51 protein-coding genes and 2 pseudogenes (2 of these 53 only partly in view) are annotated in these 57671 nt (G+C 45.9%); 18 read left to right on the forward strand and 35 right to left on the reverse strand.

The annotated features are described in order from the left end of the window. Nucleotides 1-180 carry the 5' end (the start) of a site-specific integrase gene (locus DWX62_RS10165; RefSeq protein WP_070750369.1) on the reverse strand. It extends 954 nt beyond the left edge of the window, so only the first 180 of its 1134 coding nucleotides appear in the window; the start codon lies at nt 178-180; the stop codon falls past the left edge of the window. A gap of 398 nt (nt 181-578) precedes the next feature. Between DWX62_RS10165 and DWX62_RS10170 the strand changes: the two genes are divergently transcribed. Then, nucleotides 579-986, forward strand: a complete 408-nt coding sequence (locus tag DWX62_RS10170) for a deaminase (protein ID WP_182423308.1) — start codon at nt 579-581, stop codon at nt 984-986. 34 nt (nt 987-1020) lie between these two features. On the opposite strand, the gene DWX62_RS10175 is transcribed toward DWX62_RS10170, so the two are convergent. The 11 genes from DWX62_RS10175 to DWX62_RS10225 form a co-directional block, all read right to left on the reverse strand. Then, entirely contained in the window at nt 1021-1239 is a 219-nt protein-coding gene (locus DWX62_RS10175; protein ID WP_004318621.1) for a hypothetical protein, read from the reverse strand. A gap of 11 nt (nt 1240-1250) precedes the next feature. Then, nucleotides 1251-3143, reverse strand: coding sequence for a type IA DNA topoisomerase (locus DWX62_RS10180; protein WP_005680137.1), 1893 nt, complete (start codon nt 3141-3143; stop codon nt 1251-1253). 209 nt (nt 3144-3352) lie between these two features. Further along, on the reverse strand, nt 3353-4225 hold the full coding sequence (locus DWX62_RS10185; RefSeq protein ID WP_004318625.1) for a hypothetical protein: 873 nt from the start codon (nt 4223-4225) through the stop codon (nt 3353-3355). Then, on the reverse strand, nt 4225-5427 hold the full coding sequence (locus tag DWX62_RS10190) for a DUF6047 family protein (protein WP_004315703.1): 1203 nt from the start codon (nt 5425-5427) through the stop codon (nt 4225-4227). The genes DWX62_RS10185 and DWX62_RS10190 overlap by 1 nt, the downstream gene beginning before the upstream one ends. 11 nt (nt 5428-5438) lie before the next feature. Next, nucleotides 5439-7205, reverse strand: coding sequence for a DUF6047 family protein (locus DWX62_RS10195; protein ID WP_004311887.1), 1767 nt, complete (start codon nt 7203-7205; stop codon nt 5439-5441). Nucleotides 7206-7225: 20 nt separating this feature from the next. After that, nucleotides 7226-8296: a DUF6047 family protein gene (locus tag DWX62_RS10200; protein ID WP_004311888.1), complete on the reverse strand. Its 1071-nt coding sequence runs from the start codon at nt 8294-8296 to the stop codon at nt 7226-7228. Between the two features lie 29 nt (nt 8297-8325). Next, complete coding sequence (locus DWX62_RS10205) at nt 8326-8637, reverse strand: hypothetical protein (protein WP_004311889.1); 312 nt, start codon at nt 8635-8637, stop codon at nt 8326-8328. A 6-nt stretch (nt 8638-8643) separates the two neighbouring features. Beyond that, nucleotides 8644-10092, reverse strand: a complete 1449-nt coding sequence (locus DWX62_RS10210) for a DUF6047 family protein (protein WP_004318628.1) — start codon at nt 10090-10092, stop codon at nt 8644-8646. A gap of 4 nt (nt 10093-10096) precedes the next feature. Continuing rightward, nucleotides 10097-10912: a DUF6047 family protein gene (locus DWX62_RS10215; RefSeq protein WP_004311891.1), complete on the reverse strand. Its 816-nt coding sequence runs from the start codon at nt 10910-10912 to the stop codon at nt 10097-10099. 4 nt (nt 10913-10916) lie between these two features. Next, on the reverse strand, nt 10917-12341 hold the full coding sequence (locus DWX62_RS10220) for a DUF6047 family protein (RefSeq protein WP_004311892.1): 1425 nt from the start codon (nt 12339-12341) through the stop codon (nt 10917-10919). Between the two features lie 5 nt (nt 12342-12346). Beyond that, nucleotides 12347-13486: a DUF4099 domain-containing protein gene (locus DWX62_RS10225; protein WP_004318630.1), complete on the reverse strand. Its 1140-nt coding sequence runs from the start codon at nt 13484-13486 to the stop codon at nt 12347-12349. A 74-nt stretch (nt 13487-13560) separates the two neighbouring features. On the opposite strand from DWX62_RS10225, the gene DWX62_RS22475 reads away from it, so the two are divergent. The 4 genes from DWX62_RS22475 (at nt 13561) to DWX62_RS10240 (ending at nt 15136) form a co-directional block, all read left to right on the forward strand. Beyond that, the gene (locus DWX62_RS22475; RefSeq protein WP_004311894.1) at nt 13561-13692 is read left to right on the forward strand and encodes a hypothetical protein; all 132 of its coding nucleotides are present in this window, start codon (nt 13561-13563) and stop codon (nt 13690-13692) included. Between the two features lie 117 nt (nt 13693-13809). Further along, nucleotides 13810-14169, forward strand: a complete 360-nt coding sequence (locus tag DWX62_RS10235; protein ID WP_007750791.1) for a M23 family metallopeptidase — start codon at nt 13810-13812, stop codon at nt 14167-14169. A 16-nt stretch (nt 14170-14185) separates the two neighbouring features. Continuing rightward, nucleotides 14186-14344, forward strand: a complete 159-nt coding sequence (locus DWX62_RS21930; protein WP_004311895.1) for a hypothetical protein — start codon at nt 14186-14188, stop codon at nt 14342-14344. 45 nt (nt 14345-14389) lie between these two features. Then, nucleotides 14390-15136 (forward strand): toprim domain-containing protein, encoded by a 747-nt coding sequence (locus tag DWX62_RS10240; RefSeq protein WP_004318633.1) that lies wholly within the window; start codon nt 14390-14392, stop codon nt 15134-15136. Between the two features lie 126 nt (nt 15137-15262). Here the strand turns inward: DWX62_RS10240 and DWX62_RS21935 are convergent, their stop codons facing one another. The 23 genes and pseudogenes from DWX62_RS21935 to DWX62_RS10360 form a co-directional block, all read right to left on the reverse strand. Next, on the reverse strand, nt 15263-15424 hold the full coding sequence (locus tag DWX62_RS21935) for a hypothetical protein (protein ID WP_004308096.1): 162 nt from the start codon (nt 15422-15424) through the stop codon (nt 15263-15265). After that, nucleotides 15425-16168: pseudogene (locus tag DWX62_RS10245) on the reverse strand (Dam family site-specific DNA-(adenine-N6)-methyltransferase). Nucleotides 16169-16206: 38 nt separating this feature from the next. Then, nucleotides 16207-18219: pseudogene (mobC, locus tag DWX62_RS10255) on the reverse strand (conjugal transfer protein MobC). Between the two features lie 33 nt (nt 18220-18252). Next, on the reverse strand, nt 18253-18552 hold the full coding sequence (locus DWX62_RS21940) for a hypothetical protein (protein ID WP_004308101.1): 300 nt from the start codon (nt 18550-18552) through the stop codon (nt 18253-18255). Nucleotides 18553-18690: 138 nt separating this feature from the next. Continuing rightward, the gene (locus DWX62_RS21945; RefSeq protein ID WP_004308102.1) at nt 18691-19377 is read right to left on the reverse strand and encodes a relaxase/mobilization nuclease domain-containing protein; all 687 of its coding nucleotides are present in this window, start codon (nt 19375-19377) and stop codon (nt 18691-18693) included. 89 nt (nt 19378-19466) lie between these two features. Then, complete coding sequence (mobA, locus tag DWX62_RS10270; RefSeq protein ID WP_224202605.1) at nt 19467-19811, reverse strand: conjugal transfer protein MobA; 345 nt, start codon at nt 19809-19811, stop codon at nt 19467-19469. Nucleotides 19812-20053: 242 nt separating this feature from the next. Continuing rightward, the gene (locus DWX62_RS10275) at nt 20054-20671 is read right to left on the reverse strand and encodes an RteC domain-containing protein (protein WP_004308105.1); all 618 of its coding nucleotides are present in this window, start codon (nt 20669-20671) and stop codon (nt 20054-20056) included. Between the two features lie 214 nt (nt 20672-20885). After that, nucleotides 20886-22172 carry a sigma-54 dependent transcriptional regulator gene (locus DWX62_RS10280; RefSeq protein ID WP_004308106.1) on the reverse strand — a complete coding sequence of 429 codons (1287 nt, stop codon included), beginning with the start codon at nt 22170-22172 and terminating at the stop codon, nt 20886-20888. Beyond that, nucleotides 22150-24555 carry an ATP-binding protein gene (locus DWX62_RS10285; RefSeq protein WP_120172811.1) on the reverse strand — a complete coding sequence of 802 codons (2406 nt, stop codon included), beginning with the start codon at nt 24553-24555 and terminating at the stop codon, nt 22150-22152. Before DWX62_RS10285 ends, DWX62_RS10280 begins: the two co-directional genes overlap by 23 nt. 234 nt (nt 24556-24789) lie before the next feature. Further along, a complete protein-coding gene (locus tag DWX62_RS10290; protein ID WP_008775197.1) occupies nt 24790-25326 on the reverse strand; it encodes a methylglyoxal synthase in 537 nt (178 codons plus the stop codon). A 54-nt stretch (nt 25327-25380) separates the two neighbouring features. After that, nucleotides 25381-26199: an arginase family protein gene (locus DWX62_RS10295; RefSeq protein ID WP_004308109.1), complete on the reverse strand. Its 819-nt coding sequence runs from the start codon at nt 26197-26199 to the stop codon at nt 25381-25383. Nucleotides 26200-26205: 6 nt separating this feature from the next. Continuing rightward, on the reverse strand, nt 26206-28764 hold the full coding sequence (glgP, locus tag DWX62_RS10300) for an alpha-glucan family phosphorylase (protein ID WP_004313433.1): 2559 nt from the start codon (nt 28762-28764) through the stop codon (nt 26206-26208). Nucleotides 28765-28770: 6 nt separating this feature from the next. Continuing rightward, nucleotides 28771-30546, reverse strand: a complete 1776-nt coding sequence (locus DWX62_RS10305) for a cation:proton antiporter (protein WP_004308112.1) — start codon at nt 30544-30546, stop codon at nt 28771-28773. 12 nt (nt 30547-30558) lie between these two features. Next, nucleotides 30559-31545, reverse strand: coding sequence for a 6-phosphofructokinase (pfkA, locus tag DWX62_RS10310; RefSeq protein WP_004308113.1), 987 nt, complete (start codon nt 31543-31545; stop codon nt 30559-30561). A 22-nt stretch (nt 31546-31567) separates the two neighbouring features. Then, nucleotides 31568-32065, reverse strand: a complete 498-nt coding sequence (locus tag DWX62_RS10315) for an RNA polymerase sigma factor (protein ID WP_004308114.1) — start codon at nt 32063-32065, stop codon at nt 31568-31570. Nucleotides 32066-32165: 100 nt separating this feature from the next. Continuing rightward, nucleotides 32166-32594: an Hsp20/alpha crystallin family protein gene (locus DWX62_RS10320; RefSeq protein ID WP_004308115.1), complete on the reverse strand. Its 429-nt coding sequence runs from the start codon at nt 32592-32594 to the stop codon at nt 32166-32168. A gap of 76 nt (nt 32595-32670) precedes the next feature. Continuing rightward, entirely contained in the window at nt 32671-33420 is a 750-nt protein-coding gene (gene gpmA, locus DWX62_RS10325; RefSeq protein WP_004308116.1) for a 2,3-diphosphoglycerate-dependent phosphoglycerate mutase, read from the reverse strand. A gap of 12 nt (nt 33421-33432) precedes the next feature. Further along, on the reverse strand, nt 33433-34485 hold the full coding sequence (locus DWX62_RS10330) for a class I fructose-bisphosphate aldolase (protein WP_004308117.1): 1053 nt from the start codon (nt 34483-34485) through the stop codon (nt 33433-33435). A gap of 23 nt (nt 34486-34508) precedes the next feature. Then, entirely contained in the window at nt 34509-34991 is a 483-nt protein-coding gene (locus DWX62_RS10335; protein WP_004308118.1) for a ferritin, read from the reverse strand. A 46-nt stretch (nt 34992-35037) separates the two neighbouring features. After that, nucleotides 35038-35685, reverse strand: a complete 648-nt coding sequence (locus DWX62_RS10340) for a MarC family protein (RefSeq protein WP_004308119.1) — start codon at nt 35683-35685, stop codon at nt 35038-35040. A gap of 80 nt (nt 35686-35765) precedes the next feature. Further along, nucleotides 35766-36221, reverse strand: a complete 456-nt coding sequence (locus DWX62_RS10345) for a ferritin-like domain-containing protein (protein ID WP_005680129.1) — start codon at nt 36219-36221, stop codon at nt 35766-35768. A gap of 181 nt (nt 36222-36402) precedes the next feature. Then, nucleotides 36403-36582 (reverse strand): hypothetical protein, encoded by a 180-nt coding sequence (locus tag DWX62_RS22535; protein ID WP_008771119.1) that lies wholly within the window; start codon nt 36580-36582, stop codon nt 36403-36405. 770 nt (nt 36583-37352) lie between these two features. Next, on the reverse strand, nt 37353-38639 hold the full coding sequence (locus tag DWX62_RS10360; RefSeq protein ID WP_120172812.1) for an IS1380-like element ISBfi1 family transposase: 1287 nt from the start codon (nt 38637-38639) through the stop codon (nt 37353-37355). A gap of 177 nt (nt 38640-38816) precedes the next feature. On the opposite strand from DWX62_RS10360, the gene DWX62_RS10365 reads away from it, so the two are divergent. From DWX62_RS10365 to DWX62_RS10435, 13 genes are all read left to right on the forward strand, one after another. After that, nucleotides 38817-39944 carry an AraC family transcriptional regulator gene (locus DWX62_RS10365; RefSeq protein WP_005680128.1) on the forward strand — a complete coding sequence of 376 codons (1128 nt, stop codon included), beginning with the start codon at nt 38817-38819 and terminating at the stop codon, nt 39942-39944. A gap of 629 nt (nt 39945-40573) precedes the next feature. Further along, a complete protein-coding gene (locus tag DWX62_RS10375; RefSeq protein WP_004318649.1) occupies nt 40574-42622 on the forward strand; it encodes a hypothetical protein in 2049 nt (682 codons plus the stop codon). Between the two features lie 72 nt (nt 42623-42694). After that, on the forward strand, nt 42695-46663 hold the full coding sequence (locus DWX62_RS10380) for a two-component regulator propeller domain-containing protein (RefSeq protein WP_004318650.1): 3969 nt from the start codon (nt 42695-42697) through the stop codon (nt 46661-46663). 391 nt (nt 46664-47054) lie between these two features. Further along, entirely contained in the window at nt 47055-50213 is a 3159-nt protein-coding gene (locus tag DWX62_RS10385) for a TonB-dependent receptor (RefSeq protein ID WP_004318652.1), read from the forward strand. An 18-nt stretch (nt 50214-50231) separates the two neighbouring features. Beyond that, a complete protein-coding gene (locus DWX62_RS10390; protein ID WP_004318653.1) occupies nt 50232-52124 on the forward strand; it encodes a RagB/SusD family nutrient uptake outer membrane protein in 1893 nt (630 codons plus the stop codon). A 43-nt stretch (nt 52125-52167) separates the two neighbouring features. Further along, nucleotides 52168-52929, forward strand: a complete 762-nt coding sequence (locus DWX62_RS10395) for a glycerophosphodiester phosphodiesterase family protein (RefSeq protein ID WP_004308129.1) — start codon at nt 52168-52170, stop codon at nt 52927-52929. Nucleotides 52930-53901: 972 nt separating this feature from the next. Continuing rightward, complete coding sequence (locus DWX62_RS10405) at nt 53902-54252, forward strand: reverse transcriptase N-terminal domain-containing protein (protein ID WP_004308130.1); 351 nt, start codon at nt 53902-53904, stop codon at nt 54250-54252. Beyond that, nucleotides 54230-54427, forward strand: coding sequence for a reverse transcriptase domain-containing protein (locus tag DWX62_RS10410; RefSeq protein ID WP_008775183.1), 198 nt, complete (start codon nt 54230-54232; stop codon nt 54425-54427). Before DWX62_RS10405 ends, DWX62_RS10410 begins: the two co-directional genes overlap by 23 nt. A 120-nt stretch (nt 54428-54547) precedes the next feature. Then, the gene (locus DWX62_RS10415) at nt 54548-54838 is read left to right on the forward strand and encodes a helix-turn-helix domain-containing protein (RefSeq protein WP_008771115.1); all 291 of its coding nucleotides are present in this window, start codon (nt 54548-54550) and stop codon (nt 54836-54838) included. 336 nt (nt 54839-55174) lie between these two features. Next, complete coding sequence (locus DWX62_RS10420; protein ID WP_120172813.1) at nt 55175-56455, forward strand: fimbrillin family protein; 1281 nt, start codon at nt 55175-55177, stop codon at nt 56453-56455. Between the two features lie 81 nt (nt 56456-56536). Beyond that, nucleotides 56537-56989, forward strand: a complete 453-nt coding sequence (locus DWX62_RS10425) for a hypothetical protein (RefSeq protein WP_004312652.1) — start codon at nt 56537-56539, stop codon at nt 56987-56989. A gap of 2 nt (nt 56990-56991) precedes the next feature. Continuing rightward, entirely contained in the window at nt 56992-57483 is a 492-nt protein-coding gene (locus DWX62_RS10430) for a hypothetical protein (protein ID WP_004318655.1), read from the forward strand. A gap of 85 nt (nt 57484-57568) precedes the next feature. Continuing rightward, on the forward strand, nt 57569-57671 hold the start of the coding sequence (locus DWX62_RS10435) for a fimbrillin family protein (protein WP_004312651.1). The gene runs 284 nt beyond the window's last position; 103 of the gene's 387 nt are visible here — the first part of the coding sequence; it begins with the start codon at nt 57569-57571; its stop codon lies beyond the right edge, outside the window.

Here is a 57671-nt window from a genome sequence, read left to right on the forward strand (position 1 = left end):
TTGATTCCGCACACGGGCATTGTTATCCGTTTCGGGGATAAGATACATCTTCAGATACTCATACGTCCGTTTGCCGTCCCGATAGATATCCAAATACAGACTTTTGTTTCCATTGGCCAACTCTTTCATCCGAAGACGGATAGGTTCTTTGACTTTTGCGGGCTTCTTTACTCGTGGCATAGTTCCTCCTTGCTTTACTCGTTATTCCTGCCACAAAGGTAGAAAGAATAATCCGAATTAAGGAACAAATAAGAAACAAAAATGTACCGAAAAAGAACCAAACAACAATAATCAAGTAAAACAAGAGAAGATGTAGATACAGCGTAATTACTTATTATACAGATTGTTTATTTTCACTTGATTAGTTTTTGTTTTCTCCTTCAATCTATACTATATAAATCTGGTAAATTTCAATGAATAGAGGCTTTTTGTGTATTGCTTATGCTATGCTTTGTCATAGCGTGGCTTACACAGCTACTATTCATAGGTTTACCAGAACCTCCGTCTTGGAGTTGGGTAAGGCCACGCTTTCTCAAATACTTCTGCCGAATAATATTTATAGGTTAAATATTATACTTATGGCAAAACTCCAATTACTTGCAATCACTACTCTTGACGGATACCTCTTCGACAGGACTGTTTCTTCCCCTTTGTGGGATAATCCGAACAAATATGGCCTCACCAAAATACGGGAACGTGCTACACAGACTCTCGGGCCGGATGTATCTTTCATCTCATTGACACAATGGAAAAAGAAAAATGAAGATATTTATTTCATAGAAGCGGCTCCGGATACAATTTCCGTTATAAGCAGCATGTTCAGATACTGGTTGGTGGATGAAATCATCCTTTTTGTCGCACCGTATATCCAAGGGGACGGCATACGTCTGTTTACAGAAATTCCCGGTCCTTCCTCATGGGAAATGACCGGGAACAAATGTTTCAGATCCGGTATTTGCAGGCTGGCCTACAAACGGATTGAATAACCTGCAATTATCTTCTTATCCTGACTGACTTGGTTTAGACAGGCATCTTATATTTCTCCCAATATTTTCTTGCCTTGTCCGGTCCTATCCAGTTCCGTTGGTCATCGATTCCCCTGTCCGAGAGTTGTTTCCTGACCAGCTTCTGGATATCAATCTCCCCTTTGGCTATCTTGATCAGCAGTTCGGAAGCAATCGTATTCAGCATTAAGTCCGGATTCAGTTCATCCGGTATCTCTTCCATTTCTTTTTTCATAAGTCGCTTCTTTATTTTTTAGGTTTATTATCCTTGAAAGTCATCTCAATCCTGTAATTGTCATCCAGCTCGAGTGATGCCTCATACTTCTTTCCTTTCTTGCTGGTAAACTTCAGATATCCGGTACGTTTCCCCGATAGCAGCAGGAGCATCTGATTATCCGTCAGTTCCCTGCCGTTGAACGTTCTAAATAACAGGAACCCACAATTGGGATCGCTGCATTTGGCGACCTTGTTAAAGACGATAATCGTTTCTGCTCCGCATTTGGGGCAGTTACAATGTGGCAAGTCCGGATGGTTAAGTTTCAGGGCAAGCAGTTCCGAGGTGATTTGTTGGGTATAGGAATTGATGCTCTGAGTAAATGTTTCCGTGGAAACTTTGCCGGTTTCGATTTCATGCAAGGCGCATTCCCACCCTCCGGTCATGCTCACGTTGGCGATCATCTTCTCTTTTACAATATCATATACTTCCAGTCCTTTGGGAGTGGGAATCAGTGACCGTCCGTTTCTTTCCACGTAGTGTCTGGCAATGAGCAGTTCGATGATTCCGGCACGTGTAGCCGGTGTACCCAAGCCGGAATCCTCCATTGCCTCTTTTTCCTTTTCATCGTCCAATGTTCTGCCACAACCTTCCATCGCAGCAAGCAGGCTTGCCTCAGTGAATATGGGCTGCGGTTTGGTTTTCTTGACCAATGTATCAATACCGAGCACGGGCAATATTTCGTCTTCCTGAAATTCGGGCAGAAGACTTCCTTCTTCTTTCTCACTGGGTTCGTTATAGATGCCTCTCCACCCCGGAACTTTGATTTGGCTTCCTTTTATCCCGAAAAGAACGCCGTTACAGTCCGCTTGTACGGATACCGTTTCTTTCAGGCATTTGCCGGAGAAAGCCTCCAACATGCGTCCCGCGATCATGGAATAGATATTCTGCTCGTCAAGGGAAAGCCTCTGGGGATAGTTCTCCGTAATGATTAACGCATGATGGTCCGTCATCTTGCTATCGTCCACACAGTGCCGGTTTAAAGGCTGGTTACAGAGGTTTTCCGCATGCCATGTGAAACGGGGATGTTGCTTAAGCAGGCCGATGAGGGAAGGGACTTGTTCGAAGATGTCTTCTGTGATATAGCTACATCCGGTACGGGGATACGAAATGTAGCCTCCTTCATATAATTTTTGAGCAATGTTCAGCGTCTGTTCTGCGGTCAGTCCGAGTTTGGTATTGGCACTTCGTTGCAGGGCGGTCAGGTCATAAAGTAGCGGAGCTTCTTCTGGAACCTCTTTCTTCTCCACTTGCACCACTTTGGCTGTCGTCTCTTCATACACTTTTTTACGGTCCACATCGAGTTTTTCCGGTGTATCATATTTCCCGGTACAGGTTAAGACGAGTTCTTTCCCTGCTTTCGTTGTCCGTAGCTGTAGCAGATAATAGGGTTTGGCTATAAAATCCCTGTTGTCCAGATATCGACGGCAAATCATGCCAAGTGCCGGTGTCTGTACTCTTCCCAGAGAATAGTTACTCTTGCCTGCAGCCATGCTCAAAGACAGGCTGGCATTCATACCGACGACCCAATCTGATTCTCTCCTGGCTTTAGCGGCACGGTACAGGTTGTCAAACTCCTTACTTGATTTGAGGCTATCAAATCCTTCCCGTATCGATTTTTCTGTCATGGAAGATATCCACAAGCGTTTGGTTTCCTTATGATATCCCAGATATTCAAGCACATATCTCATAATTAACTCTCCTTCCCGCCCTGCATCAGTACAGGATATCACTTGATCAGCCTGACCCAACAGTTTACGGATTACTTCCAATTGTTTCAGAGCCGTCGGATCAGCCTTGTATCCATCTTCGGTTTTAATCTGACGGACAACCAGTTTGAACGGGTCGGGAATAATAGGCAGCATCTCCTTTTCCACATGGACAATGCCGTAGTCTTGAGGCAGGGCCAATGCCAACAGATGGCCGTAAGTTCATGTGACGGCATATCCGTTCCCACTCAAGTATCCTTCCTGTTTCTCCGTTACGCCCAGGACCCGGGCAATGCTGCGTGCCACCGAGGGCTTCTCACAAATACAAATTGTTTTCATGTTACTTTCTTTTTTAATATGAATGACTATTTAATTTTTACACTCTTGACCTTTGATTTTTCTTTCCGTACCCTTTTCTTCGGTTCTTTGGGAATGGAGAGCTTCTCTTTCTTTTCCGATACTTGTATGCTTTCCGTCAGATTCGGCAGGGGTATTTCCTTTGCCGGAAAACGGCTGATTAAATCCATTGAGATTCCTGACATTCCCGCATTCAGTTTCACCTGATCTGCCGGTTGGAGGTATTTCTCCCCGTTCTTTCCGGTTGCCAGTTCGTACATGACTGTTTCACGGCCCTGGAGGATTCCTTCGTAATTTTGGTAAGGAAGGTTTGATTCAGACAGTCCGTTCTGCTGAAGCATCCCACAAATCTCATCGGGTGGCAATCCTCCGAACTTCCGGTCAAAAGGAGAAGAAAGAATGTACTTGTATGTTGCCAGAAGCTGCTTTTCATGGCTCATATCGGGACATCCTTCATATTCCTGCAGTTGTTTGATTTTCTTTTCAATGCTGTTCAGAGCTTTGAAAGTATGTCTGTCCTTATTCTGAATAGGCATACTACCCATTCGGACCAGTTCCATCTGGATACGGTTCAGGCTGGACGTTTCCCATTTATTCAACAGATTACTGCGATTGCTCCGGTAATCATCCCGGAGGATAGCGATTGGATTTTTGGTACGAAAGAATAATCCGATCCGTTTTCCCCATGAGGGTTCGTGGAGGTTGGACGCGCTCCAGCGGATCGTGTTGAAACGGTAAGTATCCATGAATCTCCTGAAATGATTCCGGCTGGTAAACAGGTTTCTGAAAGTTTGCAGGAATGCTTTCCTTCCGGCAGCCCTGCGGCTACGTGGTATCTCTTTTTCGGGAATGAATGTATTATTTATCAGTTCCATATGCATTATAATTTGGGCTTCGCCTGCTTTTTAACGGAAGCGGTTTTTGTCTTGACCTTTTTCTTTTCATTGCCACAGGACAGTCCGGGCTTGTCTTGCGGTTTTTCGGCTGTTTGAGCTTCTCCTTTCTTAGAAACAACAACAGGCGGGCTTACCCGATGATAGTTCTTCCGGACTCCATCCCTGTTTAACAGTGTTTGCGCCAATGACCTGGCAGCATTTTGTAATTCATCCATCTTCTGCCGGAAAGGATAATCCCGGTACAATTCCTTTTGCCGGGTAATCTCACGGATACCTTTCTCCACAAACAAGAAATCCTTTTTATAGGCAAACGATTCGTCTGCCGGTAAATGGGCGTATCCTCTGGCTGCTATGTCCTGAAGTGTCATAATGTTCCGGTTACGGATAGAGAGTTCCAATGCGCCGGCTGTGACAAACCGGTTGAGATTTTCTCCCGTAGGATGCATGTCGAAAGTGACGGACGGCTTGTAATTCGCCAGAATTTCCATCCCGGCCTGCGGCATGGTGGTCTGATTCCCGTTGGAGAGTTCCAGCATCCGGCGGGAGACGGTTTCTATCCGGTAAATATTCAATGACTCCACATCCTGCAAAGAGCTTGAGTAGAAATTGTCCGCTGTCGATTGCAGGTAATCCCGAAACTTTATAGTCCCGGAAAGTCCGTCATTGAATACGCGGACACCTTGTTCCGTTTCAGCTATGGTGTAGAACTGTTTGGCTTGCTTTCCTGCCGCAATCTTCTCCATCGCATCTTCGTGTGCAATAAAGCACTTATAAGCTGGTGAGTAGTCCAGATCCCGGATATTCTCTGCCGTCAGTTCCCTTTGGCATGCTCTCAAATAAGCCGCTTTCCGTAAAGGTACGGAGTTGTTTTCAGTGATGCCTCCGTAAGAGGCGATGAAACTGAGGGCTTTCTCACTGTCTTTCGCCGGTAGTTCGCTGGTGAAAGGAATATCTTTAGCAGGTATTCCCTCAAAATGCAGCAATAAGTTATCCGGTATGGTTTTCTGATCCATAGCAATCCGGGCGGTCAGATCCATAAATACCTGAAAAGAGTCCTTATCCGTCGGAACATACGACACGACCATGACAGTCGAGACTTGATTATCCGGCTGTAACACAATAAACAGGCTCTTTAAATCCGCTTTAGCGGTGAATGTATCTTTTATTTTTTCCATCCATGCAGGCATGATAATCAGTTTTAGATGCGGGGATTATGTGACTTGTTCTGACGGGAAGCCGTCTTTCTCTTTTCCGAAGCCGCCGGTCCGGTCAGTTGCAACGGAGGACAGGTCAGTCTGTATCTCAGGCCAAGTATCTTGTCCGCGAGTTGCTGCTGCCTGTTTTGAATATTGTAGAATGCCTTTTCACTATATCCCTTTTTGGATTGCAGTTCGGACATTTCTTGATCCAGCGGTTTAAAATTTCCTTTGTGGGTGAACTCCTTATAGCTTTCATTAGTATTGAAATCAGCCGGTAATCCGTATTCCCGTATAAAGAGCAGGGTGAATATCTCGGCATTCTCCGGCGTTACCGAAAGCCGGTAATCTTCCGTAAACTGTTTGAATGCATGGTATGTCGGCTCTATGGGATAGCCGCCTTTCTTCAACAGCTCGGATTGCTCTATCGGATACAATGGCATTTTCGCCAGCTGCCCGTAGAAAGGATTGGACCGGAAAAGGTCCAGATGCTTCTGCATGTAATGCTCCGTGCTATGGTTCGGGCAGGAAATATAGAATTCTCTGATTCGTCCCAGAGCCTGTACTTCCGGAGTGAAGAAACGGTCAGCCAGATATTGCAGGTAACACTGTTTATAGATGGCTCCTTCATCCGTGGCGGGCAGGTAGACGGCTCCTTTGGGAGTCTGGAGGGAAATGATGGGGTCTATCTCTTTGTTTTGCAGGCTGTCCGGGATAAGCCCGTAATCACGTTTCAGGATATAGGCCGCCTGATCCCGGATCTGTGATTTGACCTTCTCCTGTCCGCCTTTATTTTCAGCCGGAATATTCTGCAGCGCATTGAACTGGGAGTTGAAAGAATTCTTGTGTATGAACGGAATCCTTCTGGTTGTATAGTCTATCCCATAGATTCCTGCGGTTTCCTGTAAGGATAGTAACCGGAGTATCTGGGCATTGGCAATACTGGGGAGCACGTTATAGGAGGAAGCAAACTTGTCATAGGCATCGAATGTCGGTTCTATGCGGTGGCTCCTGTCCAGCCGGGCATTCCGCAGGATAGTCGCATCCAGATATTGTGCTTTCTCCGGCAGAAAAGAGTTTGTATATAAGGAGAAGGCATTGGGAGATGCTTGGAATGCCTTTACCACTTCTGCGTCCGGACGGGTCAGCTTGTACAGGTTGACAAACTCCGGTTTCTCTTCGTCCGTAATGAAGAAACGGTCGGCCAGATGTTGCATATAGGCATGGCAGCATGTCTTTCCAAAGCCGGAATATTCGAACAGAAGCACTCCTTTGGCGGTTTCCACGGCGGTCAGGGTTTCCGACGGATCGTCGTGGAGAGTATCCTGTGCCAGCGCGAACCGTTTGGCTTCCGGCTGTACAAGCAGGTGGTCGGCAAGTCCGCTGGCTACCAGCATGGGCAGGCTTTTTTCTTCATCGTGAGAATGCAGGTATTCCAGTCCGCGCAATGAGACATTGCCCTGCATGCTTCCTCCGTTCCGGGTGATGAATTTTTGTACCAAGCTGTTATCCTTGTCAAAGAGCCGGATATCCGGGTAGCTTACTCCTGCCGGAAACTGGTAGCGGCACAGATAAAGATCCGGCAAGTGGCTTTGGACAAGGGACGGCTTGTACATTTCCCTTTGCCGCTGGAGGTATTCGGTGAATCGTTGATTCATCATCGATACTTCTTTCTCCGGCATCAGGTGCATCTCCAGTTGTCGGGGTTGCCCTTCCAAGTCCTGGGTAACAAAGAAAATCATAATGTTTGAAATCTCTTGCTTTTGCATACGATTGAAATTTAAAATAGTTACATGGTGATACTTCTACTCTTTTTCTTTTCCTGTTTGGGCGGTTCATAGCCCCGTACCGCATAGTCCGTCTGTAGGATTCTCTTTGCCGTATCCTTGATGGTCCGTTCAAGTGCATTTTTCAGCAGTGTGCCATCCTGCTTCCCCACATAAGACAGCCTGATCCGTTCATCCAGGGAGACAAAGCTGTTTTGATGGTTGAACCGGCTGTCTTTTTCCAAATTCCCGATTTGCCCGGTCTTGCAGATCCGGTCGAGTACGCCTATGTTATAATTCTTCTGGCTCTTGCCCAGATTCAACTTTTCGGCCAGTTGGTTATAACATTCCAAAGAGGGAGCCATGCTGCATTCTACCGCCGGGGTATAGTTGGCTATCATATTTGAATCCAGGAAATGAGCCTTTTGGGGAAGGTATATCTTTTTTAAGCCATGTTCAAACATGTTCGAACACTTTGACGCCTCTTTGATCAGATTGATATTGGAAGTGCTGAAATAATATATTTGCAGTTTATCCGCATCCCTGTAAACCGGCGAGAAGAAATTATCGCCAATATGCTGCAGGTATTTCTGCGCACACTGTATCCCCCTGCCGGTATCATTGAACATCAGGACTCCCTGGTTCGTATTTATTGCAGTAATCACCCTGTTGTAGATATCTTTTTCCTTTTCTTGATGGAATGCGCGGTAAGCGTTCAGTTGTTTTTTCAGCAGGGGATTGTCTTTGGCCTTTTGAAGCATTCTCTGGATGCTATCCACATTATGGATGCCATAAGGAGATGTATTCTCGTAAACGAAGGCGATATCCCGCAATGGGAAATGAGTTGCACAAGACAGTCCTCCGTTATGGGTCATGTCCTTGATGAACCTTTCAATGTTCCCCGGTTGTACAGCACCCTGATATGGTATTAAATAGACTTCTTCCTTAGGAATGTAGGAGCCTTTCAAGGCCAGTTCTGCCTGCCCGAAAAGAAATTTGCCGCCATCTGAATTGATGCCATAACGATTCTCTATGGTCTGGAAATGTTCAATCTGCCTGTTGCTGTTCAAATTGAAACCAATGTATGTACTCATATTATTTTATGGTTTAGATGAATGGTTGATTAAGATAGTCTATGCCGTTTCGACGGGTCGGGAACTTTTTTATTCTTCATTTTCTGCTCCATTTTCTGTTTTTCTTCCAGGTCTATAGTCCATGGAAAACAGGTCATGATCTTGTCCGGGCAGCAAAGGGAGATTCTTTTTTGTTTCATGGACTCATCATCCAGCCGGATATAGACAAAGTAATCCAGTTCCCCTTTTCCGGTTTCTTCAATGGCTGTTACTGTTCCTTTATAGGGAACAACGGGAGTTTCCTCTTCCGGATCGTTCTCTACAATCCGCGCTCCGAGGTACATCTGACTTTTAGGTATCATATCGCTTTATTTTAAACGGTTATTGTTATGTCTGTTCTTATTCTCAGTCTTTTTAACGGTATTCTTCTCTTCCGGCAGCGGACAGAGCAGTCCGTCCTTTATCACGTATGTCCTGACGCCGAAGGGCTTGGAGGAACCCTCAATTCTGCCCTGCTCAAAGTCGGCCTTGCAAAAAAGGAGATGCCTTGTCGCCTCCTTGTTGTTTTCCGGGAGATACAGTGCGTATCCCGAAGCCAGTGCCGTCTTTTGAACTTCATTCAGTTTTCGGCTTCCGACGGTGAAGGTAACGGTGGAGTCATTCAACATATTCTCAAGGGAACGGTGCCCTCTCACATCGAAATCCCTTTTCAAAATTCCATCGGCAGCCTTCCGGATTTCCGTAGACAACCGCTTGAACTTTCCCGTATCGAATTCGCCGGCAGATTTAACCTGCGTGACTTTTTCAAATTCCTTGGCATACGGCAGCAGTTCATTGAAATAGGTAAACGGTTGTTCATGAATATTCATATAACCGTTACGCATGACGGTCAGCAGCCGGTAAATGTCATGGTTCTCCCGGCTGATGGAAACCTGCGTATCCTTATTGAAATGCCAGTCGGTGGCGAATTTTATAAAATCCCCGGCTGTCGCTTCCATCGAATGGTAGCATACCGGTTTTAAACTGTCGATGAATTCTTTGGGCAGTTCGTCAAGACCGATATAGGATGCCGGATAAAAATCGAAGGAATAATCCAGTTCCATCGGTTTGCACGGCTTGTAAGCGGCATCTATGAGAGGAACCAGGTTCTTGTCCATGAACGTACTGTCGTAGACGGCCAGATGGCCGGTATCGTAGTGCGGGTCGAAGTAATGGTCCGTGATGTACCGGATGCACTCCCTGAATCCGTTCCTGCCGATCTCGTTACCGGAAAAGATAAGGTATCCGAAGTCATTCTCCACCACTTTTAAGGGGAATGTGTACCGCGGCTGGCACCGGTACAATGTCCTTTTTTCCTGTTGCTGTAATCGAAACTCCAAGTATGCGGGTTCCTGCATGAGATACTTCTTCAATATGCCGCCGTCCGGTTCATTCTTGTATTTATAGGTATAGACCGCATCACGCAGGGAAATGCGTTTGGCAGGGGGAATGCAGTGTTCTTGAAAATACGGCAGCAGTTCCTTGCTGATATATTCCTCGAAAGGGGTATGGGTATCTACCGGTGGAACCTGCCTCATGTTCGCCAGGTCAAACCGGAGCAGTTCCGTATCCGGAATATAGGGGCAGCACTCCGCTTCCTTGATATTGTCAATCAGGAATTTGCGGAACAGGCTGTCCGCATCTCCTTTCTGAATGAATGTGAGGGCATTTCGGGGCTGGTGGGGAGAGTACTGATGGTAACGGTCCATACCGACAAAAATACTTCCCGGCTTGTCGGGATCGAAAAAAGGATTTTCCATTTGGTTTCTCTTGTCCATATTTCTACAATTTAGGGTGGGTATTTCTTTTCTTTTTCACGTCCTGCTTTTTATTCAAAGCCTTTTCGATGACTGTTTTCACTTTGAACACCTGTTTGTTCGCAGGAGGATCCTTAGAAAATACGATCCGGGTGAAATCCCCGTTTATCCATGCATAGGCATGGGACGGGTTGCTTTTTGCCTCTCCCGGCAGGAAGAGTCCGTGCCCTGCCGCCAATACTTGCCGGTGAGGGGTAAAGAGCCGGACACCGTCTACGGTGACACATTCCATCGGGTCGCGGAGGATGTTCCCAACAGTCCGGTGTCCACGCACATCGTAATACTGCTTGAGGAGTTTGTCCAGCAAGGCTTTATCCTGGCCGGTTTCTTCTATCTGCTGCCGGATATCCGATGCTGTACCTTGTTTGGAAAGCTCCAGTAATTTACGGTCCTTGCTTTCTATTTCCTCCAAAATATCAGCGATATTACGGTTGCGATGGCTGCTGGTACAATGCATATTGTGGCAGAAACTACCGAAATCCTCCCAGGTCGGCTTCATCTCATTCCGGTAGACCAGCTCCATTTCCGGTGTCTTATCCATCTGCAGGTAAGCATATTCCGGGTACAGGCCTTCACCCGGATTGACATAGGATCCATCCTTTAGGACTCCTTCTGCCCGGTAAACATTTACCGGACCAAGATTGAAATGGGGATCGAAGTAATGGTCTGCCATAAATTGCAGAAAGTCCTGCCTGTTTTTCTGTCCTTCCGTCGTATCAGTAAAGAACACAAAGCCATGGGCTGTCTCTATGGCTGTATAGGATTGTTCAGGTTGCTTCATATCATTACATTTTGAGGGAATTGTTCCTTTTCGTTTTCGATACCTTTTTCAAAGCCGGTACATATGGAATGATTTTGCCGTTTTTCTCCTGATACACGGTCTTGTTTACGGGAGATTTGGTATATGCCATTACCCGGTTGCATGTCTTTTCGGCATGGAGGAAATGTAAATCTGGCATTGACTTGGATATTTGGGGACAGTAGATCCACTTTCCTTCCAGCAAGGCTTGCCTCATGGCTTCGCCGGCATCGGTTCCATTGATGAGAAACGGGACGCTCCTGTCATTCAGTGTCCTTTCCAATGTACGGTGTCCACGGACATCGAAATCCGTCAGAAGGATATTCTTCGCTTTCCAACGCATGTCATCCAGCACATCTGACAAATCTGGCCCCGAGGACTGTCCGTTGATACAGTCGTCTATCCGGGTGACATACTCCTGAAAGACATTCCGGTATCCGAAATCGGGATCATTTATTATATCCCGCTTGAATCCGTTCTCCATCAGATACAACAGTTTGCTGATATCCGCATTGTTACGGCTCGCAGGACATCCGGCAAATTCATTCAGGCGGAGAAATTCAGAAGCGCTCGGCTCCATGTCCGTTTCAAACGCCAGTTTCCACTGTTTCCTGTCACGGAAAGCCTCTTTTGAGAATACAGCATTATCAAAATCATATTCCCCTTTTCCGCTTTGGGGATTCTTCCGGTAGCAGGCATCCACCAAAGGACAGATATCGTCGGACAGGCAGTTGACGTTGTATTGCCTGACAGGACCGGGTTCGCCATGAACCCAGAAATAATTGCCGGATAACTGTTGGTAAAAGCTCTTCAATCCCTCCCGTCCCATTTTGGTATCACTGAAAAACAAGATTCCTTTGGACGTTTCCACAGCATGCAGCGGTAATTTGTAAACCGGATTATAATCATACCTGGCAGCCAGCTCATCCTGCTTCTGATGAAAATGGACCAGCTCGTCCAACTGCTGTGTGGTCAGTTTCGGAAGTTCTCCCGATATCATGAGGATATCGCTGCGTGACTGCGCAAACAGGACATTTCTCAGATTGGTACTTATTAGAGGAGCCAGTCCCTTTTCCCGGATATAGGGTAGTAATACCTGATTGATATATTCCTTTTTGGAAATATCTCCGGAGATAGCCGGTACATCCGTCATCTTCGGGAATGAATAGATTTCCAGACGGGTATTCGGTACGAAGGCGGAGTATTTGGCTTTTATCGATTGTTGGCTGAACAAGGCCATAAACGTATAGACAGGGTCTTGCCTGTCGGGATTGGCAGGATAAAGCATATAGGAGGATTCTGCATGGGGTTTCTCCTTGCCGGTTTCATAACCGACAAGGAGCTGGCCTTCACCGTCTTTCCTGAAAAGCTCGTCCAATAGTTTGGGATCATCAGAAATATAGGTTGCCATTTTTCTTACATTTTAGGTGTGATGGACGGTTTACGGGTACGCGGTTTCTTTTCCGCTTGCTGTGAGGCTTCCTCTTTTTTCCGGGGTTTTCCGGCTACTTGTACCGGTGCATGGGGCTGCTGCTGGCTTCCGTCTTGTTCCTGACCTTGTTTCTGTGCCTCTTCCAACTTCTTGGTGCTTCTTTCCCAGAGGAATTCCACCCCTCGCTCGGCGGCACTCATCTGGATGGAGGTGGCATAAAATTTTCCATTATCAGACTTGAAACGGATCGGTACTTCCTCACCGCGCACGGCAGCATCGTATTCTTTCGGAGAAAGCGTATAATCTTTCACCTTACGCGGAATGCGTGCCTGCTCTACGGGCATATGGAACAATTCATTGGTCACCGGGTCTTTGGAAAGGTAGCAGGATTTGGTTTCTTTGGTACGGTAGTCAATGACTACATCCACCGCCTTGCCGAGATTGCCGGTCTGGTTCAGGGCCTTGAGGTCTTCTTCCGTCAGGACATGTCCCCTGTAGTCTTCCCCGATCTTGGGAGCCTGACGGATGTAGTGGATGTCGAACTTGACAGCTCCGTTCTCGTCGCGGAACAGGGAGAGTTTGGCATCCCCGTTTTCACGCCCCAGCTCGGAATTTTTTGCCACACGGAAAGCGATAGCGGAAGTCTTTCCCTGCAACATTCTTTCGAGGCTGTCCTTTGCGTTCTTCAGTCCGTCCGGGGTAATGCCGTATTTGGCGGCCTGTTCCCAATTCACTTCCCGCTCGTTGAAGCGATGGTTATTATACACCCTGGTCGAAGCCAGTTCCCTTCTGACTGCTTCGTTCTGTGGTTCCTGCGCCGCTTCGATCTTTTCTTTGGCCTGCTCTACGAGCGTTTCCTTCGGCATGTTGTAGAGGGAGTAACGACCGGGATTATTGTACTGGTAGAGAAAATTCTTCCCGAAGTTGGTGAAGAAGTTTCCACGTTGGTCCACTTTGATAAACTGGTCCCTGTTCGCCTCGTTAGCTTCGAGCGTTTCCAGCTCTCCGTTCGCTGCGATTCCTTTTACACCTTTGGCTTTCTGCTCTTTCTTGTCATACGCCATCAAATACCCGTGTTCCGGGGTTGCTTCCTTGTTTTCAGGAGCTAAATTCACATCGTTCATATACGTTAATTTTAAAGATTAATGAATCATTTACGAGGGTAAAATTACTATCTTTGTCATTAAATAGTTTGATTATGAGGAAGTTGTCATTAATTGTCATGTTCTGTCACTTATTGTCATGTCCGGCTTTTGCACAGTCCCCGTCAAAGGGATATAAAGCCGGACTCAGTGCTGTCATCTACCGTATCCACTCTGCCCGGCAGTGAAAGTCTTTCATATGAGACAGCCGGTTGCCGGTTACCGTACTGGCCGATTATCCTATTCTGTATCCATTGAATGAAAGTCGGAGGAGGTATGCCGTTTCTTCCGGTTTCGGTATAAGGATGCATCCGGTGAAAAAGAAAAGGATACTCCATGCCGGAGTGGATCTTGCCGCACCCTATGGCACGCCGGTCTATGCTTCAGGAAGCGGGAAAGTCGTTGAAGCCAGGTATAGCAGCAGTTACGGCTGGTACATCGAAATCCGGCACGCGGGCGGCTTTTCCACGTTGTATGCACACTTGAGCAAATTGCATGTGAGGAAAGGGAGCGATGTACGCATAGGTCGGCATATCGGCAATGTCGGTCATACCGGCATAGCGACCGGCAACCATCTGCATTTTGAACTGAGAAAAAACGGGAAGCCGCAGAATCCGTTGCAGTGGGTGATACTAAAGGATTCCCGTTCTAAAAAGAGTCATTAATTTAATCCGTTACACAATGAACATTGAAGAAGCCAAGAGCATTCAGTTGGAGGATTATCTCCGGCGTATGGGGTTCAACCCGGTAAAACAACAAGGGGACAGTATCTGGTATTGTTCCCCTTTCCGTGAGGAGAAGACACCTTCTTTCAAGGTGAGCGCATCCCGCAACCTATGATACGATTTCGGCATCGGACAGGGAGGGGACATCATCACCCTGGCGATGGAGCTTCAAAAGACGAAGGATATCTCTTATGCGCTTAAAACGATAGAGGGACATTTTCCGGCTGCTTTCCGTCCGGTAGCAGCCTCTCCCCGGCAGGCGGAACCGCAGGCTACCGGCTACCGGCAGGTACGCATTGATCCGCTGACGAACCCGGTCTTGCTGGGATATCTCAAAGAAAGAGGCATCTTGCCTGAAATCGCAAGGGAAGCATGCAAGGAAGTGCATTTTCAGAACAAGGGAAAATGGTATTTTGCCGTAGGCTTTGCCAACCGGAGCGGCGGGTACGAGATCCGTAACAAATACCTAAAAGGCAGCATATCGCCCAAAGAGATTACCCATATCAAAAATGGCAGCGACCGTTGCATAGTGGTTGAAGGCTTTATGGATTATCTCTCATACCTCACGCTCAAGGCTACGCATCCCGGTAACGGACAGCCTAAAGGAAACGGTCCGGACTATATCGTTTTAAATTCGGTCAGCAATGTAGGCAAGGCTATCCCTGTCTTGAAAGAGTATAAGAGTGCCCTCTGCCTACTGGATAACGATTCCGCCGGAAGGCAGGCTTTTCAGCAGATGGCGCAAGCCGGATGCCCGGTCAGGGACAAGTCCGACTGCTACCGGGAGTATAACGATTTGAACGATTACCTGTTGGGCAGGAAGATGGCGCAGGAGAACAAGACGGATCATCAGCACGAAACAGCCCCGAAGCTGATTGAAAAGCCTGCAAAGAAACAGTCCGGTTGAAAATTATAAAATACTGGTCCTTGTCTGATGCATGAAAGGCAGGCAATAAAAAAGAGAGTCAAATCCCTGCTGGAGGGAATTTGGCTCTCTTTTTATTGCTACCCGGCTACCACCGGATATTTATTCTTAATAATTTCTGATCAGCAATTCATTGACCGCTTCTCTTTTCTCGGCTATGGAACAGATGGAACGGAAGATGCTGATTCGCTGGATATGGAAACCGGCATAGAGGTCGTCGAAGAAGGTGTTCTCAGGGTTCTTTTGCCGGGGATCGGAGTTGGAAAGCATTCATTTGGCACCGGTTTCACCTATTCCCTTGCAGAAATTTGCCAGGTTGATCTGCTCTTCATCTCCGAAGTCCTGTGGCATGTAGGAGGTGCAGGAGTTACCCTCATTGACCGGCTTATAAGGCGGGTCAAAATAAAATAGGGAGTTGGCTCCGGTGTATTCTGCGGTCTGCCGGTAGTCACCGTCCAGAATCACAACATCTTGCAGCAGCTTGTGGTTAAAGCGGATCAGTTCCTCTTCCAACAGTTTTACCCGTCCCCCGGCACCAAAAGTGACGGACAGCTTTCCGCTATGGTTCACGGAGTAGATGCCGTTATAACAGGTACGCATGAAGAAGATAAACAGGGCGGCACGGGTGATGTTATTCGGGTTTCCTTCATTGTAGTAGGTACGTTTCTCCATGAAGTAGACCCTTCTTCGGGTATGTTCCTCCAGCGCGATGTATTCGTCCTGTATCCGGGCAAGCACTTTAATAAGCTGCTCCGGGGATTCCTTGATGACGCGGTAGACATTGATCAGAGCCTCGTTGGAGTCGTTGATGACGCAACGGATTTCCGGATAGGCTTGTCTTATTCAGAAGAAGAGGGCGCCGCCACCGACAAACGGTTCTACATAGGTATCCATCTGTCCGAAGTCTTTCGGAAGGGATTCGATAAGTACGGGAAGCAGTCTTCTTTTACCTCCCACCCAGGGGAAGCAGGGTTTTCCCGGCAGGTTGGCCGGAGAACTTTTCTTTTTTTCCATGTTTACAACATTTAAATGATTAATAAATTAAATAGGGATTATTCATCGTCTGCCGTTTCCAGCAGGTGTTTCAAGTTGGGATCATTTTGGATGCGAAGCAGCTCTTTTTCGATGATTTGCGTCACGTCTTCCTTGATTTGATAGTAGTTCCTTTCGATTTCCTCTTGCATGTGGTCCTTACCATCCGCACCGGTAAAGTCGGTTATGACGGGGATAGGCTTGTAGGCTTTTGTTTCGGCGGCTACCCGTTCATTGTCCACCACGATCTCGCAATGGAATATCTTCTGTTCTATCTTCTCCCCGAAGTTGTCGCAGACACTGCCGACAAACTCTCCTTGCGAGAGGTTGGAGATTTTGGAGGCAGGTATCAGCGAGTCGAGCTGGGTACTGATATTGGTTGAGGTGTCTTCACGGGTCATATTAATGGATTTGCGCTGTTGGAGCACTTTCCCAAACCTTTCAGAAAGGTTTTTCGCTGTTTCTCCGACCACTTGCCCGGAAAAGATATTTCCAATTGTGTTCTGGATCACCCGCGCCTCCTTATCACCGTAGTCACGTATTAACTGGCTGAAATCCTGTGCTCCCAGACATACTGCCACTTTGTTGCTACGGGCGGTAGCGATCAGGGTGTCAAGTCCTTTAAAGTAAAGTGTGGGAACCTCATCCACTAGAATAGAGCATTTGAGCCTGCCTTTTCGGTTGACCATTTTAACGATACGGGCATTATACAATCCTAACGCACATGAGTAAATATTCTGTCTGTCAGGGTTATTGCCGACGCACAAAACTTTGGGTTCCTCCGGATTATTGATATCCAGCGTGAAGTCATCTCCGGTCATAATCCAATATAAGGCAGGTGAGATCAGCCTTGATAGCGGAATTTTGGCGGAAGCTATCTGCCCTTGGAGCTGCTCCATCGCACCACCTTTCCATGCATCCATAAAAGGTGACAGGTAATTCTCCAGCTCCCGGTAAGAGGTCAGTATGGTGAACAGGTCGGAATACGGTTTATTCAATAGCTCTATGGCATGTGGGAAGGTGCAGAATTTCCCGTTTTCATAGATTTTAAGATACCAGATCACCGCCGCAAATAGCACAATCGGGCTTTCTACAAAGAAATCTCCCTGCTTTTGAATCCAACTCTTGTTCAAATTTAACATGATTACATACGCTGATTCGTATGCATCCGCGATATCGGATAGAAACGAAGGATTGAGGGGATTGCACCGGTGGCTGTATCTGGGATCATCGAAATTAATCACATAAAATCCGACCGGCTTGGCATACTTATCCTTGTTTTTAAGCAGCTGGTTATAAGCAATTATGCTTAAATCCGGATACTTAAAATCATAGATATAGGCGGCGAATCCTTTCTCTATCTGCTGGCGGATATAGTTATTGATGATGGCATAACTCTTTCCTGATCCCGGCGTGCCTAATATCAATGAGGCGCGGAAGGGATTAATCACGTTTATCCAGCCTGAATAGGTCTTTCGTTGGTAACGGAAACGGGTGGGCAGGTTTACCGAGTATTCATTGGCAATCAACCTGCGCTCCTGCATGAAGCTCTCGTTCTCGTCGTTAAAGACGTCATCCATGAGTTGGTTCTTCAACAGGCGGCTGATCCAGGTTCCGGCGGTAAGCAGGCTGATATATCCGGCAGCTACGGTAGCTACATATAATAAGGTTAGAAGCGCGACGGGGAAGCGTGCCGTCAGTAAGAGCTCGCTACCAAAAAAGAGCAGCATCCCGGCTATAAGGTAACAGCCGATACTCCTTCATGACATCTCCACGTCCTTCCGTCCTTTCGCTCCCATGCAGGAGAAGAAAAGGAAGAGCAGACTGAAGGACTTGCTCACCAGCGAATGGGAAAACAGCCCGGTATCCCGCTGGAAATTGAGCAGTATCTTGTCCACGACACCGATGTTCAGGTTCATGGAAAGAAAATAGGGATAGCAGAAATAATAGACATTCATCACTAAAAATAGGATGCTGATGGCCCTCATGAAGTCAAGGTTCTTATTGAGCCCTCTGGTTTCGTCTTGTGACATAAGCGGTATGATAATTAATGGTGATACATTTTATTAGCCCAGATGCGGACCTCTGCGTTTTCTCTTTTTCTTTTTCCCGTAAGGGCTTTGCGTCAGGTCGTCTGCCGGATACGGATAGGATTCCAAAGAGAATATATCAAGCAGTCCTTCCACCAGCTCCGTCTCTTTCATTTCCGGTTCGGACGGATGGATAACAGGGGCTTCTTCAGTCTTTTCCGGTGGGATCGTGCCGTACTTCCGGTTTATAACCGATGCCGAATATTCTTTGCCCAGAAGCGAGCCCTTGAATACGGTCTTTGAGTTATGGTCGATGTAGGTCACGCCATAGATCACACCGGAATCGTTCTGCCAGAGTATGGCGGCAATGCCTTTTCCAGAAAGTTCCTGCAGGAATCCCTGACGGGTGGGCTGTCCTTGCAGGGCGGTAGCGATAGCTTCCTTCGTCTGTACGGGTACGGGATGTCGGGCAATTCATTGTTTGCTTTTCACAAATTTCTTTTGGAGTGCCTCGTAGCCTACGCTTTTACCGATCTTGCTGGATTTGATGGCTACGCCGGTCCGTTCTCCTTTTTCATCGGTAGCCGCATAGACCAGTCCATGATAGGTCTTTCCCTTTATCGTCTTGTGGGCCTCTTCCACCGTTACATGGAAAAGGCCAAGCAGGGCTTTAAACTCCTTGACGGATTGGAACTTGTATCCCTGCATGACGGGCTTGACCACATTGGCTATCTGATGCTTGATATCCCCCTTCCGGTAATCGACGGCAGTCAGCGGCAGGGATTCCCGTCGCTCCATCTTCTCGGCGGGTAACAGATGGTATTTCCTCTCCAGCTCCCGGCAAACAGCGGTCGAGCGTTGCCATTCTTTGTAATCTTTAATTTTCTTTCCCTGCTCGTCAATACGCAGGGAGACGATATGGATGTGGGGCCTGCCGATATCCTCATGCCGGTAGATGATATAGGGTTGGTTGCCATATCCCATTTTTTCCATGTATTCCTGGCCGATAGCGGTCAACTGTTCATCGGTCAGCACATCGTCCGGGTGTGGATTTAATGAAATGTGGATAACGGGCTTCTCAGTCCGGCGGTTAGCCGCCAGATACGGTTCGAAGGAACGGATGCAGTGCTGGATGGTCGGATGGCCGTCTGCCGGTTCCATGATCCGGTTTCATGCCAGTGGCCGTGCCTGCTGCTTGTCCACTTTTTCTTGATTGTAGTATAATGCCCCGTAAACGGAGGCTCCTGATGTTATTTTTGCAACCATTGTTCAAATTCTTGGGTGAGACGGATAATCTCCCGGTTGAGAGATATTAGTTCAATAGTCAGTTGCTCCAATTTATAGAGCATGGCAAGAGCCTTCTTTTCGGATAGTCCGGTATGCAGAGCTTTGACTGCCTGGTTATAGTTTACTCCGATCCGGCGGTATTCGCTCTGCAGGTTGGTCAGCTTGATGTAGTAGTCCGTTGCCGCCTTATCTATTTTCACGACTTTCATCGGTTTGTCGAAAAGGGCGGCAAGGATGAACTGGGATTTATTATTAGCTCCCGAATTCTCAAAGAGCCTCTCAAACTCGATGTTCTGGAGTTCGTCCAGACGGAATCCGTAATAATAAGAATGAAGTTCTGATTCCTCTTTGGGATTCCGTCCGCCTCTTCATTTGCTCGAAGTGTCAGCCCGTCCGGGTTTGCGTGTACTATTGATTTTAGCCATATCTTTTCAGGTTTTATTTATCCGGCAGCAAAATAAGTGATAATTTTGATACGAACCTAAAATCGGAAAGTGACTACAAATGACAAGAGATGACTATTTGTGACAGGGGGTAAAAATACCCCTGTTCACTTCCCGTTTCCGCAAGCCGCGATGTTCTTTTCAAAGGTTTCCTTTAGTTTGGGCAGCAGGACGGAATAGTTCTTTTTGCGCCGGGCAAGGTCGGCACGCAGGTCATATGGTTTGGGAATGGCAACATTGAAGAGTTTCTCAAAAGCGGAAACGATACCGGCGAAAGAGAGGCGTTTGCCGCTTTCGTCCGTAATCAGCCCGCTGTAATCCAGCGAGGAGATCAGTTCCATCAGGTTGACCAGCGAACCTTTCCAATGGAGCGATGAAAGAAACGAGGAAGGTGTCGTGATGGTTCCGGGGTACTGTACACCAAAATTGACCAGCTCTATTTCCGCCTCCACCAGCAGGAGGCATTTGTCCAGATAGAATTCGGCTACTGCCGTGTGGAAATGTCCTGTTCGGGTGAATAACTTCTTTAGGGAAATCAGTTCTACCTTGCTGTGAAGCAGATGGCGCAGCCTTTCCGATACGGAAACCGATTCGATGGCGAGGTCGTAAAGGTATTGTTCATATTCGGTATAGGAGGAAGAGAATTCTTCATCGGAAACTGTCTGTTTTGGGCTTGAAGCCAGAGATAAATAATTGAATATACGGCATTCTGTAAATGGTTTCATACGGCATACATTTGATTTGTTTATACCGGAGTAAGCCAAATGAAATGCCTCTGCTATCGTTTAAAGCTCTATACCTTTTTAAAATACTGACAATCAACAATAAACAAATTTCATATAGAAACGGGTGTAAATAAAAAGTGTAAGCCGTCCTTGACAAGAATGTTAGGACGGCTTACACTTTTGTAAACCTCATTTGCTTCGGGTTATCCTCCGGTCAGTCGATGATATGGTATTTCCTTAGTTTCTCATACAGGGTAGTCCGGCTGACATTGAGCAACCGGGCCGCCTTGGAACGGTTGTCACCCGTCTTTTCAAGGGTCTGGAGAAGCAACGCCTTTTCTTTTTCTTCTTCCGTCCACTGCGTTTCTTCTTCTTTAGGAAGGGAGATTTCAAGGTTCAGGTCTGAAACGGAAATCCATTGCTCTTGGCAGATGAGTACGGCTCGACCTATTACATTCTTCAGTTCACGGATATTCCCCGGCCAGGGATATTCCAGCAGTGCCGCCTCTGCCAGCCGGTCAAAGCCACGAAACGATTTATGGGCCTTGGCGCAAGTGAGTTTCAAGAAAAAATAAGCCAGAGGAAGGATGTCTTCCCGGCATTCTGCCAGTGTAGGAATCCGCAGAGTGAACTCATTGAGCCGGTGGAACAGGTCTTCCCGGAAGCGTCCTTCTCCGATGGCTTTTTCCAGATTCTCATTGGTGGCGGCAACCAGCCGGATATCAAAAGAGTATTCTTTCGTGGAACCTACCGGCTTGCAGCGTTTCTCTTGCAAGGCCCTGAGCAGGAGCATCTGTGTCTTATAGGAAAGGTTGCCTATCTCGTCCAGAAACAATGTCCCTCCGTTAACGGCACGGAACAATCCGACCTTGTCGCTTTCCGCACCGGTAAAGGCTCCCTTCTGATGACCGAAAAACTCGGAGGCGGCAAGCTCATCGGAAATGGCCCCGCAGTCGATAGCCAGATACGGCTTGTTCTTCCGATGGCTCCGGGCATGTATCTCGGCTGCAATGTGCTCCTTCCCGGTGCCGGAAGCCCCACGGAGCAGAACGGAGATGTCGGCACAGGCAATCATCTCTATCAGACGGTACATCTCATGGGCTTTGGGGCTTTCACCTCGGTAGAACTCCTGTTCGTTATCGTTTTTATCCAGTATCTCCGTTATCAGAGCCAGGAGATTGTCTGGCTGCACAGGCTTACACAGGTAGTTGATGGCTCCCAGTTGCATGGTTGTCACCGCATTCTCCACCTGTCCGTAGTTGGTCATGATCAGAAAAGGGATAGAGTAGTACTTCTCATTCATCCATTTCAGGAGCGAGGTGCTATTTCCGTCCGGCAGGCGCAGGTCTGCCAGTATTAGGTCGAACTCCTTTTGCCCGATGGCTTTACGGGCATTCGCAAGGGTTGCCACGCATTCGGTTTTCATCCCTTTTTTCACCAGCCAGTTGCTGATGCTACGGCTGAACACAATATCATCTTCAATAATCAGGATTGTTTTCATAGGCTTTCCTCCCGTATTTTTCAGCGTATACTATCAGTTTTTCCACTGCCCGGATGATGTCCCGCATTTCCATGGATTGTCTATTGGTCCACTCTGTCGCAGGTTCTGTCACCAGTTCCCGTAAATGAGACAAGGGGAAATCCAGACGGACGGTTTCCCATAGGGGCAGGTTCTTATGCAGGATGGAGGCGGCGGCCTCCTTGTCTTGTCGGTCTAAGGCAGCGGTTAATGCGGCAAGGTCTTTCCGGCTCTCTTCGATAAACAGGGCGAGCATTTCCTCCCTGTTGTCCTCTCCTGAAAGGATGAGTGAGAAATCGGGAGCATACTCCTTTCTGTCTTTTTCTCCTATCACTTGTGCCACTGTATTTATCAGTTCTTCCATAGAGAATGGTTTATGGATGCAGCCCGAAAAGCCGCCCGACAGATACTCGTTGTCATCATCCACCCGTGCCGTTACCGCTATGACGGGGATTGTCTTTGCGTTCTCCATATTGGATGCCCGGAGCAGTTCAAGTATTCCGTAGCCGTCCGTTTCAGGCATCTGTATATCCGTCAGCAGCAGGTCATATCTTTGTGACCGTAGCCGGGTAACCAGTTCACGGCTGGTCTGGCAGCAGTCGCACCGCACTCCGTTACGGTTAAACATCTCTTTGGTAATGTTCAGTTGCATCCGGTCGTCATCAATGACCAGTACGTTGATTCCATCCAGATGATAATCAGTAGCGATGCGTGTCTCATCCATCTGGGTGGATTCATCCGCCTCAAGGAGTGGCAGGAATGCGGTAAACGTGCTGCCTTCACCCAGTTTGCTTTTTACGGTAAGGCTTCCCTGCATCCCGGAGACCAGCCTGCTTGCAATGGCCAGCCCCAATCCGAAACCGGGAACATTACGGGCATTGTCCAACCGTTCAAAAGCTGTGAATATCCGGGTTGTTTCTTCCTCCGTCATCCCGGTACCGGTGTCCTGTACCGAGAAATGCAATTCTTTATTCCGGTATTCCGCTTGCAGGCGGATTTCACCTTGCCGGGTGAATTTAATGGCGTTGGAAAGCAGATTGTTCAGGATTTGCTGGAGCTGGGAACGGTCACCGCTTACTACCACATCCAGACCGGAAAAGGCGGTTGTCAGCCGCAGCTTTTTCTTTTTGGCCAGCGAACCGTAGTTCCGGGCTGTTTCGCTGAAAAGGGTCTCCAGCCGGAAAATCGAAAGGATGGGTTTGTTCCTGCCGGTATCCAGCAGGTAGAATCCGATCAGCGTATTGACCAGCCCGATCATGTAATCGGAAGAATGGAGTATATTTTCCGCATACTCGTCCTTGCGGCTCTTCTTTTCTTCCCCGGGGAGCAGTTCGGCGCATCCTTTGATAGTAGCCAGTGGCGCACGAAGGTCATGAGCGATGGTGAGCATCATGCGTTTTCTGGATTGTAGGAGCTCCGTGTTCTCACGATTGGAGGCTTCCAGCTGACGCTGATACTGGTTTATCCTGTTCAGATCCCGGTGGATGATAAGATACAGGAGGACGGTCAGCAACGAGATGAGGACAGCCAGCAGAGAGACCGTATGGAACGAGCGGTCGCGTGTGGAAATGAATTGCCTGTAACGCTCATCAAGCCGTATTCCAGCATCCGCCTCAAAGTCCCTGACAATCCGGTGTAGCCTGTGGTTCAGGTCCGTGTTGTTACTGTACAGGAGGTCCATCTGTTCCAGCAGCCTTTCCCGTTCGGCTTTCTGCATGTCGGTCACCTCCCTGTCAAGGGAGTGCAGCATGCTCGTGACAGATGTGGTACCCTGATGTTTACCAATGGACTGTCGCTGGCGTTCCAGCTGTTCCTTCTGCTGCAGATAGGCCGATTTTTTCCTCCCGGGCCTGATGAATGACCAGAAACCCTTCTTCGGAGTTTCCTCCTCCTTCTTTTTCTCGGCAGGAAGGACATCCGCCTGCTGGATATGGGACACGATTGCCGGAATCTTGCTGTTCACGATCTCGCCGGTCTTGCGCAGACGCCCGAACGTGTCCATGACCGTGTCTAACAACAGTTCCTTTCTTTCCAGCAGCAGGCATAACGAATCTATGCGCGACTGTTGTTCGGGAGACTTCACATACCTTTTCAGTGTCTGCAACATGTTACAGACACTGTCTTTTTTTGTGTGGTAGAGTCCAAGGTCGCTTTCATCCCAGACGCTGGCTGTTTCACCGTAAGTGGCCAGTCCCAGCAAGCCCGCGTATGTTTCTCCGGCCAGATGCCGGATACAGGCCAGTTCATGCTCATCCTGTCGCAGGCTGTTCCGCCTCGTCTGTTCCTTGCGGAAGATATGAATGGTCAGGACGAGCAGGAGAAGCAGTATGACATATCCTAAAAGGATTTTAAGTTTCAACCACATGGAAGTCTTCATTCTTATATTGGAATCCTACAAAAAGGCGTGTTCGCTCATATAAAAGGGAATAATAGAAACTTATGATAAAAGTTTATTACTGTTTCAAACCATTTGAGGATACCTCGCAAGTTTGCTATCACACAGTTGATCTTTTAATCTTTTTTTATACTCACAGAAAGGATAGGAACCTGCTTTTTATGACTGAAACATATCACATCCCCTTTATTGGACATTACATTCTCATTCGATCATATTGTTTTCATTTCGGCTCATCCGTTTCTTCACCCGTTCTACTGCTTCCGATACAATTTCTTTGTTTTCAAAGCGTTGTGTATAATTGGTATAGTCTGGATGAATCCGTTTGTAGGTCGGGTCAAGAAACAAAGGACTGGAAATAATATGGTCCGCTGTCGAACGGTTACAACAGAAAACTATATTTTCAACTCCCGCCAGCCGGGTCAGTGCCTTTACATCCGTGTCATGTGGCTGCAATGTCATCGGATCCGTGAAAAAGAACAAATAATCAATCTCTCCTTCCACAATACGTGAGCCCATTTGCTGGTCACCACCTAAAGGACCGGATTTCAGAATCGTGATATCCCATTCTGTTTCAGGATGTTTCTCTTCGAGCGCTTTTTTAATGAGTGTACCGGTGGTTCCCGTACAATAGAACTTATGCCCTATCAGACGTTCCGAGTTCCAAAGAACCCATTCTATCATGTCCTTTTTCATTGCATCGTGTGCAACCAGACCGATTTTACGAACAATTGTTTTCATCATAATAATAAAATATGGTTTATGTGATAATATAATTAACAATATCCAACAGCTTTATAAAAAACAGGAGAATGACTGTATGAGTTTGAGCAGCTCCTTGTTCGCCCGGCTGTCCACGGTGGCTTCCCGCCTCTCCTCAAACAAAGTAAGCGTTGCGGAGCATTCCCCGCAGATATCAATGCCGACTACACGTTCCTTTCGAAGGACAATTGCCAGTAATTCCTCCAGTTCCTGCAGGCTGAAAGACCCTTGATCCCAGTCTGTTACTGCGGATGCCGGGTTCAGGACATCCTTGTCTATGGACAAGTAAACCGGTCCTTCAATATACGCAGAGGAGAAATTGCGCCAGCCCTTCTCGTGAGCTAACGTCGCTTCGCTATAAAAACTGACTCGTTGTCCGTATTCTTCCGGTACGGTGCGTATCAGTTTGTCCGATGCACCGACTATCACCACTTTCTTGCAAAGCATATTCCAGTCTAACATGTCTTTTACCCAGCTCCCACAAGAAAGCATGCCCTTGAACAAGGGAGGCTGCATGTCGGGGTGATGGTCGAATACAATCAGAGAGAACGGAACTCGAAGTTTGTCTGTCCATAATTTGGTCAGGTAATGATAATTGCCCGAATCAATGAAATGGATACCTTCCGCTGGATAACCGGCAATCACCCGCTTCAATTTTCGTATCCCCTCCTTGTCACAGTAACCTCTCGTTCCAGAAAGGTGACGGCAGTCTAGCCAAATGAACTGATTGTTCCGTGCAAATACCTCATGGGCATACACACCGGTGAAGTTCATGATGACAACCGGCCAGACGGTTTCTCGGTCCGCCTTCTTCTTACACCGTCCATTTGTCAGTAACTCTTGCTTATTCATGTCCGTTCAGAACCATCGTACATAACAAAAATCTTGCCGGTGAGGTAACAGGGGATGGTTGGGATACATTCTGAATGCCTGTTTGAAGCTTCCAGCGCTGAACATTCTGGTTATTGCCTTGAAAGTGTATAGGTTTCCGTCTTTGGATGTCAAAGAAAAAGGAATGACCTCATGGATGCGATCCTCATTCTCCTCATGCCGTATAATGACCGATTCCAATCCGATCGCGTTGTCCAGCCCTTTCTCGTCAATGACGACCGTCATCTCGTATTCCTTACCAGCCTCCACCGTGGCGTCCAATCCTTTTCCCGCATTCACGGAAACGATTTCCACGGCATTCCATCTGCTGTCGACAGCTGCCTTCCAGCCGGCAAGCGTTTTCGCCTTTGCATAATTGTCCGCCGCCAAAACATGAAAGTGTTCCGACAACTTGTTGTAAAATCCGTCATAGTAGTCATCCAGCTGTCTTTTCATCGTGAAGCGGGGAGCTATTTGCGCAACCGAGTTCTTGATGTACTTGACCCAGGTTTCCGGATAGTCTTTTTCTTTCCGTTCATAATATAACGGCAGGATATTATGTTCCAGCAGGAAATAAATTGTTTCCGCATCCAGTTGGTTCTGGTACTGTTCATCCTGATAGGTGGCCTTGTCGGTGATGGCCCATCCCGCCTCCTTGCGGTAGCCTTCGTACCACCAACCGTCCAGCACGGAGAAGTTGAGTACGCCGTTCATCAGAGCCTTCTCACCGGAAGTTCCGGAAGCCTCCGCAAGACGGGTGGGAGTATTCATCCAGATGTCAACCCCAGAAATAAGATGCCGTGCCAGGTCCATGTCATAATTCTCAAGGAAGATGATTTTACCCAAGAATTCAGGACGGCGGGATATCTCCACAATCTGCTTGATGAGCCCTTGCCCGGCAGTGTCGTTTGGATGGGCTTTTCCTGCAAAGACAAACTGTATGGGATGTTCCTGATTGTTCACAATCCGCGCCAGACGATCCAAATCGGTAAACAAAAGATGAGCTCTTTTGTAAGTTGCAAAGCGCCTTCCGAAGCCGACAAGAAGAGCATTCGGATTAAACTTCTCGAAAATGGAGACACCCAATGCCGGGTCAACCTGGCTTTTGAGCCAGTCCCGGCCGCATTTCCACTTGATGTAGGATATCAGTTTGGTTTTCAACCTTTTCCGCATGTTCCATATCTCTTCATCGGGTATATTATAAACGCCTTTCCATATTTCCTGATTGGACTGGTCGTTCATGAAATTCTCATCGAAATTGTCCTTAAACAGCTTTTTCCACTCCGCCGTACACCAAGTGGGAAAGTGTACGCCATTCGTCACATAGCCCACATGGTTCTCTTCCGGGAAATAGCCTTTCCAGAGAGGCGCGAACATCTGCTGTGAAACGGACTTGTGCAGCTTGCTGACACCGTTTACCGCCTGGCTGGTTTTGCAGGCGAATACCGACATGCAGAAACGTTCTCCCTTGTTGCCCGGAGTTTGCCGTCCGAGGTTCATCAACTCGTCCCACGTAATGCCCAGCTTATCAGGATATCCTTTCATATATTTATTGAAAAGCCCCTCATCGAAATAGTCATGGCCGGCAGGCACAGGTGTATGCACAGTGTAAAGCGAGGAAGCCCTAACCAGTTCCATGGCTTGTCCGAAGTCCAGGCCTTCGGATATATAGTCGCATAACCGCTGGATATTGATCAGTGCGGCATGCCCCTCGTTGCAGTGATATACATCTTTCTCGATGCCCAATACTTTTAATGTCATCATTCCTCCGATGCCGAGCAGTATTTCCTGCTTGAGCCGGTTTTCCCAGTCACCGCCATACAGGTGATGGGTAATCGGACGGTCGAACTCGCTGTTCAGTTCATTGTCCGTATCCAGCAGGTAGAGGGAAACACGTCCCACATTGGCCTTCCATACATTGGCATGGACCGTGAAACTGTCGGCATAGGGAACATGGATTACCAGTTGTCGCCCGTCAGGCTGCATCACTTTCTCTATCGGAAGCTGCCCGAAATTCTGTGGGTCATAATGAACCTGTTGCTGCCCGTCCATCGCCAGAGCCTGGTCAAAATAGCCATAACGATATAAAAGCCCTACAGCGCAGAGGTCTACGTTACTGTCCGAAGCTTCCTTCAGATAGTCACCTGCCAATATGCCCAGACCGCCGGAATAGATTTTAAGAACCCTGTCCAGACCATATTCCATGCTGAAATAGGCAACTGACGGACGGCTGTGGTCCGGCTCCACATCAAGATACGCCTTAAAAGTGGAATATACGTTTTCCATCTTACGCATGAAGTTTCCGTCATGTGTCAGTGCCTCCAGCTCTTCATAATCCATCCGTTCCAGAAACAGTACCGGATTCTGTTCCGCCTCTTCCCATAGTTCCGGGTTCAAACCACTATATAAACTCTTCGCATCCTCGTTCCAGGTCCACCAAAGATTATGTGCCATCTCCGCAAATCTCCGCAATTCTGCCGGAAGGTGTGAACCGACTGTAATCTCCCTCCATTGTGGGACGTTTACATGATAACTTGAATATTCCATAACATTTTACTTATTTGATAGTTCATGATTTTTTTCTGTGGAGGTTTCTCCTGTTTCCGGTTCTTCCTGTGGAAATGTCCCGGCTGTACCCTGGAAATTCTCGAGGAACTGTTTTTCCATACTTAGCGATCGTTTCCGTATCCGCTTGGAAAAATAGATAACGACAATGATCAGGAAAGATAATATCAGTCCTGACCCCAAAGCGACATTGAAAAGACGGATGATGATACCCATTACGATAATGATACAGATCAACACCTTGATCACTATCATTGATACCAGCAGCCCCCTGTTGAACCTGTTGTCCGCCCAAAGTTTGCGGAATTCGACGGAATTGTTTTTCTTCATGATGATGGCGCACAAAAACGGGGATATGATAAGGAGGACAAGAACGAAGCTCAGCAGGCTTCCTTTCATCCCCGGAATACGTCCCATTACCAGAGGATACGCATAGGAGAAGAACAGCGCTATGAAAAACAGGCATACCACCAGATAAAGGGTGACGGATACCAACATGGACCTGATGAGCTTGTGCCAGGAGCCTTGATGTCTTGTGGTCATTGTTCCAGAAGAATAATGCGTCAGGTAATCTTTCAGGAATTGTGGCAAGTGCCTGTCTGCAAAACAGTAGACGGGATCCGACAGTCTTATCATATAAGGAGTAAGGAAAGTGGTGATGACCGATACTGCCACTATGACCGGATAAAGGTATTTGTCCATTACATTCAGACTGATTCCTAACGAAGCGATGATGAACGCAAACTCACCCACTTGTGCCAGGGAAAAGCCGGCTTGTATCGCAATCTTTAGCGGTTGTCCGGAAAGCAACACGCCGAAACTCCCGAACAGGACCTGCCCGCATAGGACCAGTGCCGTCAGGATAAAAACAGGAACGGCATATTCCCATATCATGGCAGGGTCGATCATCATTCCCACTGATACGAAGAAAACGGAGGCGAACAGGTCCTTTACCGGTTGCACGATATGTGCGATTTCTTCCGCTTTATCTGTTTCTGCCAGCAGGGATCCCATGACGAACGCACCCAGCGCGGCGGAGAATCCCGCCTTTGTCGCTATCATCACCATTCCCAGGCATAGTCCCAGGGAGGTTGTCAACAGTATTTCATTGCTAATAAAGCGGTTCAATCTTTTCAGAAGGGTAGGAATCAGATAGATTCCCAATGCTGACCAGAAAATAAGAAAGGCCGCAAGTTTCAATATGCTCTCCAGCATTTCGAAGCCTTCAAAATGCTTGCCTACAGCCAATGTGGAGAGGACCACCATCATGATTACCGCCACCACGTCCTCAATGATTAGTATCCCCAGGACAATACCGGTAAATTTCTGATCGAGAAGCCCCATGTCACTGAATGCTTTGAATACGATGGCGGTGGAGGACATGGACAGCATTCCGCCCAGAAAGATACAGCTCGTGTGTGAGAAGCCCATCGCATTGCCTGCCGTATATCCCAGGAACATCATGCCGCAGACGATGATAACAGTGGAGAATATGGCCGAGGCTCCCACACTTATCAGCTTTCTGAACGAGAAATCCAGTCCTATGGCGAACAGGAGGAAAATAACACCGATATCCGCCCATATCTTGATATTGGCCTGGTCGGAAACAGTCGGGAATAGGGAAATGGAAGGACCTGCCATAATACCGGCCACAATATATCCCACTATGACCGGCTGTCCCAGCCATTTGAAAATGACGGTTATGATACCGGCTATAATCAAGATAGTGGCAAGGTCTGATATTAAAGGGGCAACTTCCGACATAGGAGTAACATTTTATATGGACAACTCGTTAAGGACACGGATCAGGTTTTTGTCAATGGGCTTGTCGTTCTTGATAGCCTGGTCAAAAGGAACATAGACAATCTCATTGTTATGTATGCCTACCATGATATTGTGCTGGTCCTCCATCAGGGCCTGTATGGCGGCCTCACCCAGCCGGCTGGCCAATATGCGGTCGTTGGCACTTGGCGCTCCTCCCCGTTGTAGATGTCCCAGGATAGAGACCCTGACATCATATCCGGGGTATTCCCTTTTTACCCGGTCGGCATAGTGCATGGCTCCGCCATTCTTATTGCCCGGGCTTTCCGTCACGATGACGATGCTGCTGTTCTTGGTCTTCCGGAATCCGCGTCCGATAAAAGTCTCCAGCTGATCCGCATCCGTCCGGTCTTCCGGAATAATGGCGGCCTCGGCTCCCGAGGCTATTGCGCTGTTCTGGGCGAGGAAACCGGCGTCGCGTCCCATCACCTCGACAAAGAAAATTCGGTCGTGCGAGGTGGCTGTATCCCGGATTTTGTCCACACACTCCACAATGGTGTTCAGGGCCGTATCATATCCGATTGTAAAATCGGTACCGTACAGGTCATTGTCGATGGTACCGGGCAGTCCTATGCACGTGACAGGGTATTCCTCGGCAAATATGCGGGCTCCAGTCAGTGAGCCGTCGCCCCCGATGACTACCAGCGCCCCGATTTTTTCTTTCCTCATGGTATCGTATGCCTCTCTGCGTCCTTCCGGGGTGGTGAACGCTTCGGAACGTGCCGTTTTCAGGATGGTTCCCCCACGCTGGATGATGCTGCTCACATCCTCGGTCGTAAGTTCCCTGGACTCGCCCGCTATCAGGCCTTCGTACCCTCTGTAAATTCCTTTGACTTTGAAGCCGTTGAAAATGGCGGTACGGGTCACGGCACGGATTGCCGCATTCATTCCGGAAGCGTCCCCTCCGGAAGTAAGGATTCCTATATATTCATCTTTTTTCATCTATCTCAGTTCTTGTTTTGTTTCATTCTGCCAATATAGCTTTCAGTTTTTTCCGGCAGTGAAAAATACGGCTCTTTATGGTTCCCAAACTCACACCGGTTCTTTCCGCTATCTCACGGTATTTGAACCCTGACAGGTACATCTCAAAAGGTATGAAATGCGACTCCGGTATACTTTTGATGGCATTACGTATCTTTTCCAGGTCATAGTTCCTGTCCACCTCCTCTGTACGGGACTCGTCCATGATCCGCGAATAATATGCAGGATCGGAGGATATGTACAGACGGGTATGACCGACCTCCGCCCGGTAACCGTTGATAAACGTGTTACGCATGATGATAAACAGCCACCCTTTGAAATTTGTGTTCTTGTTGTAACTTTCTTTGTGAAGCATTGCCTTGAGCAGGGTATCCTGCAGCAGATCTTCCGCCTTCTCCCTGTCCGCTGTCAGTTTGTACGCGAAACGGAACAGTTCGTCCTGTACGCTAAGCAGCTCTTTTTCAAAATTGAATTCCTTCATCGGTTGTGCCGGTTCCCTGTTCCGGAAGTGCCTGTTAAAGGCCGGACGGCTCTCCGGACAGGAAAAGCCTGTCCGGCCTTACACCATTCCAGATATGGAATTATTTAACCTCGATAGCCTTGGAAGTTTTTTGTTTTTCTTCCTCCTTCACTTTCGGGATTTCAATGGACAGGATCCCGTGTTCGACTTTTGCGGAAATCTTATCCTTCTCCACGTTTTCAGGTAGCAGGATGGTCTGCTGGAACTTGGAATAAGAGAATTCGCGGCGGAGATACTTCTTGTCTTTCTTCTCCTCCTTCTTCTCTTCTTTCTTTTCCATGCAGATTGTCAGGTTGTTGTTTTCGTCAACATTCACCTTGAAATCATCCTTCGTCATTCCGGGAGCCGCCATTTCAACCTTGTAGTCCTTGTCATTCTCAATGACATTGATGGCAGGAGCCGTAACTCCCGTTTTTGCCAGCCACTCATTCTCGAAGAAATCGTTAAAAATACTCGGCAACCAGTTTGAATTTGTTTTTACAGGTACCATTTTTACCTCCTTTTTTAAATTGTTAATAAATAAAATATTCAAAAAGACAATACAAATCAGTCTGATTGACTGACTCTTATCGTCTGATCATACCTTGTTCGGCTACAGCCTCCGTCCGTCTCCGTATCTCCTCCTGGTCTCCGAGGAAATAGTCCCTGACAAGCACCGGCCGTTCATCAAATTCGAATACATAAGGTACTGCCGTGGGCAGGTTCAAGAGGGATATGTCCGTATCGGAAATATTCTTGAGATGCTTGACTATCCCGCGCAGACTGTTTCCATGGGCAACGACAAGCAGGTTGTCCCTATGCATCAATGTGGGTAGGATGACACATTCCCAATAGGGCATGACACGCATGACGGCATCCTTCAGGGATTCAGTCCGTGGCAGTTCCATTTCGGGAACACCGGCGTAACGGGTGTCGTTCCCCGGATAGCGGGGATCGTCTTCCTTCACCGGCTCGGGCGACACGCCGTAACTTCTCCGCCAGATATGGACTTGTTCCTCGCCATATTTGTCTGCTGTCTCCCTTTTGTTAAGTCCCTGAAGTATGCCGTAGTGTTTCTCGTTCAACCTCCAGCTTTTCTCCACCGGGATCCAGTCTTCATTGAGACGGTCCAGAACACAATTCAACGTTTTCACAGCCCGTTTCAGATAGGATGTGTAAGCCGCCTCAAAAGAGAATCCCGCTTCTTTCAGCATATCACCGGCTTTACAGGCTTCTGCGATCCCCTTATCACTCAGGTCTACATCGGTCCAACCGGTAAAGCGGTTTTCCTTGTTCCATAGGCTCTCGCCATGTCTCAACAATACGATCCTTTTCATGCCATATAGTTTTTATGCAACGGTTATCGAAGGATCCAGATAGACATCCTGAATGGTGTTCAGAAGCGAGACCCCGTCTTTCATCGTCTTCTGGAAGGCTTTTCTCCCACAGATAAGTCCCATACCTCCGGCACGTTTGTTCACCACTGCGGTTACGACGGCATCATGCAGGTCAGATGTCCCATGGGACTCGCCCCCCGAATTGATCAGGCCAACCCTTCCCATATACCCGTTGGCCACCTGGTAGCGGCAGAGGTCTATCGGATGGTCGGAGACCAGTTCCGTATACATACGCCCGTCGGTCTTACCGAATCCGATGGCTTTAAAACCTCCATTGTTGGACGGCAGCTTCTGCTTCACGATATCAGCCTTGATGGTGACCCCGATATGGTTGGCCTGCCCTGTCAGATCTGCTGCCGCATGATAGTCAATCCCGTCTTTCTTAAAACTGCTGTTTCTCAGATAACACCACAATACCGTGGCCATCCCCAACTCATGGGCATATTCAAACGCCTGTGAGACCTCCACAATCTGGCGGCGGCTTTGTTCCGAACCGAAATAGATAGTTGCCCCCACGGCAACGGCACCCATGTTCCATGCCTCCTTCACTGTACCGAACATGACCTGGTCATAACTGTTCGGATAAGTCAGCAGCTCGTTATGGTTCAACTTCACGATGAAAGGAATCTTATGGGCGTACTTACGTGCCACAGCTCCCAGAACTCCGAATGTGGATGCCACGGCGTTGCATCCTCCCTCGATAGCGAGTTTCACAATGTTCCCGGGATCGAAGTAAAGAGGATTGGGTGCAAAGGATGCTCCGGCAGAATGTTCTATCCCCTGATCCACCGGCAGGATGGAGACATACCCGGTATTGGCCAGACGCCCGTGCCCGTACAGGGCTTGCAGGCTCTCCAAGGTGCGTATATTCCTGTCGGAATCCACCCATGCCTTGTCTATCATATTCGGCTCGGGGATATGGATGAGTTTCTTGTCTATTGTCTTGCATACATGGTCCAGGTAGTATCCTGCCTGCGTTCCCAACAAATCAATAATCGTGCTCATGTCAGTCGTTTTTTTATTCCAAATCAGGACTGGCGTTCCCCCAGTTTTGCATCCATGAAAAGGATGCCGCTCTCTCCGGCTTTCTTCATCAGGTTTACGATGTTCAGGAAATTCGCCTCTTCCTCCACCTGCTCCCTGACAAATCCCCAAAGAAAATCACGGGTGGCATTGTCTTTCTCCTCGGAAGCCAGATGTACCAGTTCGTCAATCAATCTGGAAACATGTCTCTCGTGTTCCAAGGCATGTTCAAAGACTTCGGTGGGACTGCCCCAACCCTGTGGAACCACATCGACCTTGTCCACTTTTGCCTCCGCCTCACGTTTGGCCATATATTCGGCGATGGCACATGCGTGTCCTGTCTCTTCCGCCGATTGCTTGCGCATCCAGCGGGCCATGCCGGAAAAACCTTCCTTTTCCAGATAGAAGGACATTGAAAGATACAGGTTGGCGGACCATAATTCCGCAGTAATCTGCCCGTTCAGGGCCTTTTGTAAATTCTCGGTCATAATGAATCTAATTTTTAATGTTGGTACTATTTTTTATTTTTCATATTCAGGGGCAAGCGTGTGCTTGTCTCAAAATATCTGTCAGGACAGGTTGCATCCCGTTTATGAAACATTCCACGGCGATGACCATCAGAATAAGCCCCATCAGTCTCATCATCACATTATTTCCGGTTTCTCCAAGAATTTTCAAAAGCCGCGTTGACACGCAAAGGATAATGAAAGAGAGGAGACAGACTAGGGCGATCACGCAAACCAGTGCAATTTTGAAAATATGCTCAGGGGCATCTTCCATCAGTGTTATGCCGCTTGAAATTACACCCGGACCGCACAGCATCGGAACGGCAAGAGGCGTGACGGTGATGTTCCTGGAATATTCTTTTTTCTCGTTCTCGTTCAGTTTCACATGGGTGAAGTGTGCCTGCAGCATGTCATATCCGATTTTAAAGATGATGATACCTCCCGCAATCCGGAAACCATTGGTCGAGATCCCGAAAAAATGGAACAGGAACCTGCCGCACAAGGTGAAAAGTACCAGTATGACGAACGTGAGGGCGCAGGATTTTAAGGCGATGCTCCGGCGTTCTCCGGCACTCATGCCCTCGGTCATCTGCAGGAAAACCGGCATCACTCCGAGGGGGTCCATCAATGTGAACAACGAAGTGAAACACAACATTGAGTATGCGAATATATCCATAGGATGATACTTGTTTTATTTTTAGACCATTATTTTCTCTGTGAACAATAAACTCCGGTCAGGTTACACGATTTGACACATCATATGAAGCAGGGCAGCCTGCGTTCATATTCCATGGCCAGGATACGCAACAATTCCATAAACGCCGTACTTACATATATCCGTTTTGTGTACAGCCCCTTGATGAAAGAATGGATGGATGAATCCGTATTCTGGCATAGTACGTGAAGTTCGGATATCTGACGGGATATATATTGTTCATGTTCAAGCAGGGTGTTCAAGGCAGCCAGCGGTGTCGGCCATTGCCGGATGTCGCGCCTGATTTCATGGATGGTTACAGCACCTCCTTCATGATAGATGCGGTTCATCATCTGATAGACCTTGCCCATATTGTCCTGTGCCTGTGCACTTAGCCATGAGGCCAATATCGGAAGTTGCTGCCCCTCAAAATAGACCTGCAATGACAGGTACAGGTTAGTTGACCAGATTTCTGTATTGATCAATGTGTTCATCGCATATTCAATTCGTTTATCCATGGCTGTTCTGATATTTGAAATTAGACAAAATAAATCGTAATTCATATCCTGCAATAATCATGAATTTATGTGATAGCATCTGTAAATCGGACTCTTATGGAGTTGTAAAATGAATTTTAATGCTTGCGAGACAAATAGTCATAAAAATGTATAATTATCATGCCTTTTTGTCACAAGATCCCTACAACATTCTCAACAAGATATCCAGTTCTTTCTCTATCATGTTGATCTTGTCGTATATGTAATCCAGCGTATTATGATAGTGCAGGCAGGCCCTGCATTCCTGCAATTCCCTTGACAGGGAGAGTATTTGTTGCCAAAGTTCCTCTTCTGTATGTCCAGGGGGATTATTGAATGCCATAAATGGATTCAGAGAAACTGTTTGGCATGTAATTTGTGTAATAATAGCCGCAAGTCCCGAAAAGGGGCAGGAATGGAAACAAAAAGGCAGAGAATTCCACTAAAGACAGTAACAGACAGAGGAATGAAAACGGAAGGCAGGACCTGTCCGGTTTTGAAACAAATTGCTTTCATAATGCGATTATATGACAACTCTGTTCCCTGAAGTTGTGTTTATATAAAGTTAAGCGTGGGAACTTTGGTATTACCGTTCAGAAGTATCCCCATACTCAACAACATATAATACACAAAGCCCCACGCCTATATATGCTAACAAGATATAATAGTGCATAGGGACACCTGATGTATTATCCAATTGTTGTCTTGAAATTGGGGATTTCCTGAACATGGATAATGCCTAACGCTTACTGTTATTAATCTTTTTTGGTAAAAGACAAGGCAAAAATACTAAAAGAATTGATTCGCGTCAATAAAAATCCAACTTTTTTATTATTTTACTCTCTGCGCCACTGAATTTCATCGCTCTCCGCTCTCCAAATCCCGTGCCCTTCAGCGATAAGTAATCCTGAGTTCATCAATTGCCTCATAAAAGAGCTTTTGTACATCCTAAAATCCGCAACCTGTAATATTTTTGATATCTGGGGTTGCAGATACCTCTCTAAAACGACTCGTTTTCGTAAAGAACCCTAATGGTGCAGTCGCAAGAGACAAAATCCCCTTACCCCATGATGCGACTTGAGGCAATACGCAAAAGGCCACGAAGATTTGAGGCTACCCAAAATCAAATTTGAAGGCCATCATGTATGCATCATTGCTTGTGTATATGTTCAGTATGTGCTGTCTTGCAGTCTTAATCCATTTTGCAGGGACAGAAACATACTTGAATACAAAAGTTTTGATTCTGCTTGTGCGTTTAAGTCCAAAGCTCTTCATGTTTGCGTCAGATATGAGGTGTCTGTAAAAGTTTCGTATTAAAGCGGTCAGAAGCAGGAACACCGTGTTTTCCGCCATGAACGATTTTGGCAGCCGTTTCCAGCCAAAGCCGTTGTTCATGTCGTCCAATACACGCTCAGCACCGCCACGCTTGTTGTAATACTCCACGATGTCACGGTCTGTCGAAGTATAGTCATTTGTCAGTATGCATCTGTATGTATATTCCCCTTCCCACAGGTCGAGTTCCTTGTTGATGCTTCTTTGCCGCTGTATGACAAGGCGGTACGCTTTGCCGACCCATTTCTCTGCAATGATGGAGCATATCTCAAACTCGTGACCGTTTATGTATTCGGTCTTCCATCCGCGCAAGGCAAAGATATCGTCATACAACGATACACACCTGTTTGCGCGGATATAAAAATGCCGACTGTGCTTCTCCACCATTTCCACCATAGCCTCAGAGCATGAGCCACAATCCATCCTCGCACGGTTTATATGTATTCTGGCATTCTCCAAACGCTCAAAAATACGTTTTAGAGTGTCTTCCTGATGGAAACGGACATTGGTATTGCCGTCGCGGTTCTCTATCCCGACGATGACATCGCTGACCGTTGCTATTCCTGGACTGTAACCGGTAAACTTCTTGTAGGTTATTTTTGCGTCAAATTTCTCCGTCTCAATGAACTGGTGGTCAAAATCAAAGTCATATTCATTGTCTGGCAGCAACTGTCCAGTTGCCAGCAATGCATTGACAAGCAGATTGTTAAGGTCGGAAGCCACGTTGAAGTCGTAGCTTTTGCCCGAATCAGACCTGTAGGTCAGATTCGGTGTGGTCAATTCACGAATGGCCCTAAGTATTGTGTCTGCGCTGCATGTACGGAGGGGTGGATGCAAGCAAAGTGCTTCCATAAGGTGTGAGGTCACGTCTTCGACACATGACCCTCCACAGAAATATACGCACATCAGAGAACGTATTATCTCGCTATATTGATAGCCATACACTTTGCTACGCAAACCTAAAGTAGAGTCTATTGTACAAGACAACATCCTGTCGAATTTCTCCATAATTGGAAATATACCACCAAAAGATGTGAGTTTCTCGGATTTTATTTGTACTTTTACCATGCTTGATGAGGTTTTGTTTGACTATTTTTGCAACACTAAGTTAAGTGAATCCTTTGACATGACAAAATCCTGAGCCGCTCGGCTTTGCCGCTTGGCTTGTCCAAGAACTTTTTGTTGTTCAGGATATTATAAAAGTTAAAATTTATAGTGTTGCGGAATTAAGGTAATAACAATACTATGAAATCGTTATTCATATTACAACTTGTATGTTGCGTCATTACAGCCATGCTAGCATTGCAATTAGCCATGGCAAGTTTGCAGGTGAGATGGAAGGTGTGGCGCTACGAAATATCAAGATGGATTCTCGTTGCATCCATGCTATTCTTCTCCGTCCACTACCTCTTACAGATGATTCATGGACTCCGTGCACAAGGTGCCGATGTGGGCGCAGCATTCAACATATTGTTCTATACTCCAGTGGCATTTGCCATCACTCTCTCCATAATCAACATAGAAAGCACAGGCAACAAAGTGCGACGGTATTGTTTACGTGGTATGATGGCATACATACTCATCGCCATAGTTTTCGTCATTGGCATGTTCAAAAGTCAAAGTTTACACATTGGCAATATGCTCTATGTGATGCTCGGTCTTTTTGTGGCTAGCATGGCATATTTTATTCTTATCATTCGCAAAGAAACAAAAGCCCGAAAGCAGAAGCTCATGGAGAATTTCGGAATCGACTTGATTCCATACGTGCGCTATTCGCAAGCCAGCATCATTTTGCTATACTTTGCTGCTGGACTCCTTCCTGTAGCAATCCTCTTCAATACCTTATTATATATAATAGGTCCCTTGATATTACTCTCTGTCATCTTTTTCGTCCACACTTTCATTGCTATGGGCTATTACATCACACCCAAAGAAGTCATTCCTGAGGAAAATGACGCAGAAGCAAAAGTCACGGAAGCAGAAGACATGAAAGACGGCAAGAACACTCATGGCACAAATATCTTGACAGCTAATAGAAAGATGGAAATAGAATTAGCCCTCAAGAAATGGTGTGAAGAGGGATTTTATAAGGACTATGAAGTTAACATCTATTCGCTAGCTACCAAGTTGGGATACAAGAAAAACGAACTGACAGAATACTTCAATCAGTCAGAATACACCAATTTTAGAACCTGGCTTAGCGACATTCGTTTTAATGAGGCTGTTCGCATGATGAAAGCCAACCCCGAATATAGCATTGACGCTATTTCCACAGAGTGCGGTTTCTCATCCCACACATGGATTTATCGTATATTCAAACAAAAAACGGGCATGTCACCTAGCCAATGGCGCAAACAGTTTGCCTCCATCTAAATGCGTATTTTTGTAATTTCGCATTAAATAGCATTTAAAAGAGGTGTGTCAGCGTTTTGACACAACCTCTACTTAAAAGATTTAATTTACAATAGTATTGCGGAATTAAGGTACATGAAACCGATAACCTGTCATAGTGGCATTGGGAAAAGCCGTTCAGACGATCCGCATCATGGTCGGCAAAAGATCTAAAGTGACCTCTTTGGCTGTCTTGCGCTTGGAGACATGAATCATTTCAAGCACCTTTATGACGTCTTCAGACTTCGTGCCACGTATCATGGTCACAAGTGTACCTCTGCCACCACGTCCCGCACGATTAGTGACAACAGTATATAATTCTCCGCAGCTTAAAGAAGTCTCGTCAATACAAAGGCTAGGGACCTGAGGTTGTGCCCGCATTCTGACACATTTACATTTGTAGTATTAAATATCCCAATAAAAATATAAGTGTATATTGTAATGGGATCTTAATAGAGGATTAAAAAATAAATACTTAATGGGCTGTTTCTTATGAATTCTACTGAAATCTTATAATAATTGCTCAAAAAATCACATTCTTTGTATACGTAATATCCTAATTTTGGAACGCAAATTAAAAGAATATTAATAAACTAAATTATCTGATTTATATGACAAAATTAAGATGTATGCTTTGTTGCCTGATGATCTGTACTATTACTATTGATGCTAGGACTGTTAATGATATATATAAAAGAATATCTGCACAAGTCTCCTTGAAGGTTCCCGGTAATCAATCACGAAACTATTCCCTTGCTTTTCAAGGAGCCGTTGATGATAAGGGAATCTATCTGTTAGAGTCTGAAGAAAAAATACCATTAATCATTACAGAGAGAATAGAACGTGACAATGTTAAATGTGTAATGGTAGTAAGTATTACGGCATTGGAAGACGTGTACTTTAATTATCAACAACAGTTGAAAACAGGCTTCCGACATAATGACTGTATGTTTTATCTACCAGGATTCTGGTATAGTCGCAATTTACGTTCTCCTAAAGGTGCTCCTTCATTTCATATATCAGAGAGTTGGCTGGTACGTGAGGATCGTCTGAGCTCACCCCTTACCGGTATCTTCAATCAGAAAGATGGACGTTATATGACTGTGGCACGCAAGGACGATTTTCAATGGGATGCCCTTGCTACCCACCAAACAGGCGAAATCATCCTCTCGGGCAAAACGTCCCTAGGGTTCACCGGCTTTGAGAGCCATGACGGAACATCAACACTATCTTTTGGATTTCCTTACCGAGAAGCTCCTAAAACCTATATTCGTAAGTTGACGCTGGCTCCGGAGGTTACATCTTTCCAATATCTAAAAAAAGGAGAAACAGTACTCCTGACCTGGGAATTTATCGAGGGGCAGGCTACAGACTACTCAGATTTTATTTGCCATACTTGGGAATATTGTTATGATACATACCGTCCCCAACCTGTGAAAATACCTTTTTCTCCAGAAGAGATAAAAGGAGTGCTGAGCAATTATTTTGTGGAAAGTTTTGTTGGGGACAAAGCTCTTGCCTATTACTCCAGCCCTGAAATGAAAGTGGCAGCCTGTGCCAACATGAATGTAGCAGAGATAGGTTTTGTCGGTCGCGTACTTCTAAACGCTTTCAATGCATGGGAGTTTGGCAATGAGAATGGACGTGATGACCTTGCAGCTAGCAGTAAAAAGATATTTGATAGTTACTTAGAAAATGGCTTTACGGAAACCGGTTATTTGCGTGAATGGGTAAATCTGGAAAATGATAGTGATGTGAAAGAAGAACGCCCAGTGCATAGCATACGTCGTCAGTCGGAAGGAATTTATGCCATGTTTCATTATCTGAATTATGAACAGAAGTATAAACGTCACCATCCTGATTGGGAACAACGCTTAAAGAAAATGCTCGATATGTTCTTGCAACTGCAAAATCCAGATGGAAGTTTTCCACGTAAATTCCATGATGACTTTACAGTTGTTGACGGAAGTGGAGGAAGTACTCCATCCGCTACATTACCTCTGGTTATGGGATATAAATATTTTAAGGACAAACGCTATCTGTCCGCTGCCCGGCGTACTGCGGAATATCTGGAAAAAGAGCTTATATCAAAGGCTGACTATTTCTCCTCTACGCTGGATGCAAACTGTGAGGATAAGGAAGCTTCCCTCTATACCGCTACGGCAACTTACTATTTATCATTGATAACAAATGGTACGGAACATAACCACTATGCCTCTCTGACACGAAAAGCGGCTTATTTTGCCTTGTCCTGGTATTACGTCTGGGACGTTCCGTTTGCTCCCGGGCAGATGTTGGGTGATATCGGTCTGAAAACTCGCGGCTGGGGAAATGTCTCGGTGGAGAATAATCATATTGATGTATTTATTTTTGAATTTGCCGATGTGCTCCGTTGGCTTTCCAAAGAGTATAATGAACCTCGTTTCTCTGATTTTGCTGAAGTCATTTCTACTTCCATGTGCCAGTTACTTCCTTATAAAGGACATATGTGTGGAGTGATAAAAGTTGGTTATTATCCGGAAGTGATCCAGCACACCAACTGGGATTATGGAAGGAATGGAAAAGGATATTATAATGACATGTTTGCTCCCGGTTGGACGGTAGCATCCCTTTGGGAATTGCTGACACCGGGACGTACTGAGAATATACTGTTGAAATAGCTCTGATATCCACTTTTCAGGATATTCTTATATCCTGTTGTATGTTAATTAATGAAACTAACAATTAAGACAATGCAGAGACTACGTATTTTAGTTATATTAATACTTCTTTCTTTGATGCCTCTTTATTCCCTTGCCGTTCTGAATGAAGGACAATATGCATTCCGTTCACTTGATATCAATAATGGATTATCCCAGAATACGGTCCATGCCATCCTTCAGGATAAACAAGGATTTATGTGGTTTGGGACGAAGGATGGTCTTGACCGGTATGATGGTATCTCTTTTCGGACTTTCATGAAAGAATCCGGAACCTTGGGCAATAATTTCATCACTTCTTTGTATGAAGACAATCTTGGGCAAATATGGATTGGGACAGACGTAGGCCTATATGTCTATTGCCCACAAATGGAAAAGGTCAGGCATTTTACTCTGATAAGTAATTCAAACATAGATATAGACTGTACGGTCAATCTGATAACTGGGGACCAGAAAGGAGGTATCTGGGTTGTAACTCAGACGCGGGGAATCTTCTATTACAATCCCCAGGATAGCCAGTTGGTTAATTATCAGTCGGACGGGTCCGGTACTCTGAACCTTAAAACTTCCGGCCAACTCTATTTTGATTCGGACGATGTCTGCTGGTTGGACATACGTGATGGAAATCTGTATTATTCAAAAGACAAGCTTAAAACTTTAACTCCGATTTTTCCAGAAGATTCAAAAGTGTCTTTCAGAGATGAATACATCTATAAATTGCTCCCCGGACCCTATAATTGCATGTATGTGGGAACTGTATTCGGACTGAAAGAAGTGAACCTAACTAATAAGACTATCCGTACCCTTCTTTCCAAGGATGAATTGGGAGGTGATATTTATATCAGGGAACTTGCATTTTATTCAGATGACGAATTATGGATAGGAACCGAATCGGGACTTTATATCTATAATCTGCACACGGCAAAAATCATCCACTTGCAGAACGTCAACGGTGATCCCTATTCAATCTCTGACAATGCCATCTATTCGATTCTCAAAGACCGTGAAGGCGGAATGTGGATAGGGACTTATTTTGGGGGTGTGAATTATTACCCCCGGCAATATACCTACTTTGATAAAGTCTATCCCCAGAAAGAATCAAACAAAATGGGAAAAAGGGTGCGGGAGTTTTGTGCCGCCCATGACGGCACACTCTGGATAGGTACAGAAGATAAGGGGCTTTTCCATTATTATCCTAGTACTGGAAAAATCGAACCGTTCATTCATCCGGATATTTATCATAATGTTCACGGATTGTATTTGGACGGAGATTATCTGTGGGTTGGGAATTTTGCAAAAGGATTGAAGCGTATTGATTTGAGGACATACGCTGTAAAGCACTATGATAATATTGCAAGTGATATCTTTTCTATCTGCCGGATAACTGCGGGCGATCTGTATCTTGGAACAACAATAGGATTGTTTCGGTACAACCCAGATACGGAACGTTTTAAACGCGTCCCCGAACTTGGGTGGACGTTTGTTTATTATATAAAGGAGGATAAGCAGGGGAATTTATGGCTGGCAACTTATGCCGATGGCGTCTATAAAAAGAATGTCCGTACAGGTGGTTGGGAACATTTCGTACATGAGGAAGCAGACTCGTCCACCCTTCCATCCAATAAGGTGCTGAGTATTTTTGAAGACAGTCAAAATCAGCTATGGTTTACCACACAAGGAGGTGGCTTCTGCCGCTTTGTGCCTTCCGCCAACACCTTTGTCCGTTATGACGGTATCGGTCTGCCAAGCAACGTCATTTATCGGATTGAAGAAGATGAAAAGGGATTGTTCTGGGTTTCAACCAATAAAGGGCTGGTGCATTTTAACCCGAAGAATTCCAGTTTTAAAGTGTATACAGTTGCTAATGGGTTGCTGAGTAACCAGTTTAATTACCAGTCCAGCTATAAGGATAAGAATGGACGGATTTATTTTGGCTGTATTAACGGTTTCATCTCCTTTGCCCCCTCCTCCTTTATTGATAATGATTTTTTACCCTCTGTTTTGATTACCGATTTTATGCTCTTTAATAAAAAGGTGGTAGTCGGAGAAAAAGGCTCTCCATTGAAACAAAGTATCACTTTGTCAAACCATATCGAACTTCAGTCAAATCAGAATTCGTTCTCCTTCAGGATAGCTGCGATAAGTTATCAGTCACCGAGCATGAATACACTGCTATATAGACTGGAAGGGTATGATTCCGAATGGCATACAGCGGGTAAGGGCCCTATTACGTATTCCAATTTACCTTATGGGACATACATGTTACGCGTGAAAGGTGCGAATAGTGATGGTGTATGGAATCCAGATGTACGCACATTGGGGATCAGGATATTGCCCCCGTTTTATTTATCCGTATGGGCATACCTGATTTATATCCTATTGATACTCGGTACATTTTTCGCCCTCTTCTTTTATTTAAGGAAGCGTACTATTGAAAAGCAGCGTAAAGAGATGGAGAAGTTCGAACAGGAAAAGGAGCAGGAACTCTACACCACTAAGATAGATTTCTTTACAAATGTGGCACACGAAATCCGTACTCCTTTAACACTGATAAAGTGCCCATTGGAGAATGTACTTGCTGATAGGGAACTCTCCGAAAATGTAAGGATGGAATTGGAAATTATGGATCAGAACGTGGAGAGGTTACTGAACCTGATAAACCAATTACTTGATTTCCGTAAAGCGGAAAATAAAGGTTTTAAATTGAATCCGAAAGAATATAATATCGGTACTATCGTCCACTCTGTTTATAAGTATTTCACCACTTTGGCAAAGCAAAGGGGAATTAAACTTGAAGTAGAAGTTCCAGAGGAAGAATTGTTGGCTTCTGTTGACAAAGAGGCTTTGACCAAAATTCTCAGTAATCTGTTTGCTAATGCATTGAAATATGCCCGGACATACGTTTATCTCCATTTGTCTGTTGATGAGAAGAATGAGGTGTTCACTATCTCTATGAGTAATGATGGGAATATAGTCCCTATCGAAATGCGTGAAAATATTTTTAAAGCCTTTGTCCAATACCGGGACGGGAAAGATATTGTCTCGGGCACAGGCATCGGATTAGCTATGGCTCGTTACTTGGCAGAGTTGCATCAAGGTATGCTGGTGATGGACCGGGAGCTAGATTGTAACCGTTTCATTCTTTCCATTCCAATATTACACCAGACACTTCCGGATGATTCGGAAGAACAACATAAGAAACCTGGGTATGATGATGAAGATCGTGAAGTTTCTGATAAAGATAAAAGAGAGGTTGCTTCCATATTGGTTGTAGAAGATAATAAGGATATGCTTGCTTTTGTGTTCAGGCAATTGTCTTCATTGTATCATGTACTGATTGCGGAAAATGGGGTCGAGGCGTTGGACGTTCTTGAACAGAAATCTGTGGATCTGATAATAAGTGACATTATGATGCCTCTGATGGACGGGGTTGAATTATGCAAGCATCTGAAACAAAATCTGGACTATAGTCATATTCCTGTAATATTATTGACAGCTAAAACTAATCTGGAATCAAGAATCGAAGGACTTGAAGAAGGGGCGGATGCGTATATTGAAAAGCCGTTTTCTATGGAGTATCTTCGTGCCAATGTAGCAAATCTGTTGAGTAATCGGGAAAGATTACGCCGTCACTTTATTGAATTTCCTTTTATCAAAGCAGATGCAATGGCGCAGACAAAGGCCGATGAGATGTTTATTAGCAAGTTAAATGAGTATGTATTACGCCATCTTGATAATACGGACCTGCAAATTGATGATATAGCGGATGCAATGAATATGGGACGTTCCAACTTTTACCGGAAATTGAAAGGAATCCTAAATATGAGTCCGAACGAATATCTCCGCCTTTTCCGTTTGAAGCAGGCAGCTTCCATACTGAAAGAAGGAACCTATGGAGTGGTGGAAGTCTCTTACATGGTAGGGTTCAGTACCCCCTCCTATTTTTCAAGCTGTTTTAAAAAACAGTTCGGAGTACTGCCTAAAGATTTCATATCGCACTAGTAATATGTATTTTGCTTTAAATTTTATAATATCAGGTCATTTTCTGATATTTTATCCGAGTTGTTCCGGGTAATTTTGCAAATATATTAACAACTAAATTTGATGTATGACAAGGTATTTACTTTTTTTTGCCAGCCAGCCTTCGGGCGGAAGAGAGAGTTGTTTTCCTATCGTATATATAAACGATTCTTAGTTTGAGAATTTGTACTGTAATTTATATAAAGTCAAAGAAATAATTATAAAATAAATTGCACACACAATGAATAATAGAAAAGAAAATGAACAGAGTTGTATAGTAATGAATAAAAAAGAGGGTACATCGTGCATTACGACACACCTCCCTGTATTTCAGAGAAAAATCTACACTACTAATCAAAAAATCTATTGATATATGAACTGTAAAGTAAAACAAGGATGCCTTACCAGCGAAAGCTGTTGCATCCTGTTATGGTTAGCCTTCACATTATTTCCCGTTTCCGTTGTAACGGCGGCAGATAATAGAAAGATCGACGAGAGCCAGCAAAAAGAAGTAAAAGCAGAAATGAAAGGATATGTGGGAGACGAAAACGGAGAGCCTGTTATTGGAGCTACCGTATTGGAAAGTGGAACGCAGAACGGGGTTATAACAGATGTGGACGGTATATTCACTATACAGTTGGCAAAGAACGCATCATTGACCATTTCATATGTTGGGTACCAGAAGAAAACGGTAGTGGTAAAAGATAAGAAGTTCATTTCCGTTAATTTGACTCCGGACAGGAGTATGATGCTGGATGAAGTGGTCGTGGTCGGTTTTGGCAAACAAAAGAAAGAATCCCTCGTGGGAGCTGTGCAGGCAGTGAAGCCGGAAGACCTGAAGATGACATCCAGTAATCTTAGTACTTCATTTGCCGGGAACGTTCCAGGTATCATCGCCGTACAAACACAGGGTGAACCAGGCTCTGATGAGGCGAAATTCTATATACGTGGTATATCAACTTTTGGTTCGAATACCTCACCGCTGATCATACTTGACGGTGTGGAAATCAACGCTACGATGATGAACAATATTCCTCCAGAATCTATCGCGTCGTTTTCTGTGCTGAAAGATGCTACGGCAACGTCCCTATACGGCTCACGGGGGGCTAACGGAGTTATCATCGTTACTACCAAGCAAGGACAGCTTTCCGAGAAAATGTCTGTAGATATCCGCTTTGATAATACTTTCTCCATGCCTACCTATGTGCAGAAAATGGCAGATGGCCCGACTTACATGGATATGTATAATGAAGCCGTTTATAATCAGGCTATTGCCAATAACCAAGAGTATGAGCCTTTCTATAGCCGGGATAAGATAGATAAAACACGTGCCAATGCAAATCCCTACCTGTTCCCAAACAATGACTGGTACAGTATGTTGTTCAAAGACTTCGCCGTTAATCAGAATTTGAATATCTCCATCAAGGGCGGAAGCAAAAATGTGGATTACTTCCTGAATGCTGGAATCTTCTATGAAAATGGTATCATCCGGCAACCCAAGGAAGATAAGCTTGATGTGGGTATGCGCAACAAGAAATACCTGTTTCAGAGTAATGTGACAGCCCGTGTTACCTCTACGACGAAAGTGGGGCTAAATATGAATACGCAGTTGTTCTACCACCATGCCCCCAAAACAAGTACCCGGAATTTGTTCGCCTATTCCATGCATGGGAATCCCGTACGTTTTCCTGCTACACTTCCTGCTGAACCAGGGGATACATACATCCGCTACGGTAGCAATGATCCGTGGGATGTGGGAAAATCAGAGCCGAATCCTTACGCCAAATTGAGTGAAGGTTATACGGAACGAAATTATGTCTATATGACGACCGCTTTCAATCTCGAACAGGACTTGAAGTTTGTCACACCAGGGTTAAAACTCACCGGACTGGCATCTTTCTATAATTACAGTTTTAACTGGCTGGATCATTGGATTGTACCTTTCTACTATAAAGTATCTGATGACTATACGATGGATGATCAGGGAAACTACCTTTATAAGACTTCGACTATCGGTGAGCCGGGAGAACCTTATCTGAAGAGCAATTCCGGGCGTGATCCGACAGAGAGTGTCTGGTCTTTACAGGGAGCGCTGGACTACTCACGCCAGTTTGGTGGACATGATGTGGGAGCTACCCTTGTTTACCACATGAAAGAAACCAAGAAAGTGAAGGACGGCGGAGCTGAAAAAGATCTTCTTCCTTACCGTGAGCAAGGGATGGCCGGACGTCTGACCTACAGTTTTGGTCAGCGTTACCTGCTTGAGGCTACCTTTGGTTATAATGGCTCGGAGAATTTCAGAAGCGGGCATCGTTTCGGATTCTTCCCTGCGATTGCCCTAGGATGGACTATTTCTAATGAAAAGTTTTTCCAACCGTTAAAAAAAACAGTTTCCACTCTGAAAATCCGAGCTACTTATGGATTGACCGGAAATGATGCGCTTGCCACTCGCTTTCCCTATGTAACAGAAGTCAGTATGAATAATAATTTGGATTGGTGGACTGGTAGCGGTACCCGCGTGAATGGGCCGCTTGTAAATATTTATGGTAATGCGAACGCTACATGGGAGAAATCGAAAAAGCTGAATTTAGGTGTCGATATGACCCTTCTTGAATCTATGGATATAACCATTGATTATTTCAAGGAAGACCGTAGTGGAATTTTTATGCAACGTTCGTCCGTCCCTTCAACAATGGGAGTGACAGGTATGCTGCCTTATGCCAACATTGGCTCGGTAAAGAATAAGGGTGTGGATATGAGTGTAGCATACAGCAAAGTAATTGGCAAAGATTGGGTGCTCCGCCTGAACGGTAGTCTGACCTATGCACATAATGAGATTACGGAGATAGACGAACCGGTGAATGTAGAACCCTATTCTTCAAGAATCGGACACCCGATAAACAGTATTATGGGATATGTGTCTGACGGATTGTTTACTTCTCAGGAGGAAATAGACAGATCTCCCAAACAGTCGTTCGGAAATTATACGGTGGGAGATATTAAATATAAAGATCTGAATGGTGATAACGTGGTGAATGGTTATGACAGGACGATTATCGGCAATCCTGAAATTCCGGAGATTATCTATGGTTTTGGAGGAACGTTGAAGTATAAAAAGTGGGATTTGTCTCTGTTTTTCCAGGGAGTGGCCAAAGTCAGTTTAATGATGAGCGATATTCATCCGTTCAGCGAAGCGGGCCATAAAGGATATAACATTGCACAGTATATCGTTGATGACCACTGGTCGGAAAGCAATAATGTAGCCGGTGCCGCCTATCCCCGATTATCACCCGAATTTATCACGAACAATGCGCAAACCAGCACTTATTACCTACGTAACGCAGCTTTCCTGCGCCTGAAGAATGCCGAACTGGGCTATTCCTTCTTCCCGTGGCTGCGTGTGTATGCAGCAGGTACTAATTTGCTGACATTCTCTCCGTTCAGTACCTGGGATCCTGAAATGGGAAGTGGGAATGGTTTGAAATATCCGCTACAGCGCACGGCCAAGATCGGGATTCAGTTTCATTATTAATTAAGAACAGAATAAGTTATGAAAAATATATATACAAAGTTATGCCTGTCGGCAATCGGCTGTTTAATGATGGCATCATGTGATTTTCTTGATGTGGTTCCGCAAGGTACTGCTACCGTGGATGATATCTACCGAACACAATATCAGGCTGAAGGAATGGTACTGTCTTGCTACGCGAATATCCCTAACTATTTCCATCCCCAACAATTTCCTGATTTTACCGGAGGAAACGAAATCATAACGAGCAAAGGAGGAACAACGCGCTGGTTTCATTTCCGCAGTCTGGTTTATGGGGAAGAATCCCCAACAACGACTTATTACTCATTATGGAGCAATACAGCAAAATCTTATCCGCAGGGTGCTGTGAAGAAAGCAGTATGGGAAAGTATCCGCAATTGCTATAATGTGCTTAATAATCTGGATAGGGTATCGGACATTACCCCCGAAAACCTGAGCTGGTGGAAAGGTGAAGCGCTGTTTTTGATCGGGTATTATCATCAGATCATGCTGGAGTACTATGGACCGATAGTTATTATTGACAAGGAAATACCAATGGAAAGTTCTCCGGCCGAGATGATGACCTCCCGTTCTCCTTATGATACATGTGTCGATTTCATTGCCAATAAATATTCGGAAGCAGCTAGATTACTTCCTGGCGTATGGGATTCAAGTAAGAGAAACAGGGCTACCTCTTCTGCTGCCTTGGCTTTCAAGGCTCGGCTGTTGCTTTATGCCGCCTCGCCGTTAGTCAATGGGAATAGTGAGTTTTATTCCGACTTTAAAAACCCCGACGGCACTTTTCTGATTAACCAGACTTATGACCGGGAAAAGTGGAAGAGAGCGATGGATGCTGCCAAAGAGGCCATAGACCTTTGCGAAGAGAACGGTTACAAACTTTATGGAAATTCGACCAATGACTTGGAGCAAGGGAAGAAAAACTATCATGAAGCCTTTGTCGGTGATGGGATCAGTGGTAGCGGATTTAACTGGAATGAAGTCCTGTTTGGCTTTGCTGAACAGGGAACTATTTCCTACTGTATCAAGAATATGGCTCCTCGTGTTGAATTTACAAGTTATTCGACCAAAGGTTTTAGAGGGTCCTTATTCCCGACGTGGGATTGTGTGAGTAGGTATTATACCAAGAACGGTCTACCTTGGGCAGATGACCCCGAGACTAAGAAGCTTGATCCGTATTCCATTGCACCAGGTGATAGTACGGTACGTTTTCACAGGAATCGTGATCCGCGCTTTTATGCCTCTATTGGCTTTGATCGTGGAAATTATGACGTGCAGGGAAAGACAATAGTGCTCAAATGCAGACGTGGTGAAATGCAGCAGAATAATGGCAATGCCAAGGATGAGTATCAAACGGACAACGGTTATTATTGTCAGAAATGGGTGTCTAAATATGATACCTATAATAGGACTACCGATCAAATAACCTACAACCGTTGGTGCTTTCCTTATATGCGTCTGGCCGAACTCTATCTGAGTTATGCAGAAGCGGATTTCGAATATAGCGGCACACTGAGTACTGCCAGTCTGTCCTATTTGAATAAAGTACGTGAACGTTGCGGATTACCTACCTTTGCAGATTCATGGGCAAAAGCCGGTGGTATTCCTTCAGGAGAGAAGTTGCGCGAAATATTACATGATGAACGCTCCATTGAATTGGCTATGGAAGGCAGACGTTTCCATGATATGCGCCGTTGGAAAATTGCCCATACTGAAATGATGCGTTATCAGAAATCCTGGACATTATCCGGAAAAACCGCTGATAGTTTTTATAAACTTACGGACATGAAAGAAACCGGCGTTCGTAATTTTACCGCTCCCAAGAACTATTGGCTTGCTATTCCACAAGATCAGATAGAAGTAAATCCCAATCTAGTGCAGAATCCGGGATACTAGAGAATCAGCTCTTATATAACTAACAATTAGAGGAAAGGACAAAATGAAAAAGGTAATGTGTTTATTGGCAATTATGTTTATGATTGCCAATACTTCGGCACAAACACGGGTGATTGCCCATCGTGGTTTCTGGAAAACCCAAGGATCAGCACAGAATAGCATTACATCTTTGTTGAAAGCGGATTCTATAGGATGTTATGGTTCGGAGTTTGATGTCTGGCTGACAAAAGATAATGGTTTGGTGGTTAGCCATGATGGGATTATTCAAGGGCATAAGGTTGAAGAGTCCACTCTGAAGGAATTAACCGGGTTATGGTTAGCGAATGGAGAATGCGTACCCTCCTTAAAAGAGCTTCTGGAAACAGCTAAGCGGAAAACATCTTTGAAGCTGGTGCTGGAGTTGAAAGCTCATAGTAAACCCGAACGGGAGATAAAAGCTGTTGAAGAGATCGTTTCGATGATAAAGAAGATGGGACTCGAACCCCGGATGATATATATCACCTTTTCGTCTCACGCATTAAAGGAACTGATCCGTCAGGCTCCCACAAGCACTCCTGTATATTATCTGAAAGGGGACTTATCTCCACAACAACTGAAAGAATTGGGTAGTGCCGGACCGGATTATCACTTCTCTGAATTTTACCGTTATACCGATTGGATTGAAAGTTGCCATGCCTTGGGGCTAAAAGTGAATGTATGGACGGTTAATAAAAAAGAGGACATGCAATACTTTTGGGATAAAGTCGACTTTATCACTACAGATGAGCCGTTGGGACTGTTGAAAGATATAATGAAGGTCAAATAGATATATTTTCTGAGATAATGTATAGTCCAACTGATTACCTTTAATAATCTGTTGATTATTTATGTTTTTGGAAAATGAGTTTCAAGTTTTCAAACGACTGTTCATGTTGATACAGTTGAATGCTGATTGAAAACAAAACAATAGCGGAAACAATGAATGTCAATCTTGTATAAGAAGGCAAACGTCCAAATTTATAGTTCAGCTCCATTAATCGAACTGAATAGGGGTATTTATTAAATAATATAAAATTAGCCAACTAATTCATAGCCAAATTATTGCGAATTAGTTGGCCTTTTTGTATCTTTAGGTATTCCGTGCGACAAGAAGTCGTACAAGTAATTGTTCAGCACTGTGCCTGAACCTATTGTTCTGTCAATAGTAGTCTAAAGAGGCGTGCTTTACCAAGTCATGGTTTAGTGCGAAGCCCTCTTGACAATGCAGTCCTTTACAGAAATATCCAATGTATAGGCTGTTAGGCTGACTGATATGAGTAACATATGTGAATCGCTACACCATCGTAATAAAGAAATAGCTTACGGATATTTATAAGCTATAGCCAAAAGGTGGGTAGTCAGGATAGTCTTTTGGGAATGTAAGGCTACACGGACATCATACTGGCGGTGGAGGGGCGGGCTCTAAGTCGGGCGTCAGTTACTTGTACGGAACTTGGTAAACCCGTATTTCTCCTGTCTATGTCAGGCAGGTAAGCCAATTGCAAGAAAAGCCGAATGTGGTGCGGGTAAAGGATTGCGGAGAAAGTGAATGATTCTGTGTAATGCGGAGGATAGAGGTTTAAACATCACCCCATGCGAAATCAGGCAGACTTCCGCAGGGTAATTCTTTGTGAAACGATTGTAGAACTTTAATAAAATGAAGAAACTGCAAATGAGCAAGGCAAAAGCCGAGTGTGCATCTTTAACCGTACGAAACACGACATGAAAAGATATCGATTCTTCCAAATATGAGCGTAAAGTGAGAAAACTGCAGGTCCGAATAGCAAAGGCCCACAAAGAAAAGAGGTACAACAAGGTAAAGGCCTTACGGTACCTACTTGCCACTTCCTACGAAGCCAAGGCATTGGCGATAAGGAAAGTAACTTCCAATAAAGGTAAACGTACGGCAGGGGTTGACCATATGAAGTGGGACACTGATGCCAAGAAAATAGAAGCTATATGTTTATTGAAAAGGAGAGGATATAAGGCCTTCCCGCTGAGGAAGGTCAACATAGCCAAAGCAAATGGCAAGACAAGATCTTTGGGAATACCAACCATGAAGGACAGAGCCGTGCAGGATATATCTTATGGCTTTAGAACTTATAACTGAAAGTGAAGCGGATGCGAACTCATATGGGTTCAGAAAGTTTAGAAGTACTGCGGATGCAATAGACGCACTTCATAGATGGTTGAGTAGAGACTGTTTACCACAATGGATACTGGAAGGTGACATTAAGGGTTGTTTTGATCATATTAATCATGAATGGCTTCTCAACAATGTGTAGATTGACAGGCTGGTATTAAGGAGATGGCTGAAAAGCGGAGTAGTATTTAATTGCAAAGTATCAATAGATACGCTACACTTTTTCTTTTCGTTGGCAAATCTTAATCCGTATCTTCGTTGCATGAAAGAAGATATACGGATGCGCCAAAAATGGCTTGAGCTATACGTCGAAACGGGTTCTGTGACAAAAACTGCCCTTCGGTGCGGGATTACCCGTTCCACGTTATACCGTTGGATAAATTGCGAGAAAGAACAAGGCAAGTCGGAATTGTCCGATAAGTCTAAACGTTCATCAAGACTTGCCAATATGAAGATAACACCTGAAATTGAAACCATTATCCTTAATCTGTGCGTGAGACAAGAAGATGGGGAGCGCAACGGATTGCCAACTATCTGCTTAGGAAGAGAATAAAGCTCTCAGGCATGACGGTGTGGCGTGTGTTGAAAAGCATCAGGTCAAAGCTGTTGTGAAACGTTGCGAGAAATTTATTTCTTCTTCCAGCCGATTTTTTCCATCGGCAACATCCGGATAACCATATACCCCCGCCGTTGTTCATAGCGGCAGGAAAAACATGCCTGACGGCGATACGTGACGCACGGCACTCAAACCCTCTATTCCAACGTGAAACTGACCGCAGAGAGGGATGCCGCCACGGGCGACCTCGTGTGGAAGTCCAAGGACAACACGACACTTGTGGGGGGATTGTCGGATGAGCACTACTACCTCTACTATCCCTACTAAACGGATATGAGCGGAAAGACTGCCACTCCCACAGGCTCAGCCTTGACCGACACGGAATTCTTCGCCCCGTTGGTTTCCGCTTGGCAGCCTCAGGACGACCAAAGTACTCATGCGGCATATACCGCCTCCGACTTGATGACTGCCGAAGGCTCCGCAACGACAGGGGAAGACAACACCCTCCACCTCTCTTTCACCATGAACCATCGTATGGCATTGGCCGTCATCGAGATGCCGAATACCGTTAAATACAAGTTTACCGACGAGAGGATTCCTGATTACGCCGTGTTACCCGCCACTACATTCTCTGGCATTGCCCAGCCGCTGCGCGTGAACGATGGTACATACCGCTACTTGGTGAATCACGCGACTCCCGCACCGACTATCGAAGGACATTATGACGAGGGAAGCAAGGAGTTCACCATAACCCCGTCCGGCCTTTCTACCGGCAGTTACAAGAGATACAAGGTGGACGGCGCGGTGACAACTGTAAAGGACTACACGATGCAACGGGGAGATTACCTGCTCGCCGACGGCAACCTGCTGCCTAAGGGTACTACCCTGACCGAGGAGCAGAAGGCAAGCGTGGCGGCCATCGTCTTCTGGACACCGGCAGAGACCAATCCTGAAGGACGGATCACGCCGGCGTCTCTGGATTTCGACAAGATTATGGTGAAAGAACATCCCAATTGCACCCATGGCCTTGCCGTGTCGATTAAAGATGCTCCGGGCAACGTCTCGTGGCAAAACGTTAACGACTGGGTGGCGGATTTTCAAAGAGGAACAGATTTCAATCCTGTCGATAAGGATGAGTACGTAAACATTGCCACTGGTTTCGATGCGACCGGCAACATAAACAGGATACTCGGTTACCAGAACACGAAAGTGCTGTGGGCGTATAACGGATATTGCAAGACAAACGGCAAAACCGATGCCTTGGTCAATCCTGCTGAGGTCCTGAAAACATTTATCGCAAATAATCCAGCCCCGGCAAACAGCACCGGATGGTTCTTGCCGTCGGTAAAGGAACTGCACATGCTATGTTATAAGGATGTCGATAATATTGCGTACACACGGGACAACACAGAGACGAGGGATATAGTCGAAGTCTCCATCTCCGCCGTTGGCGGTGACGCATTGTCACCGCGCAATAACCATAAACGTTTCTGGTCTTCTTCGGAGAGCCCCAGTAATAAGAATGGCGCTTTTAGCGTGTATTTCTACAATGCCTTCGCACAGCTCAGCGAAAAGGACGGCGCACTCAATGTGCGTGCCGTGTGCGCTTTCTAACCACATAAAACAAAGAAAAATAACGATGTGAAAGGAACAGGATATTCCGGACGATGGATGCGCATCAGCGGCTGGTAGCCGATGTTGATGCTCGCGGGCGGGCTACTCGTCTCTTGCGGCAAGATGGAAACGGGAGAATCTACTACACGTTTACCCGATGGCAAGTACCCATTGCGACTGACAGCGGAGGTGGCGCAACCGCACCCCCGTGCCGGCGGCAAGGAGATAGGAGTGATGCTGGATGGCATGCTCAGCCTCCAAAGGTACGTAATGGACGCCTCGGGCAATACTGTCCCAAAGGATGCTGAAAACACCATTTACCGGAAGAGCACTACCGAGACATGTGTCACGGCACGGACTCCGAATGCCGATATCGACCAAAGTGGCGGGTATGCCGGCTTCGGCCTTCTATACGTCACCGTAGTGGGAGGTTATGACCAAGCCGTCAGCCTCCGTTTCAACCACCGCATGGCAAAAGTAGAGTTCACGCTCATGGCGGGCGAAGGTGTCACGGAGGAAAAACGAATGAAATAGACGTGGTGCAGACGGTGCCGGGCAACACCTGGATTGATGGCGGCGAGGAGAATGTGGCGGTAGCCAAAACAATACACTACACTGCCGATGAAGTGAAGGCTGGGGACTACATCTATTCGGGCAGGAGCACTTCGGACGGCGGACTGCGCAAACGCTATCCCAATGGGAAAGCTCAGGTCATCGCAGACCCGAAGCCGCAATCCGTAGCGGGCAAGACGGTCGCCGGTGTCGTCTTCTGTATACCGAAAGACACTGACCCCACAGGCAGACTAACCCCAGCCCGACTTACTGATGATAAGATTATGATGAAAGATTTTCCGAATGCCGAAATTTGGAATTATATAGTCAACCCATCCCTCGTCGCTGCCGGCGGTCCGACGCCAATTTATACCACCTCTTACTGGTCGTCTACGGAGGCATATTATAGCCCTAACAATGCATATGCCATACACTTTCCAGATGCCACTCTGGAAAGTAATGATAAGTACTTATAAAGTTAGGTTTCTGGCCGTGTGCGCTTTTTAATCACATTAAAGAAAGAAACTGTAGCAAAGCATTCTACATTCGATTCCGGCGGCGGTGCTCCTATCGCTTGCCGCCTGTACGCAAGAAGAGCTCCCGGGCAACCAAGACAAGGCGCAGCAACTTACTTTCTCCGTTACCGATGGTGGATATACGTCGG

Origin of the sequence: Bacteroides sp. AF20-13LB, assembly GCF_003603065.1 — a bacterium.
Taxonomy (GTDB): Bacteria; Bacteroidota; Bacteroidia; order Bacteroidales; family Bacteroidaceae; genus Bacteroides; species Bacteroides uniformis.

Excerpts from the sequence above, each read along its gene's own strand:
- DWX62_RS10315 (WP_004308114.1), bottom strand. The coding sequence starts at position 32,065 with ATGAAGGAATTCAATTTTGAAAAAGAGCTGCTTAGCGTACAGGACGAA.
- DWX62_RS10290 (WP_008775197.1), bottom strand. The coding sequence starts at position 25,326 with ATGAAAACAATTGTTCGTAAAATCGGTCTGGTTGCACACGATGCAATG.
- DWX62_RS10220 (WP_004311892.1), bottom strand. The coding sequence starts at position 12,341 with ATGGCAACCTATATTTCTGATGATCCCAAACTATTGGACGAGCTTTTC.
- DWX62_RS10275 (WP_004308105.1), bottom strand. The coding sequence starts at position 20,671 with ATGAAACCATTTACAGAATGCCGTATATTCAATTATTTATCTCTGGCT.
- DWX62_RS10175 (WP_004318621.1), bottom strand. The coding sequence starts at position 1,239 with ATGAAAAAAGAAATGGAAGAGATACCGGATGAACTGAATCCGGACTTA.
- DWX62_RS10420 (WP_120172813.1), top strand. The coding sequence starts at position 55,175 with ATGAGCGGAAAGACTGCCACTCCCACAGGCTCAGCCTTGACCGACACG.
- DWX62_RS10320 (WP_004308115.1), bottom strand. The coding sequence starts at position 32,594 with ATGGTACCTGTAAAAACAAATTCAAACTGGTTGCCGAGTATTTTTAAC.
- DWX62_RS10225 (WP_004318630.1), bottom strand. The coding sequence starts at position 13,486 with ATGAACGATGTGAATTTAGCTCCTGAAAACAAGGAAGCAACCCCGGAA.
- DWX62_RS10305 (WP_004308112.1), bottom strand. The coding sequence starts at position 30,546 with ATGTCGGAAGTTGCCCCTTTAATATCAGACCTTGCCACTATCTTGATT.
- DWX62_RS10360 (WP_120172812.1), bottom strand. The coding sequence starts at position 38,639 with ATGGTAAAAGTACAAATAAAATCCGAGAAACTCACATCTTTTGGTGGT.
- DWX62_RS21945 (WP_004308102.1), bottom strand. The coding sequence starts at position 19,377 with ATGGAACCGGCAGACGGCCATCCGACCATCCAGCACTGCATCCGTTCC.
- DWX62_RS10380 (WP_004318650.1), top strand. The coding sequence starts at position 42,695 with ATGCAGAGACTACGTATTTTAGTTATATTAATACTTCTTTCTTTGATG.
- DWX62_RS10425 (WP_004312652.1), top strand. The coding sequence starts at position 56,537 with ATGTTGATGCTCGCGGGCGGGCTACTCGTCTCTTGCGGCAAGATGGAA.
- DWX62_RS10215 (WP_004311891.1), bottom strand. The coding sequence starts at position 10,912 with ATGAAGCAACCTGAACAATCCTATACAGCCATAGAGACAGCCCATGGC.
- DWX62_RS21935 (WP_004308096.1), bottom strand. The coding sequence starts at position 15,424 with ATGCTTTCCAACTCCGATCCCCGGCAAAAGAACCCTGAGAACACCTTC.
- DWX62_RS10295 (WP_004308109.1), bottom strand. The coding sequence starts at position 26,199 with ATGAATAAGCAAGAGTTACTGACAAATGGACGGTGTAAGAAGAAGGCG.
- DWX62_RS10330 (WP_004308117.1), bottom strand. The coding sequence starts at position 34,485 with ATGAGCACGATTATTGATTTGTTGGGAACGCAGGCAGGATACTACCTG.
- DWX62_RS10235 (WP_007750791.1), top strand. The coding sequence starts at position 13,810 with ATGCATCCGGTGAAAAAGAAAAGGATACTCCATGCCGGAGTGGATCTT.
- DWX62_RS10345 (WP_005680129.1), bottom strand. The coding sequence starts at position 36,221 with ATGGATAAACGAATTGAATATGCGATGAACACATTGATCAATACAGAA.
- DWX62_RS10210 (WP_004318628.1), bottom strand. The coding sequence starts at position 10,092 with ATGGACAAGAGAAACCAAATGGAAAATCCTTTTTTCGATCCCGACAAG.
- DWX62_RS10390 (WP_004318653.1), top strand. The coding sequence starts at position 50,232 with ATGAAAAATATATATACAAAGTTATGCCTGTCGGCAATCGGCTGTTTA.
- gpmA (WP_004308116.1), bottom strand. The coding sequence starts at position 33,420 with ATGAAAAGGATCGTATTGTTGAGACATGGCGAGAGCCTATGGAACAAG.
- DWX62_RS10185 (WP_004318625.1), bottom strand. The coding sequence starts at position 4,225 with ATGCATATGGAACTGATAAATAATACATTCATTCCCGAAAAAGAGATA.
- DWX62_RS10385 (WP_004318652.1), top strand. The coding sequence starts at position 47,055 with ATGAACTGTAAAGTAAAACAAGGATGCCTTACCAGCGAAAGCTGTTGC.
- DWX62_RS10365 (WP_005680128.1), top strand. The coding sequence starts at position 38,817 with ATGAAATCGTTATTCATATTACAACTTGTATGTTGCGTCATTACAGCC.
- DWX62_RS10240 (WP_004318633.1), top strand. The coding sequence starts at position 14,390 with ATGGAGCTTCAAAAGACGAAGGATATCTCTTATGCGCTTAAAACGATA.
- DWX62_RS22535 (WP_008771119.1), bottom strand. The coding sequence starts at position 36,582 with ATGGCATTCAATAATCCCCCTGGACATACAGAAGAGGAACTTTGGCAA.
- DWX62_RS10285 (WP_120172811.1), bottom strand. The coding sequence starts at position 24,555 with ATGTGGTTGAAACTTAAAATCCTTTTAGGATATGTCATACTGCTTCTC.
- DWX62_RS22475 (WP_004311894.1), top strand. The coding sequence starts at position 13,561 with ATGAGGAAGTTGTCATTAATTGTCATGTTCTGTCACTTATTGTCATGT.
- glgP (WP_004313433.1), bottom strand. The coding sequence starts at position 28,764 with ATGGAATATTCAAGTTATCATGTAAACGTCCCACAATGGAGGGAGATT.
- DWX62_RS10195 (WP_004311887.1), bottom strand. The coding sequence starts at position 7,205 with ATGCAAAAGCAAGAGATTTCAAACATTATGATTTTCTTTGTTACCCAG.
- DWX62_RS10190 (WP_004315703.1), bottom strand. The coding sequence starts at position 5,427 with ATGCCTGCATGGATGGAAAAAATAAAAGATACATTCACCGCTAAAGCG.
- pfkA (WP_004308113.1), bottom strand. The coding sequence starts at position 31,545 with ATGAAAAAAGATGAATATATAGGAATCCTTACTTCCGGAGGGGACGCT.
- DWX62_RS10340 (WP_004308119.1), bottom strand. The coding sequence starts at position 35,685 with ATGGATATATTCGCATACTCAATGTTGTGTTTCACTTCGTTGTTCACA.
- DWX62_RS10335 (WP_004308118.1), bottom strand. The coding sequence starts at position 34,991 with ATGACCGAGAATTTACAAAAGGCCCTGAACGGGCAGATTACTGCGGAA.
- DWX62_RS10395 (WP_004308129.1), top strand. The coding sequence starts at position 52,168 with ATGAAAAAGGTAATGTGTTTATTGGCAATTATGTTTATGATTGCCAAT.
- DWX62_RS10205 (WP_004311889.1), bottom strand. The coding sequence starts at position 8,637 with ATGATACCTAAAAGTCAGATGTACCTCGGAGCGCGGATTGTAGAGAAC.
- DWX62_RS10375 (WP_004318649.1), top strand. The coding sequence starts at position 40,574 with ATGACAAAATTAAGATGTATGCTTTGTTGCCTGATGATCTGTACTATT.
- DWX62_RS10410 (WP_008775183.1), top strand. The coding sequence starts at position 54,230 with ATGGCTTTAGAACTTATAACTGAAAGTGAAGCGGATGCGAACTCATAT.
- DWX62_RS10415 (WP_008771115.1), top strand. The coding sequence starts at position 54,548 with ATGAAAGAAGATATACGGATGCGCCAAAAATGGCTTGAGCTATACGTC.
- DWX62_RS10200 (WP_004311888.1), bottom strand. The coding sequence starts at position 8,296 with ATGAGTACATACATTGGTTTCAATTTGAACAGCAACAGGCAGATTGAA.
- DWX62_RS10170 (WP_182423308.1), top strand. The coding sequence starts at position 579 with ATGGCAAAACTCCAATTACTTGCAATCACTACTCTTGACGGATACCTC.
- DWX62_RS10180 (WP_005680137.1), bottom strand. The coding sequence starts at position 3,143 with ATGCTGCCTATTATTCCCGACCCGTTCAAACTGGTTGTCCGTCAGATT.
- DWX62_RS21930 (WP_004311895.1), top strand. The coding sequence starts at position 14,186 with ATGAACATTGAAGAAGCCAAGAGCATTCAGTTGGAGGATTATCTCCGG.
- DWX62_RS10280 (WP_004308106.1), bottom strand. The coding sequence starts at position 22,172 with ATGAAAACAATCCTGATTATTGAAGATGATATTGTGTTCAGCCGTAGC.